This window comes from Neorhizobium huautlense (genome assembly GCF_002968575.1).
Classification (GTDB): domain Bacteria; phylum Pseudomonadota; class Alphaproteobacteria; order Rhizobiales; family Rhizobiaceae; genus Neorhizobium; species Neorhizobium huautlense.
This window is the reverse complement of the sequence record NZ_PVBM01000028.1, coordinates 1-55,946: the sequence shown is the minus strand read 5'-3', so window position 1 is coordinate 55,946 and position 55,946 is coordinate 1. Positions and strand designations below refer to the sequence as shown.

Genomic DNA, 55,946 nt, shown 5'->3' with positions numbered 1-55,946 from the left:
CGGCGTGCACGGCATCGGCGGCATCATTGGTGCAATCCTGACGGGTGTGTTCGTCAATCCCGCTCTGGGTGGCGCAGGCATTGTCGATTATTCGACGGCAGACTTCGCAGCCGGTTATGCAGGCACGGCGACCCAGGTCTGGGCCCAGCTCAAGGGTGTCATCGTGACGCTGCTGTGGTCGGGCATCGGTTCGGCGATCCTCTACAAGATCGTCGATCTTGTCGTCGGTCTGCGGGTCAGCGTCGAAGCCGAACGCGAAGGCCTCGATCTCTCGACCCACGGCGAAGCCGCCTATCACTCCTGATATGTATTTGGCGGCGGCAACAGCCGCCGCTCCGATCCCGTCGCAGCGGCCGTTCGGAAGCTGCACTTCGCCCGGACTTCGGTCCGGGCTTTTTTATTCGTGTTTTCAGCGCCCGCGCTCTAGATCGTGGTTAAAGGCGCATTAACTATCGTCAGGCTACTCTGCACTGGAATTGTGCGAATCGGCCGGCAGCATGCCGACTCGCGAAGAGTTGCGTTCAGAAGGCGGCGGACAGACAGGATGGGCAGAAGCAGTTCAGCGGCTATGGCAAACCGGTCTCCCCGCCTGGCCTTCACCGCCTTCGTGTGGAGGCAGGCGCTCGCGCTCGTCGGCTTCGGCATTTTCCTCGCCTTGGCGCTTGCCGTTGCGGCGCTTGCCACTTGGAATGTCGCAGACCCCAGCTTCTCCTACGCCACCGACAACGCGCCCACCAATATCCTGGGCTTTGCGGGCGCTGCCTTTGCCGATCTGATGATGCAGTTCCTGGGCCTGGCAAGCATCGTTGCGTTGCTGCCTGTGCTCGCCCTCGCATTGGCGCTCATTTCCGGCCGTAAATATGACCGCGTCCCGGCGAGGCTGGCTGCTTGGGGCGGCGGCGCTTTGCTTGCCTCCGCCACGCTCGGCTGCTTTCCCGCACCGCCCACCTGGCCGATCCCGAACGGCATCGGCGGCGTGATCGGAGACATGATCCTCCGCTTTCCCGCGCTTTTCGTGGGAGCCTATCCGACGGGCATGGTGGCGATCGTGCTCGGCTGCATCTTCACGCTTCCCTGTATCTGGCTCATGCTCTTTGCTTCCGGTCTCGTCGGCGAGGCTTTCGAGGAGGATGCGGAAGACGACGACAAGCCCGTTGCGGCGACGAAGGCACCTCCGAAGCGTGAGGAATTCGACGATGACGACGAGGAGGGCGCTTTTGCCGGCTTTTTGGCCTTCGGCGCGATTGCCCACTACTGGTATATTGCCCAAGCCCGGCTGCGCCGACTTGCGGGGATCAAGCCTCCGGTTCGTGTCGGCTTCGATCAGCCCTATGATTTCAACGAGGACGAGTTCGGCATGTTGAACGAGCCGGTCCGTGCCAAGGCTGCTCCTTCCGCGGCCGGCCGTCGCATGGAGCCGTCGCTCGATGATCCGGCGGAGCGGGCTGTGCCGCCGCGCCGTGTGGTCACGGCTCCGCCGATCTCGGCCCATGAAGACGATGATTACGACGACGACCCGCCGTTCGACATGGATGACATGCCGCCGCGCCCGGCCGGCATTCTGGCCGACGATGATGCACCGTTTGTCTCCTCCCGTGCGTCGCAGGCCAGCCGTAGCCAACCTCGCGTCGTCCCTGCCGCCGCTCCGCCGAAGCCAAGCCCCCGCGTCGCCCGCGAAGCCCAGGCGTCGTTCATTTCACCTGATGGTTTCCAGCTTCCCTCCGTGCATCTTCTGAACGAGCCGAAGGCGATCGCGCGCGATGCATCGCTTTCTGCCGACGCGCTGGAGCAGAACGCCCGGCTGCTCGAAGGCGTGTTGGAAGATTTCGGCGTTAAGGGCGAGATCATCCATGTCCGGCCGGGGCCGGTCGTGACGCTTTACGAACTTGAGCCGGCACCGGGCATCAAGTCGTCCCGCGTCATCGGCCTGGCCGACGACATCGCCCGTTCGATGAGCGCGATTGCCGCGCGTGTTGCCGTGGTGCCCGGCCGCAACGCGATCGGTATCGAGTTGCCGAACCGGACTCGCGAAACGGTGTATCTGCGCGAAATGATCGGCAGCAAGGATTTCGAAGGAAGCAAGGCTAAACTCGCCATGGCTCTCGGCAAGACCATCGGCGGCGAGCCGGTCGTCGCCGACCTTGCCAAGATGCCGCATCTGCTCGTCGCCGGTACTACCGGTTCCGGTAAATCGGTCGCAATCAATACCATGATCCTGTCGCTTCTCTATCGCTATACGCCGGAGAAATGCCGCCTGATCATGATTGACCCGAAGATGCTCGAACTGTCGGTCTATGATGGAATTCCGCATCTCCTCTCGCCGGTCGTGACCGATCCGAAGAAGGCGGTCGTAGCGCTCAAGTGGACCGTCCGCGAGATGGAAGAGCGCTACAAGAAGATGTCGAAGATCGGCGTGCGCAATATCGACGGCTTCAACAGCCGCGTCGAGCAGGCGATCGAAAAGGGCGAGGTGCTTACCCGTACCGTGCAGACTGGCTTCGACCGCCAGACGGGCGAGGCCGTCTATGAGACCGAAGAATTCGACCTTCAACCGATGCCTTATATCGTCGTCATCATCGACGAAATGGCCGACCTGATGATGGTTGCCGGCAAGGATATCGAAGGCGCGGTCCAGCGCCTGGCGCAGATGGCGCGTGCGGCTGGCATCCATGTTATCATGGCTACACAGCGCCCCTCCGTGGACGTTATTACCGGCACGATCAAGGCGAACTTCCCCACCCGTATCTCATTCCAGGTCACATCGAAGATCGACAGCCGCACGATCCTGGGCGAGCAGGGCGCCGAACAACTGCTCGGCATGGGCGATATGCTCTACATGGCGGGTGGCGGGCGCATTCAGCGTGTCCATGGTCCCTTCGTGTCGGACACGGAAGTCGAAGACATCGTCGCCTACCTGAAAACGCAAGGGGCGCCCCAATATCTCGATGCGATTACGGCTGATGACGACGAAGATGACGCCGGCGCAGGTGGTGGTCCGGCAGGCGCCGGCAACCTAAGCGATTCCGACGATCCATACGATCAGGCAGTGGCGATCGTCTTGCGTGACGGCAAGGCGTCCACATCCTATATCCAGCGGCGTCTCGGCATTGGCTATAACCGTGCGGCATCGCTCATCGAGCGAATGGAGCAGGAGGGGCTGATCGGACCGGCCAATCATGCCGGCAAGCGCGAGATCCTGGTGCCGACCGAGGGCGATATCCTCGAACGGTAAGGCTTTTGTGATCGCTTGCAACTGCCATCAAGACGCCGCGTTTTAAACCGAGAACCAGGGGAAGGAGATCAGAATGAAGAACGATAAATCCATCCTTTCACACGTCCGTCCCGATTCGATTGGCCGCAGGCAATTTTCGCTCGGGCTGGCGAGCCTGGCGGCTGCGATGTCCTTGCCGAACATGAGCTTCGCGCAGAGCTCGGCTGCGGCTCAGAAGATCGCCGATCACTTTTCCTCGGTCAAAACCATGATGGGCGAATTCGTGCAGTTCGGTCCGCGCGGGGAGCAGACCGGCGGCAAGTTCTTTATCGAACGGCCCGGTAAGCTGCGGTTCAATTTCGAGGATCCATCGCCGATCCGCGTGATTGCCGACGGCAAAAACGTCGTGGTTGGCAACATGAAGCTCAAGACCTGGGACGTCTATCCTCTGTCCAAGACGCCGCTCAGCCTGCTGCTGTCCGACCGCATCGATCTCGGCAACCAGATGGTCCGTGACGTCAAGCAGGAGTCCGACCTGACCACCATCGTGCTTGGCAACAAGACCGTCTTCGGCGATTCGACCATCACAATGATGTTTGATTCCAAGACCTATGATCTCAGGCAGTGGACCATTACCGATGCCCAGAACAAGGACACGTCGGTGATGATCTACAACGTCAAGAACGGGGTGAGCCTCGACGAAAAGGTCTTCACCATCCCCTATGACGAAGTCCGCAAGGGCTGATCGCGCCGGAGTTTGAAAAGTCTGAAGGGCCGGGCCTGCGCACGGCCTTTTTGCTTCTCAACGCAAGAAAAATTTCCTAAACCTCGCCGCAACATACGAGGTTTGGCCATGACTTTTTCCATCAGTACCTGGAATATCAACTCCGTACGGCTGCGCATGCCGATCGTTGAGCAGTTCCTCGTCCGCCACAAGCCGGATATCCTCTGCCTGCAGGAAATCAAGTGCCAGGAGTCGGAATTTCCGCTGCAGCCCTTCAAGGACTTAGGCTACCAGCACGTCATCATTCACGGCCAGAAGGGCTATCACGGCGTCGCAATCGTGTCGAAGATCCCGCTTCTGGAAGATCATCGGCAGAACTATTGCGGGGTGGGTGATGCCAGGCACATCTCCGCCATCTTCGAGCGCGGTTCGCGCCGCGTCCGCCTGCATAATTTCTACGTGCCGGCGGGTGGCGACGAGCCCGATCGTACGGTGAACCCGAAGTTCGGCCACAAGCTCGATTTCGTCGAGGAGATGAAGGCTCTTAAGGCTGATCCAATGCCCGGCATATCCTCCGTCCTCGTCGGCGATCTCAACATAGCGCCGCTTGAGCACGATGTCTGGTCGCACAGGCAGATGCTAAGGATCGTCAGCCATACACCGATCGAAACACAGGGGTTGAAGGAGGTCATGGCGCGCGGAGGCTGGCTGGACCTGATGCGCCAGCACGTGCCCGAGAGCGAAAAGCTCTATACGTGGTGGAGCTATCGTTCCAAGGATTGGCGAGTCGCGGACAAGGGGCGTCGGCTGGATCACATATGGTCGTCTCCGGATCTCGGGCCGTTCCTCGATCACATCGAGGTGCTGAAGGAAGCGCGCGGCTGGAACCAGCCGTCCGACCACGTTCCGGTGACGGCGACCTTCAAGTTCTGAATCCTGTCGATTCAGACAAACCTGTGGCTCATCGCCGCCGCCGCCTTGGCGAGGCTCGCAATATTGTCCCGGATGCGTCTTTCGATCACCCGGCCGACCTCGGGATATTCCTCAAGCAGGCGATGAAACAGCGAACGGCTGATTTTCATCGCCTCGGCGTCCTCGACTGCCACGGCGGTGAATTTCCGCTCCACCATGGTGATCAGCGCCAGTTCCGACAACAGCGTGCCGGGGCCGACCGTCGCCTCCACCTTTGGTTCGCCGTTACGGTCCGTCATCAGCAATTCGAAGCGGCCACGGGCGATGATAAAAGCCGATTCCGCCGGCGATCTTTCCCGAAACAGCTCCTGACCGACCGCCACCTGCCGCCGCTCAGCCCCAAAGGCCACGAGGCGAAGCTGGTCGTCATTCATATCCTTGAAGAGCGGGACCTGTGAGAGCAGGCGGATATCTTCGGTCAGGGACATTGTTCAAATCACGGTACGATTTTGTAGCCACCGTTTTCGGTGACCAGGATTTCAGCGCTGGAGGGGTCGCGCTCGATCTTCTGCCGCAGACGATAGACATGGGTTTCCAGCGTGTGGGTCGTGACGCCGGAATTGTAGCCCCAGACTTCTTCCAAGAGCACGTCGCGCGTCACCACCTTCTGGCCGGCGCGGTAGAGATAGCGGATGATGGCCGCTTCCTTTTCCGTGAGCCTGATCTTCTTGCCGTCGTCGGTGGTGAGCAGCTTCTGGCTCGGCTTGAAGATGTAGGGGCCGACCGTGAAGGTTGCGTCCTCGCTCTGCTCGTACTGACGCAGCTGCGCGCGGATACGGGCAAGCAGCACTGCGAAGCGGAAGGGCTTGGTGACGTAGTCGTTTGCCCCCGCCTCGAGCCCCAGGATCGTATCCGAATCCGTATCATGCCCGGTCAGCATGATGATCGGCGCCTTGAACCCGTTTTTGCGCAGAAGCTTTACCGCCTCACGGCCGTCCATGTCCGGCAGGCCGACATCCATGATCAGGAGGTCGATCTGGGCGGTCTTGGCCGTCTGCAGCGCCTTGGCGGCGTTGGCTTCCTGGAGAATCGAGAACTCGTCGTAGAACGACAATTGCTCGACCAGGGTCTCGCGCAGATCGTCGTCGTCATCCACCAGGAGTATGGTACGCGCTGCCATTCTCAAGCCTTTCATCTCTCCGCTCGCCCGTCCTGCTTTCCGGCAGCGGCAGGCGATCGGGATCTTCGATCTAATCCCTACAGCATCGACCCCAAAATCGAAATCGATTTTCGGCAAGTATGATGCTCAGGTCCAATATGTAAGAGCCTCCCTTGCGCGTCCATAGCGACGCGTGGTGCTCCAAGGTGCTATGAATTCAAACGAAATCATATTCAAAGCAAAACCTTGTGAGAGAAATGCACCGTTTTCGCGAAAGAGCGTGCTTGAACCCGAACAATATCACCGTCAGAACCGCGCCGCGGGATCGAAGGCGCGCCATCGTTTCCATGGGAGGCGTCACCGTTCAGGCCGCAATCGGGCGCTCCGGCACGACGGCATTCAAGCGGGAAGGTGACGGCGCAACGCCGATCACGTCGATGCGCGTCCTTTATGGGTTCGCGCGTGGCGAGAGGGTGCGCCTGCCGCCGACCGCCCTGCCCATGCGGCATATCCGCAGCGACATGCTGTGGTGCGATCAGCCGGACCATCCGGCCTATAACAGCCTCGTTAAAGCGCCCTTCCGCCCCAGCCATGAGGAGATGATGCGCGCGGACGGGCTGTACGACATCTGTCTGGTGCTCGACTGGAACATAACGTCGAGGCGCCGCTATCGCGGTTCTGCGATCTTCTTTCATTTGATCAAGCCCGGCTACCAGCCGACTGCCGGCTGCATCGCCGTGGGCCTTGCCGATATGAAGCGCCTTATCCGCTTTATGAGAAAGGGCACGGTCGTGCGAGTTCTCTGAACCTCCTGCTGGCAATGGCCGGAGGTCATCATTGCGGTGGTGCTTGACGACTTATTTGAGTGAGCGTGGCTTAACGAACCGCTTCAGGGTGCCGGATCCGGGCGAAATACTTTGCCAGGTCGGTAGAGCGAAATCGAGGACGGCGAGAGCACCGGTTGGATATCTATCGGCGATTGCCTTCATAGCCTCTGGCCGGCCGCTGCCCGCCAGCATCAGCGCGAGATCCTGCAGTCCCGGATTGTGTCCCACGATCAGCACGGTGCGAAACTCGGGCTCGATCCGTCTCACTTCCGCAAGAATTGCAGCCGCCGAGGCCTCATAAATTGCGGGACAATCGTGACAGATCAGCGGGCGGAGGATTTCGTTTCTGACCAAAGCCCAAGTTTCCCGTGTCCGCTGCGCATCGGAGACCAGCGCTAGACCGGGAATGAGCCCCTCCTGTACCATGAACCGGCCGATGAGCGGAGCAGCTTTCCGACCTCTCTTGGCCAGCGGTCTTTCGTGATCCGCGACCTCGTCCGGCCAGGCGGATTTGGCATGCCGCAGCAAAAGCAGTCTGCGCGCATCCCTGCCAAGTTCGCTTTCTGATGGGGCAGATTCCACCTCGGGCTCCGGATATTGTCGTTCCGCCAAGGATCATATCGGTGTTTCTTCGCCGGCCATAAAAGAAAATGCCGCCCTGGGCAGGGCGGCATTGATCCTGTTGACGTCGGATGGACGGACTACTTCCACTCGCGGATGTCGACGAAGTGGCCGGCGATCGCCGCTGCGGCGGCCATGGCAGGCGAGACGAGGTGGGTCCGACCCTTGTAGCCCTGGCGACCCTCGAAATTGCGGTTCGAGGTGGAGGCGCAACGCTCGCCCGGCTTCAGGCGGTCGTCGTTCATTGCAAGGCACATCGAGCAGCCCGGTTCGCGCCATTCGAAACCGGCATCCTTGAAGATCTTGTCGAGGCCTTCGGCTTCCGCCTGTTCCTTGACGATTCCGGAGCCCGGAACGACCATCGCCGATACGGTGGGAGCGACTTGGCGGCCTTCGACAACCTTGGCGGCGGCGCGCAGGTCTTCGATGCGGCCGTTGGTGCAGGAGCCGATGAAGACGCGATCGACGGCGATGTCAGTGATCTTGGTGCCCGGCTTCAGACCCATATAGTCCAGAGCGCGCCATTTGGAAGTGCGCTTGGTTTCATCCTGGATATCGTCCGGGTTCGGAACGGAACCCTCAACCGAGATCACGTCTTCCGGCGACGAGCCCCAGGAGACGATCGGCGGCAGGTTGGCGGCGTCGAGCACGACCACCTTGTCGAAATGCGCGCCTTCGTCGGTCTGCAGCGTCTTCCAGTAATCGAGCGCCATGTCCCAGGCCTTGCCCTTCGGGGCGCGCGGCTTGTTCTTGATATACTCGAAGGTCTTTTCATCCGGCGCGATCAGGCCGGCACGAGCGCCGCCTTCGATCGTCATGTTGCAGACGGTCATGCGGCCTTCCATGGAGAGCGAGCGGATGGCTTCGCCGGCAAATTCGATGACGTGGCCGGTGCCGCCGGCGGTGCCGATCTCGCCGATGATGGCGAGGATGATATCCTTGGCGGTGACGCCCGGAGGCAGCTGGCCGTCGACCCGTACCAGCATGTTCTTCGCCTTCTTCTGCACCAGCGTCTGAGTGGCCAGCACGTGCTCGACTTCGGACGTGCCGATGCCATGCGCCAGCGCACCGAAAGCGCCGTGCGTCGACGTGTGGCTGTCGCCGCAAACGATCGTCATGCCGGGAAGGGTGAAGCCCTGTTCAGGCCCGACGATGTGAACGATGCCCTGGCGGACGTCCTTCTCGGAATAATATTCGACGCCGAAATCCTTGGCATTCTGTGCAAGCGCTTCAACTTGAATGCGGCTTTCTTCGTTCTTGATGCCTTCGTGGCGGTCGGCGGTAGTCGGCACGTTGTGGTCGACAACAGCGAGCGTCTTTTCCGGGGCGCGAACCTTGCGGCCGGCGATCCTCAGGCCTTCGAAGGCCTGCGGGCTCGTCACTTCGTGTACGAGGTGACGGTCGATATAGAGAAGACAGGTGCCATTCTCGTCCTGCGAAACGACGTGGTCGTCCCAGATCTTGTCATAAAGGGTACGGGGTGCGCTCATGGCTGCCATCCATCGGGTATTTTGAAACAGGGAGATATAGTACGGCTTTGTCGCTGCCGGTGCGATGGATCGGTCAGCTAAGTCGGCTGTTCAGAGCGCCGGATACGCGTGCGAAGAACCGTGCCGGCAGACGCTTGTGGTCCTGCAGCACGATAAACTGGTTCGCGAGGCATCCGAATTTCGATCCCATGGCTGCTGCAATACCAGTTTTCGATGAAATCGGCAACGGAATTGCATCGTCGGAAACCTGTCGCATCACTGTCATAAAGTCTTCGCGGAAACGTGGTTGATCTGAGGCCAGAAACGGAGAGATCTCAAATGTCCGAACCCATGGAAGACCAGCTCAGCCGCATCAAGGACGAGATTGCCGACAGCTTCGACGAAGAGCTGGAAATGCAGATGGAAGAGGACCGGCTGGACGACCTGATCGCCGAGGGCATGTCGGAGCCTCCGGAGCCGACGATCGACCGGAGGAGCTATTTCCGCGAACTCTTTCGGCTGCAACATGAACTCGTCCGGCTGCAGGACTGGGTGCAGTACAAGAAGCTGAAGATGGTGGTGCTGTTCGAGGGCCGCGATTCGGCCGGCAAGGGGGGCGCGATCAAGCGCGTCACCCAGCGCCTCAATCCGCGTGTCTGCCGCGTCGTGGCGCTTCCGGCACCCACAGAGCGTGAACGGCATCAGTGGTATTTCCAGCGCTATGTGCCCCATCTGCCGACAGCCGGCGAAATGGTACTGTTCGACCGCTCCTGGTACAACCGCGCCGGCGTCGAGCGCGTCATGGGATTCTGCACGCCTGACGAACTGGAGGAATTTTTCCGCTCGGTGCCGGAATTCGAGCGGATGCTCGTTCGCTCCGGCATCATCCTCGTCAAATACTGGTTCTCGATCACCGACGAGGAGCAGGAATTCCGCTTCAAGATGCGTATCCACGATCCACTGAAACAATGGAAGCTCTCGCCAATGGATCTCGAAAGCCGGGTTCACTGGGAGGAATACACCAAGGCCAAGGAGGAAATGCTAGACCGCACTCACATCGCGGAGGCGCCGTGGTGGGTGGTGCAGGCGGTCGACAAGAAAAGAGCGCGGCTCAACATGATCGCGCATCTTCTTTCGCAGGTTCCCTACGACACGGTTCCGAAGGAGTCGATCGAGCTTCCCGGCCGCATCCGCAACGCGGATTACATCCGCCATCCGGTGCCGCCGGAAATGTATGTACCGGAGGTCTACTGATCCATGCCGACGGGCGGGGATGGCTTCCTTCACCGCTCCGTGCGCTTGCGCAGCCGGCTTTCGATGCCTCGCAGCGTCAGCGATAGGCCAATCGTCAGCAGCAGGTAGATATAGGTGACGATCGAATAGGTCTCGAAGAAGCGGAAGGAGCCCGCGGCATAGATCTTCGCCATCTGGGTGATATCGGCGACACCCAGCACCGAGACGAGCGAGGAGTCCTTCACCATCGAGACGAAATCGTTGGAAAGCGGCGGAAAGATCACCCGCATCGCCTGCGGAAAGACGATCAGCCGGAAGCGTTGGAAGCGGGTGAAGCCGAGCGTTTTTGCCGCCTCGATCTGTCCTTCGTTAACCGACTGGAAGCCGGCGCGAAAGATTTCTGCGATGAAGGCCGCATAGCCGATCATCAGCGCTATCACCGCCCGCCAGAGCAGCGAGACATCGCGCACGAGCAGTTCTTCGGCAAAGCCTCGCGCGATGAGCGGCGTCAGCAGCCAATTGTAGAGTGCTACGAAGGCAGGCGCGCCGACAAACGCGATATAGAACAACAGGACGAGGATGGGGATGCCGCGGATCAGCTCCACATAGAAGCGGGCTGCCTGCCGCAGGATAACGCTGTTCGAAAGCCCCGCGAGGGCGATCGCCAGACCGAGCATCGTTGCCAGCGCAAAGGCACAGAGCGTCACGCCGACCGTGATGCCAATGCCCTTGATGACGATACCGAATACCTGAGTGTATAGGTCATTGACGGCGATCACGACCGCAAGCGCGACGCAGAGGGCCCCGAAGACAACAAACCACCAGGGAAAATCCTCAGGTGCGGCAGTTTTCCGGCGCGGTGGCGCCATGCCGTTACTCGCCCATCTTATAGTCGAGGAACCATTTCTTGTTCAGCGCGTCGAGCGTGCCGTCGGCCTTGAGCGCTGCGATGGCCGCATTGACTGGCGCGACAAGGTCGGATCCCTTCCTGAAGATGAACCCGAAATCCTCGGTGCCAAGCGGCTCGCCGATGATCTTCAGCGTCCCGCCGGAAGCTTTCACATAACCTTCGCCGGCGGTGCTGTCCGTCAGCACCAGGTCGACGTCGCCCGTCTTCAGCGCCTGCACCGTCGCTCCGAAGGTCTCCATAAGCTTGATCCGCGGGTTTTGCTCGTTGCCGTCGAGTATCTCATACACCGCTGTGTAGAAGGGGCTCGTTCCCGGTTGCGCGCCGATCAGCCCCTTTTCCAGAGCGGCAAAGCTCTTGGCATCGGTAAAACGCGCTTCGTCGCCGCGCACCAGCATGAGTTGCTGCGAGCGCATGTAGGGATCGGAAAAGTCGACTTTCTCCTTGCGGTCATCCTTGATGGTGATGCCGGTCATGCCGATGTCGTATTGCCCGTCGTATACGGCTTGGATCATCGCGTCCCAGCTCGTGTTCTGGTACTCGATCTTGAAGTTCAGGCGCGTTGCGATCTCGTTCATCGCATCATATTCCCAGCCGATCGCCTGGCCGCTCTTCGGATCCACGAATTGCAGGGGCGGATAGGCATTTTCCGTCACCACGACCACCTTGCGTCCCTTGAGGTCCGGCAGGCCGGCTGAAACCGCTGCGGGTGCGAGGCTGAGGACGGCAAGACCGGCAATAAGCGTACGGCGTAAGAGCATCGTGGCACTCCTGATTGTGTGGCTCTGATTCCCTCTCATAAAAAGGCCGCCGTTAGCAAGCGGCTGGAGCGGTCACATCCTCCCTGACCCGTATGTCGCTCCAATGCAACGATATTTTAGAGAAGGTCTGCTGGTTCAGGAAAGAGCTGATTTCGTGCCGTGGATCAAGGATTGAACCGGCCGTGACATACCGCGTGATGTTCCCCGACCGTCTGGTGGGCCATGGACGGCGTATTCGTCATCATCGTAGGGCGGATGATGGCGGCCAGACAGGCGGCGACCGCCTGACAGGCCGACCGAGCAACAAGAAAGGCGGCCCGGAGGCCGCCTTTTCGAAATCAACGAGCAGAAAGCTTATTCTGCCGAAGCTTCGGCAGCCTTTGCGGCTTCGGCGGCTTCTGCAGCTGCCTTTGCTTCGGCGGCATCCGCTGCCGCCTTTTCGGCGGCAAGAGCCTGGGCTGCTGCAACCTTTTCGGCTTCGATACGTGCCTTCTCGTCGGCGACTGCCTGACGCTCGGCTTCGTTCAGCTTGCGGGCGCGGGTGCCGGTGTTCTCGACGATACGAGCCGACTTGCCGCGGCGGTCGCGGAGGTAGTAGAGCTTCGCACGACGGACCTTACCGCGACGAACGACTTCGACGCTCTCGACCATCGGGGAGTAAACCGGGAACACACGCTCGACGCCTTCGCCGTAGGAGATCTTGCGGACCGTGAAGCTTTCGTTCAGACCGCCACCGGAACGGGCGATGCAAACGCCTTCATAGGCCTGTACGCGGGTACGGTTGCCTTCCGTCACGCGAACGTTGACGCGGACCGTGTCGCCCGGAGAAAATTCCGGAAGCGTACGCTTGGCTGCAATCTTGGCGGCCTGTTCGGCCTCGAGCTGCTGAATGATGTTCATCGTCTCAAACCTTTGGTTCTTCTGAAACAGCCAGAGCGCTCGATAAATATTCCTTGGTCACGCCTCGGAATTTGCTATTAGGCAGAGCGGGTTCGCCATTCTTTGTTGCTGGTCGACGGGAGTTTTCCCATTTCCGGCTGCGCCAATACACGAAAGAGTCCCGTTTGTCATCCCGTTGATTGCGATTTTGTGACGGAAATGCCGCCTGCTTGCCGCCCGGCACCTCTGCCGTTATGTGGGGCTACGGGATGAGGAAACATCAATGACAATCACAATGATCATACTGCTCGCTGCGGCGGGTTTTCTGTCAGGCGCGGTGAATGCGATCGCCGGCGGCGGTACGTTCCTGACCTTCGGGGCCATGACGCTTGCCGGGGTGCCGCCGATTTCCGCCAATGCGACCTCCTCGATCGTTCAATTCCCAGGCTATATTACCTCGACCATCGCCTATTGGGACGAGATATCTCACCGCTGGCGCAGCGCCCTGATACTCGCCATCATATCCGTCGTCGGCGCATTTGCCGGCTCCTTCCTGCTCCTGTCGCTCGATAATCCATCTTTCCGTGAGATTGTGCCCTGGCTGCTCGCGGCCGCGACGGCCGTCTTTGCCGCCGGTCCGTGGCTGAAGCCGAAGGCATCGGCGGAACGGTCGGCCAACTCGCCAGCCTGCATCATCGGCCAGTTCCTGACGTCGATCTATGGCGGTTTCTTCGGCGCCGGCATGGGCATCATGATGCTGGCTGTCCTCGGCATCACGACCGGCGGCAGCTATCATCATCTCAACGCGCTGAAGAATATGCTGGCGGTATTGATCGCCGCCGTCGCCATCGTGGTCTTCGTCGGCGGCGGGGTCATAGCCTGGCCCGAAGCGCTCGTGATGATCCCCGCCGGCGCGCTGGGCGGTTATGCCGGGGTCTGGATGGCGCGGCGTATCTCACAAGCCGTCTTGCGCTGGTGCGTGGTAGCCGTCGGGGTCGGGCTGACGGTCTATTATTTCGCGACCGGCTGATCGAAAAGAAGATCGGGGCGGCGTTCAGCGGTCAGCTTCCGCGCTTCCTCCAGCCGCCATTTCTCGATCGCGGCGTGGTTTCCGGAGATCAGCACCGGGGGGATCTCGCGTCCTTCGAAGACCTGCGGCCGCGTATACTGCGGATGCTCCAGCAGCCCGTCCTCGAAACTCTCATGGGTGCCGGAAAGCGCATTTCCCATAACGCCGGGAAGGATACGGATCACCGCATCGAGCAGCGTCAGCGCCGCGGGTTCTCCGCCGGAAAGAATATAGTCGCCGATCGAAACCTCTTCGAGATTGCGCGCATCGATCACCCGCTGGTCGACGCCTTCGAACCGGCCGCAGACGATCACCACGCCGTCTCCGGAAGCGAGTTCTCGAACTCTTTGCTGCGTCAGCGGTTTTCCGCGCGGGCTCATCAGCAGGCGAGGGCGGTTGTCGCCTCCCGAAACATGGTCGATCGCTTTGGCGAGAATATCCGGTTTCAGGACCATTCCCGCACCGCCTCCGGCCGGGGTGTCGTCCACCGTCCGGTGCCGATCTTCCGCGAAATCCCGAATCTGGACGGTTTCGATCGACCACTGGCTGCGCTCCAGGGCCTTTCCGGCTAGGGAAAAGCCGAGATGTCCGGGAAACATCTCCGGGTAGAGCGTCAGGATTGTGGCACGGAAGGTCATTTCTTGCCCTTGCGGGGAAGCCCTGGCGCTGAGCCTTCGTCGGGATTTTCGATGAGGCCCGCCGCCTCCGGGTCGATAAGGATCTTGCCGCTTTCAAGATCGATCTCCAGCACCGCGGCTTCGGAGAACGGGATTAGGGCCGGGCGGAGGCCGGGCCCTTTCAGCTCCAGGAGATCGCCAGCGCCGAAGTCGTATACGCCGCTCACCGTACCATAGCTCTTGCCGTGCTGGTCGACCGCTTCGAGGCCTTCGAGATCGGCATAGTAGAACTCGTCTTCCTCCAGCTCCTCGTCGGGAAGATTGTCGCGCTCGATAAAGAGCTCGAGGCCGTTCAGGCTTTCGGCGGAGGTACGGTCGTTGACGCCGCGAAACCGCACGATTACGACGTTCTTTGCTTCGCGAACCTCAAGAATCTCGAAGGCCCGACCGTCGGTGCTATGCAGCTTGCCATAGTCGCCCAGTGCTGTCGGATCGGCCGTGTAGGAGCGCACGCGGACCTCTCCCCTCAGACCTTGGGCAGCGCCTATCGTCGCCATCAGAACGGGGTTTTCGAGCTTGGTCATTCGGGGTCGTTCCGGTTCCATTTGCGCTTCATTTAATCTCTGGGAAGCCAAAAGCAAACAGCAAAAGGGCAGCGCGTTGCCGCACTGCCCTTTCCACGTAAAAATGGCCTTGAAAAGCTTATGCTTCGGCAGAAGCAGCGGCTGCGTCGGCGGCCTTCTGGGCACGCTCGGCGGCGCGTTCCTGGGCCTTCTTGCCAGGCTTTGCCTTTTCCGGATTGCTGCGGGTGTCGCGCTTTGCAATGCCGGCTTCGGCGAGGAAGCGCAGGACGCGGTCGGTCGGCTGTGCGCCCTTTGCGATCCATTCCTGGATGCGTTCGGCGTTCAGTTCGACGCGCTTTGCGTCGTCCTTGGCGAGCATCGGGTTCCATGCGCCGAGCTTTTCGAGGAAACGGCCATCGCGGGGCGAGCGAGCATCAGCAAGGACGATGTGGTAGTACGGGCGCTTCTTGGAGCCGCCGCGGGCGAGACGAATCTTCAGGGACATTTTCTTACTCCTTAGTCTTTCCGTTGTCCGCCGGTGTCAGGCGGATTGTTTGGTGCCGCCATGTTCGGCGGCGATGGCTTCATGATGCCGGATGACTTCCTTGATGACGAAGTTCAGGAACTTCTCGGCGAAATCCGGGTCCAGATGGGCTTCCTTCGCCAGCCGGCGGAGGCGTTCGATCTGAAATTCCTCGCGCGCCGGGTCAGCCGGCGGCAGATCGTATTGGGCCTTTAGGAGGCCCACTTCCTTGGTGCAGCGGAAACGCTCCGCCAGCATGTGCACCAGCGCCGCGTCGATGTTGTCGATCGACTGGCGGTAGCTCGAAAGCCTGGCTTTGACTTCGGGGTCAACCACGAACTTCCTCCCTGTCACTTCTTTTTCGGCAAGCCGGGAAGACCCGGAAAACCGCCGCCGAGGCCGGGCAATCCGCCCATTCCGCCGCCTGGAAGACCCGGCATCGAGCCGGGCTTGATACCTGCGGCCTGCGCCTGCTTCTGCAGTGCTTCAAGTTGCTTCGGATCGAGCCTGGACAGATCAGGCATGCCGCCCATTCCACCCATTCCGCCGCCAAGCCCCATCTTGGAGGCAAGGCCGCCCATCATCTGCTTCATCATGCCGCCCTTGCCCTTGCCGCCCATCATTTTCATCATGTCGGCCATCTGGCGATGCATTTTCAGCAGCTTGTTGATCTCGGCCGCATCCGTGCCGGAGCCGGCGGCGATGCGCTTCTTGCGGCTGTGCTTCAGCATATCAGGGTTGGCGCGCTCGGCCTTGGTCATCGACTGTATGATGGCGATCTGGCGATCGAACATCTTGTCGTTCATGCCTGAGGCGGCGAGCTTATCCTTCATGCCGGCCATGCCCGGCATCATGCCCATGATGCCGCCCATGCCGCCGAGCGATTTCATCTGCATCAGCTGTTCGGCGAGGTCGTTCAGATCGAACTTGCCCGACTGCATCTTCTTTGCCATCGCCGCGGCTTTTTCCGCATCGATGTTTTCTGCAGCCTTCTCGACCAGCGAGACGATGTCGCCCATGCCGAGGATGCGGTCGGCGATGCGGCGAGGATGGAATTCCTCCATCTCCGTCATCTTTTCGCCGGTACCGATGAGCTTGATCGGCTTGCCGGTCACGGCACGCATCGAAAGCGCCGCCCCGCCGCGGCCGTCGCCGTCCATGCGGGTCAGAACGAGGCCTGTGATGCCGACGCGTTCGTCGAAATTGCGGGCGAGATTGACGGCGTCCTGACCGGTGAGGCTATCGGCGACGAGCAGGATCTCGTGCGGATTGGACTTCCGCTTGATCTCCGCCATCTCCTGCATCAGCGGCTCATCGATATGGGTGCGGCCGGCGGTGTCGAGGATGACGACGTCATGACCGCCGAGTTTGGCTGCCTGCACGGCGCGTGCTGCAATATCGGTCGGCGACTGGCCAGCAATGATCGGCAGCGTGTCGACGCCCGTCTGCGTACCGAGCTGACGAAGCTGTTCCTGGGCTGCCGGGCGGCGCGTGTCGAGCGACGCCATCAGCACTTTCTTCTTTTCGCGATCGGTCAGCCGCTTGGCGATCTTGCCGGTCGTGGTGGTCTTGCCCGAGCCCTGGAGACCGACCATCATGATGACGACGGGAGCTACCGCATGCAGGTCAATGCCCACACCTTCCGAACCGAGCATTTCAACAAGCTCGTCATGGACGATCTTGACGACCATCTGACCGGGCTTGATCGATTTCAGAACTTCGGCGCCGACGGCCTTTTCCCGCACCTTGTCGGTAAAGGAGCGGACGACTTCCAGCGCCACGTCCGCTTCGAGAAGCGCACGCCGAACCTCGCGCAAGGCGGCGGAGACGTCCGCTTCGCTCAATGCGCCACGGCCGGTCAGTCCACTCAAGATGGAGCCAAGACGGTCCTGGAGGCTTTCGAACATCGTTTCTTCCTTTTCCACGTTTCGGGGGTGCCCGGAACGTCGGGTTTCTCCGCGACAAAAACAAGGCGCCAAAGGAGGCGCAAAGCCAAAAAGCACCCGAGGGCGCAACGCGCTGTCGGATGTTGACCTCCGGGCTCGGTAAAATCGGCCCCGGTCGGCGGCTCCAAGTTCTCGACTTGTCAGCAGATCGCCGGTTTAAACAGGAAAAGGCGGCGAAAGTCAAGCTACACAGGCGCTGTAACATTTCCGCGACCTGTTACTCGCCGCTTGAAGCCGGCTATTGCCAATCCTATAGCTTTGGCATGAACCGTCGAAAATTTCTCAAATGGTCCGGTATCGGAGCGATCGCAGCGCTTGCGGGCGGCTTTGCGGCAAGGGGAGCCATGGCTGCGAACAAGTATTATTCAGGCCCGATCTCCGATCATTTTGACGGAACGCATTTCTTCAATCCGAACGGGGAGGACCCCGAAGGATTGCTCAATCTCCTTCGCTGGCAGCTCGGTGGCGGCAGGGTCGATTGGCCGGCTGCGTTTGCAAGCCCGCTTCCGCAAGCCATGCCGGAAACGAAGATATCGGGCGAAAGGCTGGTGGTCACCATGGTCGGCCATGCGTCGCTGCTCATCCAGGTCGCCGGGCTGAACATCCTGACCGATCCCGTCTGGAGCGATCGCGCCAGCCCCGTCTCCTTTGCCGGCCCGAAGCGGGTCAATCCGCCCGGCATCCGCATCGGCGGCCTGCCGCCGATCGATGTGGTGCTCGTCACGCATAATCATTACGACCATCTGGACCTGGAAACGCTTTGGGTGCTGCAGGGACGCGACAAGCCGCAGTTCATCACCCCGCTCGGCAATGATGCGATCATCCGGTCGCATGTGCCGGATGCGACGATCACTGTCATGGATTGGGATGGGCGTGAAAACATCACGCCTGACGTCACATTTCACTGCGAGCCCTGTCATCACTGGTCGGCGCGAGGCATGGGAGATCGGCGAATGGCGCTCTGGGCCGCCTTCGTGATCGAAACGCCGGCAGGCAAGATTTATCACATCGGCGACACCGGCTTTCACCAGGGCATCAATTATCGGGCCGCCAAGGAAAAACATGGCGGATTCCGACTGGCCAACCTGCCTTTCGGGGCCTACGAGCCGCGCTGGTTCATGAAAGCGCAGCACCAAAATCCGGAAGAGGCGGTGGAGGGCATGCTTTTTTGTGGTGCAGCCTCGGTTGCCGGCCATCATTGGGGCACGTTCCAGCTCACCAATGAGGGCATAGAGGAGCCGGTCGCCGCGCTTTACGCCGCGCTTGATGCGCAACGCATTTCCCGCGAGCGTTTTCGGCCTCTCCGGCCGGGCGAGGTGTTCGAAGTTCCTGCGGTTTCCGCCTGAGGCCGCGAGGAACGGTTTGACGGCATCTTCGAAAACGCCGATAGGGTCTGCTCATGAACATTCAGACGTCGATTGAACAGCAGACCCGCATCCAGCGCCTCAAGGCGCTCACCGATGCCACCCATCATGGGCTCGACCAGCGCATCATGGCCGCGGAGCCGTTCGCCAGCCGCGAGCGCTACGGATTGTTTCTGGAGGTACAGCATTGTTTTCATGCGGATGTATCGCCGCTTTATCACTCTCCGGAGCTTGGCTCGTTGCTGCCTGATCTTGCCAGCCGTTGCCGGCTCGATGCCCTGCGGCGGGACATAACCGATCTCGCCGGCAGCGCCCCGCCGGTTCTGACCCCTCGGACCGGACCGCTCGGCGTACCGGCGGCGCTTGGCTGGCTCTATGTGGCGGAAGGTTCGAACCTCGGAGCCGCTTTCCTTCTGAAGGAAGCCGAAAAGCTCGGCCTGTCGGAAAAATTCGGCGCGCGCCATCTCGCTGGGCATCCCGACGGACGCGGCCTGCACTGGCGAACCTTTGTCGCCGCCTTTAACGGCCTCACCCTCTCCGAGGCCGATGAGGCTGACGCGGCTGAAGGTGCCAGAGCGGCGTTTCGGCGCGTCCATGCGCTGGTGGAAGAGACTTTCGCCTGACGCCTGCTTCAGATCAGTGATCCCATCGAGCTCCGGGTTTTGCGGGATCGGTGGCCGCGATCCAGATGACATGCCGGGCGCCGCCGCGTTTGCCATTGGCACGGATATTGACGACCTCGGTCGAAAAGCCGCTCTGTTTCAGGCGTCGGGTAAAGCCCTCGTCCGGCCCGGATGACCATACCGCCAGAACACCGCCTGGCCGCAAAGCGTCGCGTGCCGCCCGCAGGCCGTAAGCGTCATAGAGGCGGTCGTTCGATGCCCTGGTCAAGCCATCGGGACCATTGTCGACATCCAGGAGGATGGCGTCGAACCTGCCCTGCGCGCCGCGAATGACGTCGCCCACGTCCCCCTGATGCACAAGCGTGCGCGGATCGTCGAGACAGCCTTGGAAAACGCCGGCCATCGCTCCACGTGCCCAGCCGATGACCGCAGGCACAAGTTCGGCAACAGTCACAGAGGCGTCGGGAGGCAATACCGACAACGCGGCCCGCAAGGTGAAACCCATGCCGAGTCCACCAATGAGGATGGCCGGACGTGGGCGGCCTGCGATTTTCTGATGGGCCAGAGTAGCGAGCGCTTCTTCGGATCCGCTCAGCCGGCTGTTCATCAACTCGTTGGAGCCCAGCATGATCGAGAATTCCTGGCCACGCTGCTTGAGCCGCAGTTCGCCGCCATTGCCCGGTATCTCTGCGCGATCCAGCTGAATCCAAGGTAACATCGATCAAAGCCCTGTTTGTGACGGCTCCCCTATCATGGGGGGCGAGGCTGCGCCATCGCCGAGAACCAAGGGAGCATTCGGCATGGGATGAAATATGCAGCAGCACCGACATTCACCATCCGAAGGTGCAGGAGCCGGGCGCCACGTCATCAATGCGCGCCGGAGCCGTGGGCGTTGATGATGGCGTCCGCCTCCCTGCCATAAAGCTCCTCGAAGTGATCGAAGGTCTTGGAATAGTAGCCGATGCCCTGGGTGGCCGAACGCAGCGACCGTGTCAGTTCTTCCAGCGCCCCGCCCGGCATGAGGGCGCGAAAAACATCCCAGCCTTTGGCGTTTTCGTCGCGGTCGAAACCGAGAACCTGCCCCTTCAGGGATGAAACGAGGGTTACTATGCCTCCCGAAAAGATCGAGGGGATGTGGATCTCGACGCGCGACACCGGCTGCATCAGCACGGCCGACGCCTGGGACAGGGCCTGGCGGGTGCCCATTTTTGCGGCCGCCCGGAATGCGAAGTCGGAACTGTCCACGGAGTGATATTGTCCGTCGGTCAAGGTCACGCCGACGTCTATGACCTGAAAGCCCAAAGGTCCCTTTTCCATCGCCTCGCGCGCACCCGCTTCCACCGCCGGTATATAGTTTCGCGGTACTGTGCCGCCTTTGACGGTTTCGGCGAAGGTGAATCCCTCTCCCCGTTCGTTCGGCTTTACATCTAGATGGACATCGGCGAACTGACCGGCTCCGCCGGTCTGTTTGCGGTGGCGATAATGCACGGTCGAAGGCTTGGATATTGTTTCGCGGTAGATCGGGTTCGGGACCTGGTCGGTCACTTCCACGCGAAACACTTCCGAGAGAGTGTTGCGCAGCTCGCGCAGATGCACAGGCCCTTGCACGCAGACCAGCATTGCGCCGGTACCCTCTTCCTGCATGACCTTGAGCCCGCGATCCGTCTCGGCAAGCTTCGCCAGCGTTGCCGAAAGCTTCGTTTCATCGCGCTCGTTGACGGGAACCAGGATACGCTCCAGCATCGGTGTCGGTGGCGTCGCCCAGTCGGGTGGTGCGGCGGCTTGTCCTGATGTCAGCAGCGCCGGAATGGGAATATGGTCGGATTTGACTGCCGCGAAGATGGAGCCTGCCTTGCTGGCGGCGCCGACCACCTTGCCGTTGCCGTTTTCCTGAATGGGTCCCAGACCGGCACCGTTTAAGGGCGAGCCTTGCTTCAGACCATCGACCAGCGACCGGACGACAACTGTCTTCCCGACATTGGCACGATGAAATGCATGAAAGCTAACGGCAGAGAGGCTTTCCTTCTCCAGTCCCGCTGCTGCGGCCAGCCGGGCCTGGAGGGCGGCGACCGGGGGTGCTTCGTGCCGCAGCGCCTTCATCAATCGCATGACGCCGTTCGCATGAGAGGCTGCACCGAACATGACCGGGATCACCCGGTTTTCCTTCAGGATACGGGAAGCGATGCTGAACAGGGTATCGCTGGCAGGCTCGCGATCCTCGACCAATTCTTCGAGCAACCAATCGTCGAATTCCGAAAACTGTTCCAGCATCTCGGCTCGCGCTTCGTGTTCCCGTTCAAGGATGTTTTGCGGCAGCTCGACCAGCGAGGACGGTTGGCCCTCGCGATAGCGCCAGGCCCGTTCCGAGATCAGGTCGCAGCTGCCGATGACCTTCTCACCTTCGCGTATAGGCACTTGCCGTAGAACGAGTGGATGGTTCGAATAAGCCTGGAGCGCCGCAATCACGTCACGCAGACGCCCGCGGGGTTCGTCCATTCGGTTGACGAAGAGGATACAAGGCGTGGCCGAAGCCTCGATGGCGCGAAGATAAGGTGCGGCCAGTACCGCATCGTCGGGAGAGGGCGAAACGCAAAGAATGCAGGCGTCGCTCACGAGCAGGGAATCCTGCGCAATCGCGAGCGCCTCGTTGGCACCGGGCGTATCGATCGCGCACCATGGTTCGTTGATGAATTCAAATTCTGCAAGGCTTAGATGGTAAGGCGAGCTGTACTTTCGGGGGGAGCCTTCCAGTGAGGCGAGTTTGGCGACGAGCGTGGATTTGCCCGTCTGCGATGGTCCCAATACCGTAAAGCAGCGCATCGGCGATCCTCCATTGCCAAAGCATGCACCAGAACACCAAGAATGCCTTCAACCGGGATAGCGTTCTAGATGGTTGCATTCATTCTTAAATATGAAGGGCAGTGGCGAGGTCCATAGTCGATCGGTCGATGGTTGGCGCTTTTGGTTCCCACTGGTATTTCTAACGCGTTTCCGCCATATACAGCCCGAACAGAGATGGAACTGATCCAATGAGTGCAATGGTCGAATTCGCGAGGATGAACGGGCTTGGCAACAAGATCCTGGTTGTCGACATGCGCGACCGCACCGACAAGGTTACGCCCGAGGCTGCGATCGCGCTCAATGCCGATCCGGCGACCCAGTTCGACCAGATCATGGCGATCCACGATCCGAAGGCCCAGGGCACCGACGCCTGGATCGACATTCTCAATTCCGACGGCTCTAAGGCGCAGGCCTGCGGCAATGGCACCCGTTGCGTTGTGCAGGCACTGGCCGCCGAGACCGGTCGCAAGGCCTTCACCTTCCAGACGGTCGCCGGCATTCTGAACGCAGTCGAACACGAGGACGGGACGGTTTCCGTCGACATGGGTCGCCCCGTTTTTGAGTGGAACAGGATCCCGCTCGCCGAAGAGTTCTTCGATACGAGCCGCATCGAGCTGCAGATCGGGCCGATCGACGCGCCGGTGCTGCATTCGCCTTCGGCCATGTCGATGGGCAATCCACACGCTATCTTCTGGGTGGATCGCGATCCGATGGAATTCGACCTGGAGCGTTTCGGGCCGCTTCTGGAAAACCATCCGATGTTTCCCGAAAAGGCCAATATTACGCTAGCCCAGGTCACGTCGAATTCCTCGCTGCGGACCCGCACGTGGGAACGCGGCGCAGGGCTGACGCTCGCCTGTGGCTCGGCCGCCTGCGCATCTGCTGTTTCCGCCGCTCGCACGGGCCGCACTGGCCGAACGGTGACGATCGACGTTGCTTCCAGCCCAATCCGCCAGCCGCTCATCATCGAATGGCGCGAGGACGATCATGTCGTCATGACCGGCCCGGCCGAATGGGAATGGTCGGGCAAGGTGGACCCGGCGACGGGCTTCTTCACGCGGGACGAAGAACCAGGAGCCCTGGCAAAATGAGCGGCGTCGAGGTCATCACCTTCGGTTGTCGGCTCAACACCTATGAATCGGAAGTGATGCGGGCCGAGGCCGAAAAGGCCGGGCTCAACAATGCGATCCTTGTCAACACCTGCGCCGTCACCGGCGAAGCTGTCCGCCAGGCCCGCCAGGCGATCCGCCGTGCGCGGCGGGAGAATCCGCATGCCCGAATTATCGTTACGGGCTGTGCCGCGCAGACGGAAAAGCAGGCCTTCGCCGACATGACGGAAGTGGACGCGGTGCTCGGCAACGAAGAGAAGCTGAAGAGCGCTTCCTATCGCAGCCTGCCGGACTTCGGCGTCTCGGCAGAAGAGAAGCTGCGCGTCAACGACATCATGAGCATCCATGCGACCGCACCGCAGATGGTAAAGCACATCGACGGGCATGTGCGCGCCTTCATTCAGGTACAGAACGGCTGCGACCACCGCTGCACCTTCTGCATCATCCCCTATGGCCGCGGCAATTCCCGCTCGGTGCCGATGGGCGCCGTCGTCGAACAGGCCCGCAAACTCACTGAAAGCGGCTACTGCGAGATCGTGCTCACCGGCGTCGATGCCACAAGTTATGGCACCGACCTGCCAGGCCAGCCGTCGCTCGGATATCTTGCGAAAACGCTGTTGCGCCAGGTGCCGGAGATCCTTCGTCTTCGGCTGTCCTCCATCGACAGCATCGAGGCGGACAAGCATCTCTGGGATCTGATCGCCGACGAACCGCGCTTCATGCCGCACCTGCATCTGTCGCTGCAGCACGGCGATGATCTGATCCTCAAGCGGATGAAGCGCCGCCATTCGCGCGCCGAGGCTCTGGCCTTCGTCGAGCAGGCGCGGCGCTTGAGACCTGAGATCGCGTTTGGTGCAGACATGATCGCGGGCTTCCCGACTGAGACGGAAGAAATGTTCGAGAACGCCGCGAGGCTGGCCGAGGAGGCGGGCATCTCCTTCCTGCATGTCTTCCCCTACAGTCCACGGCCCGGAACGCCGGCGGCCCGGATGCCGCAACTCGACCGCGGGCTGATCAAGGATCGTGCGGCGCGTCTGCGTGGACGCGGGGAGGCGCTGCACCGCGCTCATCTCGACCGTATGATCGGGACGGAGCAAGTCATCATCGTCGAGAACAACGGCAAGGCGCATACGGAAAACTTTTCTCTGGTGGCAGCGCCCGGCCTTTTTCCCCGCGACCTCAAGCGCGTTATCATTACCGGGCACAACGGCAAGCACCTCGAAATGCAGGTCGCGCCGGCCCCTGCCTCATCTCGGGCGGCATAACGGAAGACGGATCTCTATGGCATTAAGCTTCATCAAACGCGTCTTCACCTTCGGCAAACCAGGCGAAGAGCAGGCACCTGAAGCGGAACGTGCGGAGGATCTGCGTTCGGTCGAGGCAGAACTCGAGCCAAAGTCGCGGCATGAAGACCTGCCGGTTTCGCCCGTCGATCCGGTCGCGCCAACGGAGATCGAAACCGCGGGCGGTCCGTCTGCGGACCGGGCGAGCGAGAATATCACCGAGCCCGAAGCCGATGATGAAACAGCTGCCATTCTTCCGGGCGTCGAAGCGGCACCTGATATCGGCATGGTACCGTTGTCTTTGCTGCAGGCGGAAGCCGAAGCTGAGGAAGAAGAGGGTGTCGCATCCGCGGAAACACCTTCCTCTGTCCTGCCGGACATCTCCCCTCCTGTGGGGGATATTGCATCGGAAGAGGTTCCCGCCGAACCCATCCTCCCCAAAGGCTTCTCCACTGCTCGCCACGAACTCCGGCCCGCTCCAGTCGCCCCCGCGCCAAAACTTACCTGGTTCCAGCGACTGCGCGCTGGCCTTGCCCGTACTTCCTCGCAGCTCACAGGCCAGATCACGGCGCTCTTCACGAAGCGCAAGCTTGATGAAGATACGTTGGAGGAGCTGGAGGATCTGCTGATCCAGGCAGACCTCGGCGTGGAGACGGCGATGCGTATTACCGGCGCGCTTTCGTCCGAACGCTACGGCAAGGATGTCACTGGCGAAGATGTGTCCCGTATCATGGCGGCCGAGATCACCAAGGTGTTGTCGCCGGTTGCCAAGCCGTTGCAGCTCGACCTCAACCATAAGCCGCATGTCGTCCTCGTTGTCGGCGTCAACGGAACCGGCAAGACCACGACGATCGGCAAGCTAGCGGCAAAACTCTCCGGCTCGGGGCTCAAGGTCATGCTCGCCGCCGGCGATACCTTTCGTGCAGCGGCCATCGAGCAGCTGAAAATCTGGGCAGACCGGACGGGGTCGGAATTCATCGGCACGAAACTCGGCGCGGACGCCGCCGGCCTTGCCTATGACGCCTACGAGCAGGCACGTGCGAAGAAAAGCGACGTGCTGATCATCGATACGGCCGGCCGGCTGCAGAACCGCACGGAGTTGATGGCGGAGCTCGAAAAGATCGTCCGCGTGCTCGGCAAGCTCGACCCCGATGCGCCGCATACGGTACTTCAGACCCTCGACGCCACGACCGGGCAGAATGCCCTGCAGCAGGTCGAGATCTTCCGCAACGTCGCTGGCGTCAGCGGCCTGATCATGACGAAACTGGACGGTACGGCGCGCGGCGGCATTCTTGTGGCCATCGCCGCCAAGCACAAGCTGCCGGTTTATTTCATCGGTGTGGGTGAAGGCGTGGACGATCTGGAGCCTTTTGAGGCGGGAGATTTTGCGCAGGCCATTGCCGGTTTGACGCATTGATGACACAGAAAGACGATTTGGCTTCTCAAACGAAAGCCGCGAAGTTGGGATCCATGCAGAGTATCGAAAGCGACATCACGCCGACCAAGGAAGAAAAGCAGCATCCGATGCTGAAGCTGGCGCTCGAAATCGGTCCGCTACTCGTCTTCTTTTTCGGTAACCTTCGTGGCGAATGGCTGGTGTCGAAATTTCCGGCTCTTTCGGCGATCGGCGGCCCGTTGCTCGTCGCGACGGCTCTGTTCATGATAGCGACCGTCGTGTCGTTGGTAATTTCGAAGATCGTCTTCCATCACCTGCCGGTCATGCCTTTCGTTTCCGGCATTGTGGTGCTGGTCTTCGGTTCGCTGTCGATCTGGCTGCAGGACGAGACCTTCATCAAGATGAAGCCGACGATCGTCAATTCGCTCTTCGGCGTGACGCTGCTCATCGGTCTTATGTTCGGCAAGTCATTGCTCGGTTATGTATTCAACGCAGCCTTCCAGCTCGATGAAACGGGTTGGAAGAAGCTCACGTTTCGATGGGGCCTGTTCTTTCTGGTGCTTGCGGTCATGAACGAGGTGGTCTGGCGCAATTTTTCCGATGCCGTCTGGATTAATTTCAAGGTCTGGGGCACGATGCCCATCACCATCGCCTTCACGCTCGCCCAGATGCCGCTCATCATGCGACACACCATTACCGAACCTGTCGCGGAAACCGAAGAGTGACGGCAGCCGATCTTTCCGATTCCGGTTCGTCCTCCAGGCGCTGGCTGTATGCTGCGCTTGCAGTCTTCCTGCTGCAGGTCGCCGTGCTCTATGCCATGGGCCGGATCCCGATCTGCGAATGCGGTTATGTGAAGTTGTGGGAAGGGGGCGTTAATTCCAGCGGCAACTCGCAGCATCTTTCGGACTGGTATACTCCGTCCCACATCATCCACGGATTCCTTTTTTACGGTCTCGGCTGGGTTCTCTTCCGGCGCGCGCCGCTTACCGCGCGGCTGTCGCTTGCCGTGCTGATCGAGGCCGCATGGGAAGTGCTGGAAAACACGCCGATGGTGATCGACCGCTATCGGACGGCGACCATGGCGCTCGGTTATACCGGCGACAGCATCCTGAATTCTGCAATGGACACCGTCTTCATGGCGCTCGGCTTTTTCGCCGCTGAGCGCCTGCCGGTCTGGCTGACGGTCGTGATCGCCATCTTCTTCGAGCTTGCGACCGGATATATCATCCGCGACAACCTGACGCTCAACGTGCTGATGCTCGTCTGGCCGATCGACGCGGTGCGGGAGTGGCAGGCGGCGATGCCCTGATCAGCTGCCGGCGGCGGCCTTCTCGATCGCCGGCATGAGATCCTGGGACATGCTTCGCTCGTCGAAGGGGCCGACCTTCTTGTAGAGGATAGTGCCGTCCGGCCCGACCAGATAGCTTTCTGGAATGCCGTAGACGCCCCAGTCGATCGCCGCCTTGCCGTTCGGGTCGACACCGATCGCCTTATAGGGATTGCCGAGCTCACCGAGGAAACGCAGGGCATTGTCGTTGCGGTCCTTGTAGTTGATGCCGACCACGGTCAGCCGTCCGTCCTTCGCCAGTTCCTTGAGAATGGGATGCTCCTGTCGGCAGGGTACGCACCAGGAGGCGAAGACGTTCACCAACGTCAGTTTGCCGGCAATCGCCGCATCGGTGAGGGCTGCGGTGTTCGATCCTTCGAGCGGCGGCAGCGCAAGCGACGGAGCCTTCTTTCCGATGAGCGCCGAAGGGATGGCGGAGATGTCCCGACCGTTGACGTCCTGATCATAGAGCATCTTGCCGGCGACGGCCGCAAATCCCAGGAAAACTACAAGCGGAAGAAGAGCGAGTGCGTAACGTGCCAGACCCTTGCGCTGTGCCGGCCGGTTTTCGGTCTCGGTGCTCATGGTTTGTCACTCTGGTCCGCATCATCCCTGGGCTGTGAAGAGCGACGACGGATGCCGGAGGCTTCCAGTTCCGCCAGCTCGCCCCGCCGGGCGCGGCCGTCAAGCCAAACCCAGGCGATCAGACAGAGGGCCACCAGGGCCGTCAGGGCATAGGACAGGGCGATGTAGAATGTATGCGTCATCACCCTGTCATGCCTCCCGTCCGGCCGCGCGGGCGGCAAGCCGTCGTTGGGCGGCGACGCGGCGCCGCCAGATCTCGTTACGCATTGCCGCGATATGCAGTGTGAAGAACAGCAGTGTGAAGGCGATGGCCATCACAAGCAGCGGCCAAAGGAATTCCCCGTCGATGGTGGGTCCGTCCAGGCGGATGACGCTCGCCGGCTGGTGCAGCGTATTCCACCAGTCGACCGAGAATTTGATGATCGGAATATTGACGAAACCGACAAGGATGAGGACGGCGGAAACGCGCGCCGCCTTGGACGGATCGTCCATCGCGCGGTTGAGCGCAATAAGGCCGAGATACATCAAAAAAAGCACGAAGACGGAGGTCAGCCGCGCGTCCCAGACCCACCAGGTGCCCCACATCGGCCTGCCCCAGAGCGAGCCTGTCGCAAGCGCAATCAGCGTGAAGGCAGCGCCTAGCGGCGCGGCGGCCCGGTGGCTGACATCGGCAAGCGGATGTCGCCAAACCAGAGTCCCGATCGCCGAGAGCGCCATCACCGAGTAACACATCATCGATAGCCAGGCGGCTGGGACATGCACATACATGATGCGCACCGTCTGCCCCTGCTGATAGTCGCCTTCGGTTGCGAAGCTCAGATACAGGCCGATAGCAAACAGAACGGCGGTGACGGTTCCCATCCAGGGCAGGACGCGCGCGGCCAGCGCCAGGAAGCGCGTCGGGTTGGCAAGATCGCTCAGTTTGGTGATCGCGAGGCTTTGGGTCATGAGCGCTTTCTAATCTAAGTCGCGGGCGGCATATTGATTCTAGTCAATCGTTGGCGTTTCTCAAAGCCAGCGCCGCACCCAGCGGTCCTAGTACCGCAAAAAACATCGTGATCGCCACCAATATAAGAAAAGGCGGCATAAAGGGGGCGGGATCCTCGACGGCGGCGTAGGAGGCGCTGACACCGAAGATCAGTACTGGGATCGCCAGAGGAAGGACAAGGATCGAAACCAGCAATCCCCCACGGGGAAGAGCGACGGCAACTGCGGCGCCGACCGCACCGATGAAAGTCAGCGCCGGCGTGCCGATAAGGAGCGTCAGCATGGTTGCGCCGATCGCCGTCTCGTTCATGTTCATGAAGAGCCCAAGCAACGGCGAGGCGATCACCAGCGGCAGGCCGTTGCCCAGCCAATGCGCCAGACATTTGATGAGGACCGTCAGGACGAGCGGATGTTCCTGCATCAGGAGAAGGTCAAGCGAGCCGTCCTCGCGGTCGGTCTGGAAAAGACGGTCCAGGCCGAGAAGGGCCGAGAGCAGTGCGCCGATCCAGACGATCGCCGGGCCGATGCGCGAGAGAAGGTTCAGGTCCGGCCCGACGCCAAAGGGGATGACGGCGACAACAGTCATGAAGAACAAGACGCCGATCATTGCTCCGCCGCCGGCGCGGACTGAAAGCTTGAGATCGCGAAAGAGGAGGGCGGTCACCATCTCTCTCCCATGATGCCGGAAAACCCCGTCATCCGTAATTCCTTCCCATTATCCAGCCCGAGCGGCTGGTGAGTGGCGGCGAGCAGAATGCCACCTTTGGCGAGATGCGCCTTGATCAATGTCGTGAATACTCCCTCCGCATTTACGTCCAGCGCTGCCGTCGGTTCATCGAGAATCCAGACGGGGCGATAGGCGACGAGGAGCTTTGCGAAGGCCATGCGCCGTTGCTGGCCGGCCGACAGATAACCGAACGGCAGGTGGACGATGCTCCCGAGACCCACCAGTTCGGCGGCTTCGTGTACCGGCAGGCTATGACCGCCTTTGACGTCGCCGAAGAAATCTTTCCAGAATGCGAGGTTCTCGGTGACGGAGAGTTCCGCCTTCATGGCGTTGCGGTGGCCGAGGTAGTGACAGGCTTCCGCGGCGCGCATTCCCGATTCGGCTGATTCGGAATGCCACTCCACCCGTCCGCTCTCCGGACGAAGCAATCCGGCCACGACGCGCAGCAGGGTCGATTTTCCCGAACCATTGCGGCCGGTGAGCACGAGGCTTTCGCCCGTTTCCAGAGCAAAAGAGACGTCTTTGAAAATCAGGTCTTCACCGCGTCGTGCGGCCAAACCGTCGGCCGTCAGCCGCATACTCGATGCCTTTGTTAAGATTTTAACCACCCGACTGAAAAATTTTGCGCGATTGCCACTTTAGCAGTCTGGAACCCTTCTTAGAAATTATCTATAAGCACTGCAACCACGCCAGCGGCCGGCGTGATTTCCATCTTGCGCCGAACCTGAAGACCTAAAAGATCTTCTCGTGCGGACAGCGGAAATGGTCGCACCCGCATCCTGATGTGCATGAAGTGCATAGGCGTCCGCACGCGCGTGTTGGCTCTATATCAGCGGGGTTACTATCCGTGGCTAAATCTCTCGACAGTTTCAATTGTCGTTCTGTCCTCACCGTAGGCGGCAAGGACTATGTCTATTACAGCCTTCCCAAAGCCGAACAGAACGGCTTGGCCGGCGTCTCGAAACTCCCCTTCTCCATGAAAGTGCTGCTGGAGAACCTGCTCCGCTTTGAAGACGGTCAGTCGGTGACGAAGGAGCAGATTCTTGCGGTTGCCGAATGGCTGAACAACAAGGGTCTGGCTGAGGCGGAAATCGCCTACCGCCCGGCCCGCGTGCTGATGCAGGACTTCACCGGCGTTCCGGCCGTCGTCGACCTCGCGGCCATGCGCGACGGCATCAAGGCGCTCGGCGGCGATGCGGAAAAAATCAACCCGCTCGTTCCGGTCGATCTCGTCATCGACCATTCGGTCATCGTCGACGAATTCGGCACGCCGCAGGCGTTTGCGAGGAACGTCGAGCTGGAATACGAGCGCAACGGCGAGCGTTACCGCTTCCTGAAGTGGGGTCAGCAGGCGTTCAAGAATTTCCGCGTCGTTCCTCCGGGTACCGGCATCTGTCACCAGGTTAATCTCGAATATCTCGGCCAGACGGTCTGGACCAAGGACGAGGACGGCGAAACGATCGCCTATCCGGACACCTGCGTCGGCACCGACTCCCATACCACGATGATCAACGGCCTTGGCGTCTTGGGCTGGGGCGTTGGCGGGATTGAAGCCGAAGCGTCCATGCTCGGCCAGCCGGTCTCCATGCTGCTGCCTGAAGTGATCGGCTTCAAGCTCACCGGCAAGCTCAAGGAAGGCGTCACCGCGACCGACCTCGTGCTGACCGTCGTGCAGATGCTGCGCAAGAAGGGCGTGGTTTCCAAGTTCGTCGAATTCTTCGGTCCGGGCATGGACAACATGCCGCTCGCAGACCGCGCAACGATCGGCAACATGGGCCCGGAATACGGCGCGACCTGCGGCTTTTTCCCGGTCGACGGCGAAACCATCAACTACCTCACCATGTCCGGCCGCACGCATGAGCGTATTGCGCTGGTTGAGGCCTATTCCAAGGCTCAGGGCATGTGGCGCGAAGGCGACGGTTCCGACCTGGTCTTCACCGACACGCTGGAACTCGATCTCGGCGACGTCGTGCCGTCGATGGCCGGCCCGAAGCGTCCGGAAGGCCGCATCCCGCTTGAAAACATCGCGTCCGGCTTCGCCACTTCGCTCGAAGGCGAGTACAAGAAGCCGGGCCAACTCAGCAACCGTTACGCTGTCGAGGGTACGGATTTCGATCTCGGCCACGGCGACGTGGCGATTGCCGCGATCACGTCCTGCACCAATACGTCCAACCCGTCGGTACTGATCGCTGCCGGCCTTCTCGCCCGCAATGCGGTCGCCAAGGGCCTCAAGTCCAAGCCATGGGTCAAGACCTCGCTCGCACCGGGATCCCAGGTCGTCGGCGAATATCTTGCCAAGTCCGGCCTGCAGGCCGATCTCGACAAGCTCGGCTTCAATCTCGTCGGCTTCGGCTGCACCACCTGCATCGGCAACTCCGGGCCCCTGCCGGCGCCGATCTCCAAGACGATCAACGACAAGGGTCTCATCGTTTCGGGCGTGCTCTCGGGCAACCGTAACTTCGAAGGCCGCATTTCCCCTGACGTCCAGGCCAACTACCTCGCTTCGCCGCCGCTCGTCGTTGCCTACGCGCTCGCCGGCACGGTGCAGAAGGACCTGACCAGGGAGCCGATCGGCGAAGACCAGAACGGCAACCCGGTCTATCTCAAGGACATCTGGCCGACCTCGCACGAAGTGCAGGAATTCATCCAGAAATACGTCACCCGCGAACTCTACGAAACCAAATATGCCGACGTCTTCAAGGGCGATGCGAACTGGCAGGCGGTCAAGGTTCCTCCGGGCGATACCTATGCATGGGACGACAAGTCGACCTACGTGCAGAACCCGCCCTACTTCGTAGGCATGGGCAAGAAAGGTGCAGGTCTCAAGGATATCAAGGGCGCCCGCGTCCTCGGCCTCTTCGGCGACAAGATCACCACCGACCATATTTCTCCGGCCGGTTCGATCAAGGCGGCATCGCCCGCCGGTGCCTATCTCACGGAAAACGGCGTCGCCGTTGCGGACTTCAACCAGTACGGCACGCGCCGCGGCAACCATGAAGTCATGATGCGCGGCACGTTCGCCAATATCCGCATCCGCAACCACATGCTCGGTCCGAACGGCAAGGAAGGTGGCTACACCATCCACTATCCGTCGAAGGAAGAGATGTCGATCTACGATGCGGCCATGAAGTACAAGGAAGAGGGCGTTCCGCTCGTCATCTTCGCCGGTGTCGAATATGGCAACGGTTCGTCGCGCGACTGGGCCGCAAAGGGTACCAATCTGCTTGGCGTCAAGGCCGTCATCGCCCAGTCCTTCGAGCGTATCCATCGCTCGAACCTGGTCGGCATGGGCGTCGTCCCGTTCGTCTTCGAAGAAGGCACGACCTGGGCTTCGCTCGGTCTCAAGGGCGACGAGACCGTCACCATCGAAGGCCTGGAAGGCGACATCAAGCCGCGCGAGTGGAAGACCGCCAAGATCACCTATGGCGACGGCACGGTGAAGGAGATCAACATCCTTTGCCGCATCGATACGCTCGATGAAGTCATCTACATGAACAACGGCGGCATTCTGCAGACCGTTCTGCGGGATCTTGCCGCTTAAAGGCGATTGATCTGCACCCGCCGGAGGTTTTCCGGCGGGTGCATTCCGCTCCTGAATTTTCCCGCGTTACCTTCCGAAGGTCCGGCTACCTTGGCCATCGTCATCTTCATCGGAATGGCCGTCACCGTTTTCCTGACATCCCTGCTTTCGGGAATTTTCGGGATGGCGGGCGGGCTGATCTTGCTCTGGGTCCTGCTTTTTCTCTATCCGGTCGGGACCGCGATCGCCATTCATGGCGTCATCCAGATGGTATCGAACGGGTCCCGCGCCTGGTTCTCGCGCGCCTATATCGAATACAAAATCCTTGGCATCCTCGGCTTGGGGCTGATCATCTCAAGCATTTTCCTGCTGATCGTCGACTACCAGCCGAACATCATCGTCGTGCTGATCGCAATCGGGCTGATGCCGATCCTTGTGTGGCTGCCGGTCTCGAAGCTCCAGCTCGATGCCTCGAAACCGTCCCATGCGCTTGTCTGCGGCCTGATCGCGGGAGCCTTGACGGTCGGCGTCGGTGTTTCCGGACCGACAATCGACATCTTCTTCATCCGCACCATGATGGACCGGCGCAAGGTGATCGCAACCAAGGCGGCGATCCAGGTCGCCTCGCATGCCACCAAGGTCGTCTTCTACTGGAATGCGGCTTCGGTTCTGCCGCCGACCGATTGGATAGCTATTCTGATCGCGGCGCCGATCGCAATTTTCGGGGCGCGCGCCGGCAATGGCATCCTGCAGCGGATAACGGATGCGGACTTCAGGGCCTGGACGCGCTGGATCGTGACGGGCGTGGGCGCGGTCTATTTCGCCCAGGGCCTTTTGAAGCTGATCTGACCGCGGCTGACGGCCGAAGAAGATCGGATTGGATGGCGAAACAATGGCGATCAAATATCCGGTCTTCACCCCTTCGTGACTTTCTCTTGACGGGAGGGGGTGGTTACCTTCCGCCGTCCCGCGCGTTAGGCTCTTGATCGCCGCGAGCAATAGTGGATAACAGATGCCCTGATAAGGAGGTCCACCGCCGATGCCGTTCCGCTCCATTTCTCTGGTCCTTCTTGCGAGCCTGGTCTCCGCCGGCGCTGCGTTTGGGGGCGAGGTGAGGGCTCCCAAGGGCGTCGTCGAGCTATTTACCTCGCAAGGTTGCTCCTCCTGTCCGCCGGCGGATGGGACGCTGCGCGATCTGGTCGTGCAGGGGGATGTGGTCGCGCTTTCCTATCACGTGGACTATTGGAATTATCTCGGCTGGACCGACACCTTGAGTTCCAGGGAAAATACCGAGCGTCAATATGGCTATGCGAAGACGTTGGGGCGAAGCGGCGTCTACACGCCGCAAGCGATCATCAACGGCCGCGAGCATGTAAAAGGCACCGATCTTGCCCTTATCAACGATAAGGTGAAGGGCCTGAACGACAGCGGCAACGGGCTGAACGTACCGGTGACTGCCGCCATGCGGGGAGACGAGATTGAGATCGAGATCGGTGAAGGCAAGGGTCAGGCGGACGTCGTTGTCGCTTACTTCACCAAGCGTCAGCAGGTGGATGTCACCAAGGGTGAGAACAGCGGCAAGACCATGGAATACTGGCACAGCGTCTACGACGTGCAATCCGTCGGCACCTGGAACGGCCAGAGCATGAAGCTCAATCTCCCGGGTAAACTGATGGGTAAATCGAAGAAGGACGGCTGCGCGATCCTCTTGCAGACTTCGGGTGCCGGAGGGGAGCCCGCGGCCATTCTCGGAGCTACAATTCTCATGGCTGGCCGCAAGAAATACTGATCCGCCGCAGCCCGGCTTCGTCCGTTCAGGGAGAATCGGTCGGCGGCCCGATCCAGGAACATTGGGGGGCTGGGGGTAAGGGTCAATGCACCGGATCGGGCCATATGGCGCTAGGAACGCGCCAACCGATAGGCGCCAATCTCGCTTTGAAATCTGGCGCTGTTTTGTCCGAAATAGGGCGAGAATAAAAAACGCCAAGTCCTCTCCACAGCTCGGCGATCCCCGGGGTTGCATTTTTCGGGCTCTCGGGCAGACTGTCACATCTCCGACATTTGTGATTTGGGAGCCTTGATGACCGATCAGCCGGAATTGCCGGGGCGCGAAAGAACGCAGGAAGCCACCGTCGTCAATCTCCACGAATACCGGCAGAACCGCGATCCCGTTCCTGTTACCTTTCACAGACGCGAGCTCGACGCGATTCTGAGGATCTATGGGCGCATGGTAGGCGAAGGAGAATGGAAAGACTACGCGATCGATCATCTCAGGGATCGGGCGGTCTTTTCCATCTTCAAGCGGTCGGGCGAGATGCCGCTTTACCGGATCGAAAAGAATCCCAAGCTAGCCGGGAAGCAGGGCGCCTATTGCGTGCTCAACACCCACGGAATGATCCTGAAGCGTGGCCATGAACTGCCGCAGGTGCTCAAGGTCTTCGACAAGATTTTGAAACTGATTGACTGAGCCTTATCCGGCAAACAGAGTGCCGGGATAGACACTTGGGTCTGGATCGGTTTCCTTGCCCTCACCGAGAGAGATCTGCATCAGAACCGTATCCAGCCATTTCCCATGCTTGAAGCCGGTGCCCTTGAGCGTGCCGGTCATTTCGAAGCCGAGACTGGCATGCACCGCTACGGAAGCCGGGCTCGCCCCGCCGATGACGGCGATCATCTGCCGGAAGCCGAGCGCCTCGCAGCGGATAAGGAGCTCCTTCAGAAGGGCCTTGCCCACTCCTCTGCCGCGCGCTTCCGGAGCGAGATAAATGGAATCCTCCACCAGCCACCTGTAGGCCGGACGGGTCCGGAAGGCCGAGGCATAAGCATAACCGAGCAAGGCCCCGTTCTCGCCTTCTGCGGTGATGTAAGGATAGCCCTTCGCTTTGATCGCTTCGAAGCGGCTCGTCATCTCGACTTGGTCCGGCGGGACGATTTCGTAGCTGGCCGTACCGTTGAGGACGCTGTCGCGGTAAATTTCAGTAATGACTGGGAGATCGGAGGGAGAAGCGTCGCGAATGCGGAAAGTCATGGAGGGAAATCACTGGCAGGTGAAAGAATGTCGTATCGCCCAGCCTATGCGGCGGCTTCCAGCGGGGCAACAAAAAAGGCGGCTGAGGAGCCGCCTTTTTCTATTCATGCCCTGCAGGCTTATTCGTCGCGGTTGCCCATGAACTGCAGCAGGAACGTGAAGAGGTTGATGAAGTCGAGGTAAAGCGTCAGTGCGCCCATGATCGCCTTGCGACCCATAACGGCAACGTCGTCGCCATCATAGTACATTTCCTTGATCTTCTGCGTATCGTAGGCGGTGAGGCCCGCGAAGATCAGCACGCCGATCACGGAGATCGCGAAGCCCATCGCAGAAGACTGCAGGAAGATGTTGACGATCGAGGCGATGATCAGTCCGAACAGACCCATGATCAGGAACGTGCCGAAGCCCGACAGATCCTTCTTGGTCGTGTAACCGTAGAGCGACAACGCGCCGAAGGAGGCGGCGGTCACGAAGAAGGTCTGCACGATGCTCTGGCCGGTGAAGACCAGGAAGATCGAGGACAGAGACAGGCCCATCAGCGCGGCATAAACCCAGAAGGTCGTCTGCGCGGCCGCGACGCTCATCGAATTGATGCGGAAGCTCAGGAAGAAGACCATCGCCAGCGGAGCCAGCATGACAACCCATTTCAGCGGGCTGGTATAAAGGAGCTGGCCGAAAGCCGTAAGCTGGCCGTCGGCAACCGCCATCTGCCATGTCAGGAAGGCCGCTACACCGGTGATCGCAAGCCCGAGCGCCATCAGGTTGTAAACCTTGAGCATATAGGCGCGAAGGCCTTCATCGATCATCGCGCCCGACTGGGCGCCAGCGCGCGCCATTCGGTTCTGGTAGTTGTTAAAGTCAGCCATTGTTTCCTCTTTAAGCTCCGGAATTATTCACGGTGTCGGGCCCCCTTATCTTCAGACCCAGGCGCCGCTGCGGAGCTCCAGCAAGCCTACCCGCAAATATGATGTGATATTGCTTTACATACAAGAGGTGTGGCGAGCGAAAACGCAAACCACTACGGCAATTTAGCAACCTGAAGACGTTATGACGGCAAGTTTATCGGCGAACATGGGCGTGCAATCATCCCAGGGTTGAATCACAGTTCGCGGAGCACAGGCGCAGCTTTCTGCCCAAGGATACGCCAGGTTCCTGCGAGGCCGATTCCGACTGTAAGAACGAGAGATATAGCGAGCGTAAGGACCGCGACATCCGGCAGGAACGTCGACGGCAGCCTCATGATGCGGCTGACGACAAACCAGGCGGAGATGCCGCCGGCAAGCAGCGCAAAGACGGCGGTTGCTGCGCCGAGCATCATGTATTCATAGCTGAAGGCGCGCATCAGCATGCTGCGGGTCCCGCCCAGGGTCTTGAGGATGACGGCGTCGTGGGTCCGCGCCCGGTTGCCTGCCGCAAGGGCGCCGGCCAGGACAAGAACGGAAGCGATGAGGGCGACAGCGGCCGCGGCCCGGATGGCCGTGGCCAGCTGGGCGACCAGCTGGTTGACAATGTCGATCGCATCCTTGACGCGAACGCTGGTGATCGTCGGATAGGCATTTGTAACGGAGCGAAGGATCGCGGCTTCCTGTCCGGCTGTCGCAGAAGGGTCAGTAAGGGTGGCAAGCCAGGCGTGCGGCGCGCCGCGGAACGTATTGGGCGAGAAGACCATCACGAAATTGATGGAAAGCGATTCCCACTCGACGTTTCGGAAATTGGCGATGCGGGCGGTAATGTTGCGGCCGAGCACGTTGACGGTGACGGTGTCGCCGAGTTTCAGTCCCAGTTCGCCCGCCTCTTCGGCGGAAAACGAGACCAGCGGCTCTCCGCTATAGTCGGATGGCCACCACTGGCCGGCGGTCAATGTCGAGTTGGCAGGCAGCTTTTCCTCGTAGGTGATGCCGCGGTCGCCGCGCAGCACCCAGCGACCGGCGGGGGGCACGTTCATCTGCGTGACATCCTGGCCGTTGAAGGCCAGAATCCTGCCGCGAAGCATGGGCACTTGCGTGACGGAACCCTCTGGCGAATGCTGCTTGAGAATGTCCAGGAAGCCTTCGCGCTCGGAGCTCTGGATGTCGACGAAGAAGAAATTCGGAGCCTGCCTGGCGATCTGGCCCGTGAGCTGCCGGCGCATATTGCCGTCGATCAGGGCAAGCGTCACAAGGAGAGCGAGGCCAAGGCCCAGCGAGAGTACAACGGAAGGCGTGAGCGCGCCGGGCCTATGGATATTGCCGATCGCAAGCCTCAACGCCGGCGAATTCACACGCGGGCTCCGGCGGGCAAGGCCGGCAATCAGGACTGCGACGAGGCGAAGCAGAACGAAGGCTGCGGCGACGGCGGCGAGAAACACGGTGGCGACGAACCTGTCTTCGGCGGTGACGATCGACAAAGCCGCGAGAGCGGCAAGCGCAGCCGCCGCTGCTATCAGATAGGGCCAGGAGGGTAGCCGGACGTTGTCGAAACTCTGCTCACGAAAAAGTGCCGTTGCCGGTACTTCGCGAGCATGGCCGAGCGGCAGGATCGCAAAGGCAAAGGTGATCAACAGCCCGAAGAGGGCGGCATAGAGAAGAGCGGAGGGGTAGAATGTCACCTCCTTCGGAACCGGAAGAACGCCTTCGAGAAACTGCAGGGCAACGAAAGGTGCTACCGCGCCGATCGCCAGCCCGATCGTGATTCCGACAACCGCCAGCAACAGGATCTGGATGAGATAGATCAACGTCACGACCGAAGCGGGCGCGCCGAGGCATTTAAACGTAGCGATCGTCGTCCGCTTTGCGTCGAGGAAAGCCCGCACGGCGTTGGCGACACCGACGCCGCCGACGATGAGTGCGGTGAGGCCAACCAGTGTCAGGAACTGCGAGAAGCGCTCCACATTTTCCGTCAGCGACGGTGCTGCGCGGTCGCTCGAACGGATCGACCAGCCGGCGCTCGGGAATTCGCGATTGGCACGGCCGGTCAGTGTCGCGCGAATTGACGGGTCGTCGAGTTTGATTTTGTAGGCATGCTCGACAAGGCTGCCGGTGGTGATGAGGCCGGACGCCAGGAGCGCCTCCCTTCCGATCAGCAGGCGGGGTGCAAACCCTAAACCGTCGGACAATGCATCGGGCTCGGCGGCGATCGTCCCGCGCAGCGTCAGCTTCACATTGCCGAGCAAGATCTGGTCGCCTTGGCGGAGTCCGAGGCGTTCCAGCAGCAAGGGGGCGGCCAATGCACCAAAACCATCGCTGTCTTTGGCGAGCAGATCGGGAAGCGGCGCCGAAGGTTCAGAGCGGAAGGTTCCGTAAAGCGGATAGAGGTCGTCAACCGCCTTGACCTCTGCAAGCGCCTGTTCCGAACCGTCCGGCTTGCGGGCCATCGAGCGCAGGCTGGTTGAAAGGCTTACCTCGCCCAAGCTGTCGAGGAAGGCACGCTCCGCTTGCGTCGCTTCCCGATTGTTGAGTTCGAAGCGAACGTCGCCCGCGAGGATTTCCTGCCCTTGGCTGGCAATGGCGCCCGTGATGGCGCGCGAAACCGAGTTTACCGCAGCAATCGCCCCGGTACCGAGCGCGATACAGGCGAGGAAAATATAAAACCCTGCCAGGCCGCCGCGCATTTCGCGCAGTGCCAGGCGGAAAGAAATGGAAAGGCGGGGGAAGACGCGGTTCATGCAAGAACCGCCTGAACCGGATGATGGATCGCACTGTCGCCGACGATTTCACCGGAGCGGACCCGGATCTGTCTGGAGCAGCGGGCAGCGAGCGCATTGTCGTGGGTGACGAGCAGCATGGTCATGCTACGCTCCGCCTGCTTGGCAAACAAAAGGTCGGCAATCTGCCGACCGGTTTCCGCGTCGAGATTGCCGGTCGGCTCGTCGGCGATCAGCACGGAAGGCGACGGCGCGAGCGCGCGCGCTATTGCCACGCGTTGTTGCTCGCCGCCGGAAAGCTGACCGGGATAATGGCTAAGGCGTTCGCCGAGACCGACGGCGGCAAGTTCCCGTTTGGCGATGTCGAACGGGTTCTTCACGTTCGCAAGCTCCAGCGGTACGGCGACGTTTTCCAGCGCAGTCATGTTGGCGATCAGGTGGAAGGACTGAAATACGATGCCGATCTTTCGCCCGCGAAATTCGGCGAGCGCGTCTTCGGAAAGCGCATGAAGAGGTGCGCCGTCGATGACGATCTCTCCGCTGTCCAGACGCTCCAGACCGGCGAGCACCATCAAAAGGGTGGATTTTCCCGAACCGGAGGGCCCAACGATGCCGACCGCCTCATTGGCCCGGATCTCCAGGTCGATGTTCTTCAACACATGCACCGAGGCCGCCGCGCTGCCGAGGGTGAGATCAGCCTTCTTCAGCGTGATGATGGTTTTAGTCAAAGCAAAGCTTCCTATATTGGCCTTGAAACGGGCATTCCGTCGCATGACAGTGGCGTCCAATCTAGGAGACGAACCGTGAGTTTTAAAGCAAGCGCCCTTCACTTCATCGTCATGTCGGCGCTTTTGCTTATCGGATTGCCGGCGGTCGCTGAGGACCGGTCGATTCAGCTCATCGGCTTCGGTGACAGCCTGATGGCGGGCTACCAGCTTGCGCCTTCGGAATCCTATACCGCCCAGCTCGAGGCGGCGCTCAGGGCAAAAGGCCACAATGTGGCGATAACCAATGCAGGCGTCTCAGGCGATACGACCTCCGGTGGCCTTTCGCGCATCGACTGGTCGGTGCCGGACGGGACAGACGGCGTCATCCTGGAGCTCGGCGCCAACGATGCGCTTCGCGGCATCTCCCCGGAACAGTCGGAGCGAAACCTCGATCTCATGCTCGCCCGCCTGAAAGAACGGGGGATTGCGGTTTTTCTGATCGGCATCCTTGCCCCTCCGAATATGGGCGGCGACTACGCCCAACGCTTCAATCCGATCTACCAGCGGCTTGCCGACAAATATGGCGTGCCGCTCTATCCATTTTTCCTCGACGGGGTGACGACAGTGGAGGGAATGCAGCTCGAAGATGGCATGCATCCCAACGCCAAGGGGGTTGCAGTAATGGTCGAGAAGACGATCCAGCCTGTCGAAAGCTTCCTGGGGGAGATTAAGGATAACGGCAAATAACATCTTGCACGGAACCCCGTTGCATGATTCGCTGTTAACATCTGCAAAGATTCGAGGAGGTCCCTATGCCGAGACTATTCACCGCCCTCGAAATTCCACGCAATGTAGCAATGAGCCTATCACTGCTGCGCGGCGGGCTTCCCGGAGCCCGATGGATCGATGTGGAGAATTATCACATCACCCTGCGCTTCATCGGAGATGTCGATGGCCGCACGGCCGACGAGATCGTCGACCGGCTGGACCGTATCGACCGACCGGAATTCCAGATGACCTTGACCGGAATCGGTTCGTTCGGGTCCAAGAAGCCTCATTCGGTGTGGGCCGGGGTTGCTCCATCGCCGGACATCTACGCACTTCAGGCGGAAATCGAACGGATCTGCCAGCGCATCGGCCTGCCGCCGGATCCGCGCAAGTTTACTCCGCACGTTACTCTGGCGCGGCTCAAGAACTGCCGGCTGGACGACATGGTGCAATATCTTTCCGGCCGCGGCAATTTCTACACCGCGCCATTTACCGTCTCACGCTTCGTGCTGCTGTCATCGAAGGAATCCGTCGGCGGTGGGCCGTATCTGACGGAAGAGGTCTTCCCGTTGCAGGATATCAGCTACGGCAACGCCCATGCCGCAGATCTGGAACCGGTGAAGGGCCTCCTTTAAGGAGCGCTTTCGCATGAACTACGAAAAGTTGGATACGGCCGCTGCCGAACGCGAGCTCGCCTTACTGGACGGATGGGAGCTGAAGGCGGAAGGCGACGCCATCTTCAGGAGCTTCAAATTCAAGAACTTCATAGAGGCCTTCGGCTTCATGACGGAATGCGCCATGCGCGCCGAGAAGCTCAATCATCATCCGGAGTGGGCGAACGTTTATTCCCGGGTGGATGTGCTGCTGACGACGCACGACGCCGAAGGCCTGACGGACCTTGATTTCAAGCTGGCCAGAGCCATGGACAAGGCATTCTCCTGCCGCAATTGAACTGCATTTTCCGGGCGCCCATATTGGGTACACGCGGCAAATGCCGAGCGAAGGGAGAAACCATGGACAATGTGAAGATTGGTGAGATCCTCCTGCCGGGTGACGAGGAAACGCAAGAACGCCAGGAGCGGCAGGTGCGTGCGAAGTTCTGGCCGACGCTGAAGCGCGCCGTCAGGCAGGTTCCCTTCAGTCGCGACCTGGTTGCCGCCTATTACTGCGCCGTCGACCGTCGTACGCCGGCACGGGTGCGCGGCGTATTACTTGCAGCTCTTGCCTATTTTGTCCTGCCAGTCGATTTCGTGCCCGACGTCTTCGCGCTTGTCGGCTTTACGGACGATGTCGCCGTATTGGCCGTCGCTTTCCGGATGATCCAGGGACATATCGCCGATCGCCACTACGACGCCGCCGACGAGGCTCTCGCGGACAATCCGGAGACAGCCGGTGCGGGCGCGAAATAACGGCTCTTCCCTCAAACCAGCGAGGCCGGCTCTTCGAGCGCCTTGCGGAGCCGTTCGAAAGCAAGCCTGATGCGCGATTTCACGGTACCAAGAGGGATGCCTGTCGAAGAGGCTATCTCCGAATGGGTCTGGCCGAGGAAAAAAGCCGCGCGCACGAGCTGCATCTGTTCATCGGGAATATTCTCGAGCGCGGCCCGCACCCTTGCATCACTTTCTGCCCGTTCGAGCAGGATATCCGCACTCGGCACTTCGGGGGGGCAAAACCAGTATTCGCTGATCTCTATCTGCCGATGTTTAGCCCGGCGGTCCCTGTCGATGCGGCGGTTGCGTGCGATCCGATAAAGCCAGGTTGAAAGGGAGGACTGGCTGGGGTCATAAAGATGCGCTCGATGCCAAAGAACAGCCATGACCTCCTGCACCAGTTCCTCAGCCTCGTCCGGCTTCATCGAGCGTTTGACGAGCCATGACTTCAGACGAGGAGCGAAATGGTCGAACAGCGTTGCAAAAGCCGTCTGATCGCGGTTGTCGGCCACCGCCTTGGCCAAATTGGCGAAGTGGTCTTTCTCATCCAGGTCCATCTAATTTACGCAAACTTTCCCATAGGAGGCCCCGTCATATTCGCCCATTCTAATGTCATATAGGGACCGAGGAAAAGGACAAACTCTTGCCCCAATCCTTGTGTCACTGATTGACAAACCACATGAAAAATTCCCCGCCAGATGAAACTTGGAGATAGTTGCGAGGAGGATGTCCACGCAGGGGCGTGGCGGTGGATGGGACATTTACAGTATTTCAACGGTGCGATTGACGCTTTGGTAACCAGGATTAAGTCAAAATGAACCGAATCAGGATCATGCCTGGCAAAGGCTTGCCCGCTCGGGCCGTTGCAAGAAGACAAAACCGGCAGGAGACCATGTCTGTAAAAACAATCGCAACCGCACTGGCACTCACGCTGGCGAGCGCCGGCGTCGTTTTCGCTCAAACCCCAACGCGCATCCAGCAATTCAAGGCGTGGGGTGCTTATTCCTATAAGTCGGGCAATAGTACCGTCTGCTATGTACTGTCGGTTCCGACCGCCAAGGAGCCGGCAAGCGTCGACCACGGCGATATCTTCTTCATCGTGACGCAGCGCCCGGGCCAGAACATCTCCTACGAGCCGCAGGTGATGGTGGGCTATCCGTTGCAGTCGAATTCCAAGGTCACCGTCACGATCGACAACAAGAACTTCGTGATGTTCACCAAGGACAAGGCCGCCTGGGTGGAGAATGCTGCCGAAGAGCCGGCGCTGGTCGCAGCCATGAAGACCGGTCAGAACATGAGCGTCCGCGCGGTCTCTGGCCGCGGTACCAAGACCTCCTACGCCTATTCGCTCTCGGGCATTTCCGCTGCGCTGAAGCAGATCGAAGCCTGCAAGTAAGCTCTGTTGCACTGATGGTTGAAGAAGGGCCGGCCTCTCGCCGGCCTTTCGCGTTTCAGCAAGAATGGACGCGGCGGCAATTTAATGATAAAGGCCCTGACAACGAAGGTCAGGCGCCAAAGCGCCCCTATGACCGAGATTGGTTTCACATACAGACATGCGCTCGCCGCTCCGCTTCAGAACCGGGGGCAAGGCCATGTGTTCGATGGGATAAGAGAATGTCGGTATCCGAGGCCATTATGGCCCCCCTCAAGACGCCGCTCGTGGCGCGTCCGGACCTGATGTCCGGTAAGCCCTCCCTGATCGGGCTGACGCGCGAGATGATGGCGGATGCGCTGAAGGAAAAGGGCGTGCCGGAAAAGCAGGTGCGCATGCGCGTCAGCCAGCTCTGGCATTGGCTCTATATCCGCGGCGTTTCCGATTTCGACGCCATGACCAATGTGGCGAAGGACATGCGGGAGATGCTGAAGACGCATTTCACCATCTCCCGCCCCGAGATCGTCGAGGAGCAGATCTCAAGCGACGGCACCCGCAAATGGCTGCTGCGGTTTCCCCCGCGCGGCGCCGGTCGTCCGGTGGAGGTCGAGACGGTCTATATACCGGAGGAAGGCCGCGGGACGCTCTGCATTTCGAGCCAGGTCGGCTGTTCGCTTACCTGTTCATTCTGCCATACCGGCACACAGCGGCTGGTGCGCAACCTGACGGCAGAAGAGATATTGGCCCAGCTGCTGCTGGCGCGGGACCGTCTCGGGGATTTCCCGGGTACGGACACGCCGCCCGGCGCCTTCGTGCCGACCGGCGAGCGCAAGATCACCAATATCGTCATGATGGGTATGGGCGAGCCGCTTTATAATTTCGAGAGCGTCAAGACCGCATTGCTGATTGCGACCGACGGGGACGGCCTGTCACTGTCGAAACGGCGCGTCACGCTATCGACCTCCGGCGTCGTTCCGGAAATCTACCGGACGGGCGAAGAGATCGGCGTCATGCTGGCGATCTCGCTGCATGCGGTGCGTGACGAACTGCGCGACATGCTGGTGCCGATCAACAAGAAGTATCCGCTAAAGGAACTCCTGGAAGCCTGCCGTAAATATCCGAGCCTGTCGAACGCCCGCCGCATCACCTTCGAATATGTGATGTTGAAGGACGTCAACGACAGCCTTGAGGACGCCAAGCTGCTGGTGCAGCTCCTGAAGGGCATTCCTGCCAAGATTAACCTGATCCCGTTCAATCCCTGGCCCGGGACGAACTACCAATGTTCCGATTGGGCCCAGATCGAGAAATTTGCCGATTTTATCAACCAGGCGGGTTACGCCTCGCCGATCCGCACGCCGCGCGGCCGAGATATCCTCGCCGCCTGCGGCCAGTTGAAGTCGGAATCGGAGCGGATGCGCAAGACCGAGCGGCTGGCCTTCGAGGCGATGATGATCGCCGGCCACGGCGAGGACGACTGAAAAAAGGCCGGTTCGACCGGCCTTTTCTCTATCTGGCTTGGGTAAAAAAGATTTTTGCCGCGAAGATCGAAAAGACCCCGGCGAAGGTATAGTCGATGCCGCGCAGCACCTTGGGGTTGGCCTGCAGCCAGCCCGAAAGCCAGTCGGCGGCCAAGACCACGATCAGGTTCACCGGCATACCGATGACGATGAAATAGAAGCCAAAGAAGATCAGCTTGCCGGTGACGTGCGGATCACCCGCGGTGACGAACTGCGGCAGGAAGGTCATGAAGAAGATGATGACCTTGGGATTGAGGATATTGACCCAGAACCCGGTGGAGATATTGGCAAGCGGGCTGCTCACCGTCTGCTCCACCTTGTCCACCTTAAAATTGGAGCCGAAGCGGATCGCCTGGATCGCCAACCAGAGCAGGTAGGCAGCCCCGCCTGTCTTGAGAATGAAGAACGCGGTGGGCGAGGCGGTAATCAGCGCCGAGATGCCGAAGGCGACCAGCAGGGTGTGGCAGACGACGCCGAGGCTGGTACCGAACACGACGAAGAGCGCCGGCCGCCGTCCCTGCGCCAGCGCGCGGCTGATAGACAGCGTCATGTCCGGGCCGGGCGTCAAGGCGAGCAGGAGACCCGCAGCGGTGAAGGCGAGAAGAGTTGCGATGCTCGGTAGAAAATCCATGATGCGCTCGATAGCCGGACAGAGGGAGTTCCCATTTATCCGGCTTTCGAGGCGATGCCAAATCAATCAAGGTCTGGAGATGAAATCTTTCGCGGCGTCGGCGAAATCCGGATGCCAGCGCGAGAGCGGAGGACGGTTTTCGATGATGTCACCGACCGCCCAGGCCATGCGTCGCTCATCGGTGGCCCGGTCGACGTCATTGTCCGGGCAGAGGATGTAGAAATCGCCGCGCTCCAGGCTCGTCAGCATGAACTCCACCGTTTGTTCCGGCGTCCAGGCGCCGTCGGGTTTTTCGGTGCGGTCGCCTTTCGTCAGGCCGGTAAACACGAAGCCGGGGATCAGCAGATGCGCCGAGAGCTTGCAGTTGGGCGTGTTGCGCAATTCGTGCTGGAGCGCTTCGGTGAAGGCTTTGACGCCGGCCTTGGCGACATTGTAGGCAGGGTTGCCCGGCGGCGTGGTAATACCCTGCTTCGAGCCGGTGTTGATAATGAGCGACGATTCGCCATGGGCGATCATGGCCGGACCGAATGTCCGCGTGCCGTGGATCACCCCGAGCAGGTTGACGGCGAAAATGCTGTCCCAGTTTGCCTGTGGCCCGAATATCGTGCTTCCGGGGCTGATTCCGGCATTGTTCATCAGCACATGCACGCGGCCGAAGCGTTGCAGGACTGCCCGTTCCAGAGCCTCGATCTCCGCCGGTTTCGAGACGTCGGTGCCGATTGCTGCGACATCGGTTTCGCCATCCTCGGCGAGGGCGGCCACCTCGCGGCAGGCCTCCGCCAGTTTGTCTCCTTCCAGATCTGCAAGCACGACGGAGAGACCCATGCGGGCAAACTCTTTGGCGGCAGCCAGACCGATGCCGGATGCGGCTCCGGTGACGACAGCGACATTATCCTTTTTCAGAGCGGGATGAGTGATGGTCATTGCAGATCTCCTCTATGGCGCTGCTGTTCAAAGGTCCGGCCGGATATGGAGCCCGCAGCAAAGCGCGTCAACATGACACCATCGTTATGATTGCCCGGTTTTTCTTGCGTGCCCCAAGAAACTCGCTAAAAGTGCCGCAATTCCCGACCCGGCGGTTTTCCGAAAACCGCCGCCACCCGCAGACGGACCTGAAATCGACATGGCACTTCCGAAAGACGTTAAGAAAGTCGTTCTCGCCTATTCCGGCGGTCTCGACACCTCGATCATCCTGAAATGGCTGCAGACCGAACTCGGCGCCGAAGTGGTGACGTTCACCGCCGACCTCGGCCAGGGCGAGGAACTGGAGCCGGCCCGCAAGAAGGCCGAGATGCTGGGCATCAAGGAGATCTATATCGAGGACGTCCGGGAAGAATTCGTTCGCGACTTCGTCTTCCCGATGTTCCGTGCCAACGCCGTCTATGAGGGCGTCTACCTGCTCGGCACTTCGATCGCCCGTCCGCTGATCTCCAAGCATCTGATCGAGATCGCCAAGAAGACCGGCGCCGATGCGATCGCCCATGGCGCCACCGGCAAGGGTAACGACCAGGTCCGTTTCGAACTCTCGGCCTATGCGCTGAACCCGGATATCAAGGTGATCGCGCCTTGGCGCGACTGGGCCTTCAAGAGCCGCACGGACCTTCTCGAATTCGCCGAGAAGAACCAGATTCCCGTCGCCAAGGACAAGAAGGGCGAAGCGCCGTTCTCCGTCGACGCGAACCTTCTGCACTCGTCTTCTGAAGGCAAGGTTCTGGAGGATCCGGCCCAGGAAGCGCCCGAATACGTGCATATGCGTACGATTTCCCCGGAAGCGGCGCCGGACAAGGCGACCGTCATCAAGGTCGGCTTCAAGCGCGGCGACGCGGTCTCGATCAACGGTGTCGAGATGTCTCCCGCAACGCTCTTGGCGACCCTCAACAGCTACGGCCGGGACAACGGCATCGGCCGTCTCGACCTCGTCGAGAACCGCTTTGTCGGCATGAAGTCGCGAGGCGTCTACGAAACACCCGGCGGTACGATCCTGCTTGCGGCTCACCGCGCGATGGAATCGATCACGCTAGACCGCGGCGCGGCACACCTCAAGGACGAGCTGATGCCGCGTTACGCAGAGCTTATCTACTACGGCTTCTGGTTCTCGCCGGAGCGGGAGATGCTGCAGGCCCTGATCGACAAGAGCCAGGAGCATGTCGAAGGCGAAGTGACACTGAAGCTCTACAAGGGCAATGTCATGGTCATCGGCCGCGAGAGCGAGAAATCGCTCTATTCCGACCAGTTGGTGACCTTCGAGGACGACCAGGGCGCCTACGACCAGAAGGATGCGGCGGGCTTCATCAAGCTCAATGCGCTACGCCTCAGAACACTCGCGAAACGCAACCTGCGCAAGTAGGAGCCGTACAAGCAGTTCATCGAAACCAGCCCGCCTCCCAGAGGCGGGCTTTATTCGTTTCGGCTGGCGACAAGGAAGCCCAGATAACCGAGCACCGCGATGATGTGCATGGCCGGGATGACGCTGCCAAACGCTGCCAAGGGCGCACCGATCCATGCGATGAGAACGCCTCCGACAAACCCGGCCCCCATCTGGATGAAACCCATCAGCGCGGATGCAGAACCGGCGATATGCGGGAACGGGGCAAGGCCCGCGGTCGTAATGTACGGGCTGATGAAGGCGGTGCCGAAAGTGCAGATCGCCACCGGCCCCATGACCGAAAGAAAAGAAGGTGGCAGGAAATAAACGGACAGCGCCATAATGACGCCGCCGCTGCCGCTGAAGACGAGCCCGAAAACCGGTGCCTTGCGGCCGGGAAGCCATTTCGACGTCAAGCGCAGACACAACGATCCGATCAGATAGAACCCTGACTGCATCAGCATGCTCATCCCGTATTGGGTAGGGGTGAGCCCCACGTCATCAATCAGGATGAAAGGCAGGGCAGTCGCCTGCGCATAGAGCGCGCCTATACAACCTGCCAGGACGATCGCAGCAAAAAGAAATCTTACCTGCACGGCGATTTCGCAATAGGCGCCAAGCAGCCGGAGCGGTCGAAGCCTGCTGCGGTCAGGGACCGTCGTCTCTTTCAGATAGACGGTTGAAAGAAAGACGAGGATTGCACCGAAGCCGACCATCAGCAGGAAAACGGATTTCCAGCCGAAGGCAGCGAGCGTGAGGCCGCCGATGGTCGGCCCGGCGGCGGGACCTATAGCCAGAATGATGCCCATCGTGTTCATGATGCGCGCTGCTTCCGCGCCAGTGAACTGGTCGCGAACGATGGCGCGCGAGACCGTGATGCCAACCGAGGCTCCAATGCCCTGGATCAGGCGGCCCGCGAGAATCCATTCGACCGTCGGAGCAAAGACGGCAAGCAATGAACCGCCGAGATAGATGGCCAGGAAGCTGAGCGCGGCGGATTTGCGGCCGAACGCATCCGATACCGGGCCGGCGACAAGCTGCGCCAGCGCAAAGCCTGCGAAATAGAGCGACAGCGACATCTTGATGGCGGCTTCGGTGGTGTCGAACGCCCGCACCAGCTCCGGCATGGCAGGTGTATAGATCGCCATGGAGATCGGCCCGATTGCCGTCAGCAGGGCGCCGATCACAGTCGTGCGGCGCTCGCTCATAAGCGCTGGCATGGGGGGCATGTTACCGGCTTTCATCGGACGAAAACTGCGGCGCCTGGGAAAGATTGATTGCCTGAAGCCTGACATTGAAGACGGCCAGGGTGTCCCGCAAGATGCGATTCTCCTCACTGTTCAGGCCGTCGGTTGCCTGCGCCAGAATGATATTGAGCTCCTTGCGGATCGCGCAAATCATCTCATCGGAGGCAGGTGTCAGGTTTATCCGTTTCGCCCGGCGATCAGAGGAGCACTGCTGCCTTTCGATGAGGCCGCGCTCCTGCAGTTTATCGAGATAGGAGCAGACCGTCATCGGCTCGATACCCATGCGGCTTGCGATGTCGAGCTGCCGGCTGCCATCGGCGGCAGCGATGCTCATGAGAGCCCGTGCCTCGCCGGGTGTGAGACCAAGACCCGCCTCGGCGATGCGACGCTCGAAGGCTGCTCGGAGAAGGCGGGCGCTGTCGACGATCAGAAAACCCAAGGGATCCATCTCAGGGCCAGCCTCCGCAATTGCATCGGAGAATTTCATAAGGCCCCCTTACTATCTTTTGGAAGGAAGGCAAATGAAAAACCCGTGTCCGCTCGCATTGACAGCGACAAAGGGCGCAGCAACACTGGGTACTGCCTTTTCACTGGAGCCTGCCATGTCCTCTTCGCTGCTTGCCGGCGCGTTTCTTGCGGCTCTGGCCTACACACTCATTCCAGGTCCCGCGTTCCTGGCGCTTCTCGGCATCGGCGCCGGGCAGGGACGTCAGGCGGGCGCCTTTTTCATGGGAGGGCATCTGGCGGGAGATATCCTTTGGTCCGCCCTGGCGCTGGTGGCTATCATTGGAGCAAAGACTGTTGGCACGACCGTCTTCGACATCCTTGGCGTTGTTTGCGGCCTCTATCTCGGCTGGATTGGCTGGAGTGCATTGCGGGCAAAGCCGAAAGAAGATGGCGGCGCTTTAATGGCTGTCGAGCGCCCCTTGAGGCGTGGCCTGATCTTCGGGCTGACCAATCCCAAGGGGTATCCAGTGGCTCTGGCGACCTTCACGGCACTGCTTGCCGGCTCGTCCGACGCGCTGGATTTCGCGGGGCTGCCGATCCTGCTGGCCGTCTCCCTTGTCGGGTTCCTGACCGCAGACCTCGTGCTGATTGCTATTATCGGTGCAGGTTTCGTGCGGCGCTTCTACCGCAGGCATGAAAGGGCGATCGTGCGGCTTTCCGGGCTGCTGTTCATCGGATTTGCACTGCAGGCACTTTGGCACTCGGCGCCAAATCTTTTCGGCGTTCGCCGGGCGTAAGGCTGTCGGCCTTCAGATTTCGAGGAAGGCCATGACGGAGCGCAGGACGTCGGCGCGGTGCGCATCCCCAAGCGATATCGCGATCTCGAGCTGGTTTCGGTAAAAATCGTGGAAGTCGAATCCTGTCTCGTCGGTAACTTGCGACAGATCGACAACTTGCCCCTGGGCATCGACGGCATGCGTCGGAAGCTCCTCGGAAAGCGTGATATAGGTATCTTGGTCGATCTTGCCGGCCTGGTAGTTCTCCAGGGCCAAGGCACGCAAATCGCGTGGGGTGATAGCCGAGAAATTGATCGGCAAGTCACCCGCTTCGGGCACCTGAAAGATGATCTGGCCGTGCCGGCTTTCCTGCTGTGAAGGCTTCTCGATCTTGGCGTTTCGAGAATTCTCCCTTTGAAGGAAATGGGTAGACCAGCGCAAGGAACTGATTTCCATGGCTATATCCCGAGTCACCGGATACTGGAAAAGAGGGTACCTGTGGGTGCTGCACCGCGTCAAATAGTTAATATACGTTAATTATGGGGTGTGATTTTTTGTCGAAAGTCAAAAACGCCGCAGCGGATACCCAATACGGCAACCTTCTCCTATATGAATGGCGACCCATCTTTCGAAGGATATGCGCATGTCTTCAAATCCTCCCGTGAACCCTGCTTTGGTGGAATGGAACGGCCATCATGGCCTGCCTCGTTTCGATCTGGTGAAAGATGAGGATTTCGCCCCGGCCTTCGATGCCGCGCTTTCGGCCCATGAGGGCGAGATCGAGGCCATCGCGAACAATCCCGAAGCCCCGAGCTTTGCCAATACCGTGGTTGCGCTGGAAACAGCAGGCGACGAACTCTCGCGGGTTTCGGCGCTTTTCTGGGGTAAGGCCGGCGCACATACCAACGAGACCATTCAGGGGCTCGAACGGGAAATGGCACCGAAACTTTCCCGCCACTATTCGAAGATCGGCATGAATGCCGCCCTCTTTTCCCGCATCGACACGCTTTGGGAAAAGCGCGCGGATCTGGGCTTGACCCTTGAGCAGGAGCGCGTGCTCGAGCGCCATTGGAAAGGGTTTGTCCGGGCTGGCGCCAAGCTGCCGAAGCCGCAGCAAGAGCGGTTGGCGGACATCAACGAGAAACTCGCCGGTCTTGGCGCGAAGTTCGGCCAGAACGTGCTGGCCGACGAAAAGAACTGGTCGCTGAAGCTCTCGGACGAAGCGGAACTCGAAGGGCTGCCCGAGATGTTGCGAGATGCAATGGCGGCAGCGGCCCGCGAGCGGGGGGAGGCTGACGGTTATGCCGTGACCCTGTCGCGTTCGATCATCGAGCCGTTCCTGACGTTTTCGACGCGCCGCGATCTGCGGGAACAGGCATTCAAGGCGTGGGTTGCGCGCGGGGCCAACGAAGGTGAAACGAACAATCTCGGCGTCGTTCGCGAGACATTGGCGTTGAGGGCCGAAAAAGCCAGTCTGCTCGGGTACGACAGTTTCGCGGCTCTCAAGCTCGACAACACGATGGCGAAGACGCCGGATGCCGTCAACACGCTGCTTCGCCAGGTCTGGGAAAAAGCACGAGCCAAAGCGCTGGAGGAAGAAGCGAGCCTCGGCCGCCTGATTGCCGAAGAAGGCAAGAACCATGAGGTGATGCCCTGGGACTGGCGTCATTACGCGGAAAAGCTTCGGCAGCGGATGTTCGATTTTTCCGAGACCGAGCTGAAGCCCTATCTCCAGCTCGAAAAGATCATCGAGGCATGTTTCGACGTCGCGGAACGGCTCTTCGGCATCAAGGCCGTCGAAGTAAAGGGTATCGAGGCCTACCACCCGGACGTTCGGGTCTTCGAGATCCGCGACAAGGATGGCGCGCTGAAGGCGCTTTTCCTGGGTGACTATTTCGCCCGCGCGTCGAAAAGGTCCGGTGCGTGGATGAATTCGTTCCAGTCGCAGCACAAGCTGACGCTGAAAAACGGTAAGCAGGGCGAGTTGCCGATCATCTATAACGTCTGCAACTTCGCCAAACCTGCGGAAGGCAAGCCGGCCTTGCTGTCGCTGGACGACGCGAGAACGCTCTTCCACGAATTCGGCCATGCGTTGCACGGCATGCTGTCGGATGTAACCTATCCCTCCGTTTCCGGCACCGGCGTTGCGCGGGATTTTGTCGAACTGCCGTCGCAGCTTTACGAACACTGGCTGACCGTGCCCGAAATACTCGAAAGATATGCCGTTCATTACGAAACCGGCAAATCGATGCCGAAGGCCCTGCTCGACAAGGTGCTGGCAGCCCGCACCTTCAACGCCGGCTTTGCCACCGTCGAGTTCACGTCCTCGGCCCTGGTCGACATGGCCTTCCATACGCGTGGTGCCGTGGAAGACCCGATGGCGGTGCAGAAGCAGGTGCTGGACGAAATTGGCATGCCGGCTTCGATCGTCATGCGCCACGCCACGCCGCATTTCCAGCACGTCTTTGCAGGCGATGGCTATTCGGCCGGCTACTATTCCTACATGTGGTCGGAAGTGCTCGATGCGGACGCCTTCTCGGCTTTCGAGGAAACGGGCAACGTCTTCGACCCGGTGATGGCGCGCAAGCTGAAGAACAATATCTATTCGGTGGGCGGCTCGATCGACCCGGAGGATACCTACAAGGCGTTTCGCGGCAAGCTTCCCGACCCGCAGGCCATGCTGAAGAAAAAGGGTCTTGCGATGGTCGAGGAATTGGCCGGCAGCGACGCCTGAGCGTCTTTGCATAGCTGCCATCGACGCGGCCCCCTTTCGCAAATGCGAAAAAGCATGTAATAGCGCGCCAACGAAATTTGGCGCGCCTTGTCATTTTGCCGCGCCGCAGCCTCAGAGATACACCATATGGCAATTCGCAACATCGCGATTATCGCGCACGTTGACCATGGGAAAACGACCCTTGTCGACGAACTTCTGAAACAGTCCGGCTCGTTCCGCGACAACCAGCGCGTTGCAGAACGCGTTATGGACTCGAACGATCTGGAAAAGGAACGCGGCATCACCATCCTTGCCAAGGCGACCTCGGTCGAGTGGAAGGGCGTGCGCATCAACATCGTCGACACTCCCGGCCACGCCGATTTCGGCGGTGAGGTGGAACGTATCCTCTCGATGGTGGACGGCGCGATCGTTCTCGTCGACTCGTCCGAAGGACCGATGCCGCAGACCAAATTTGTGGTCGGCAAGGCGCTGAAGGTCGGACTTCGCCCGATCGTCGCGATCAACAAGATCGACCGTCCGGACGGCCGCCACGAGGAAGTCATCAATGAAGTCTTCGACCTGTTTGCCAATCTCGATGCTACGGACGAGCAGCTCGACTTCCCGATCCTTTACGGTTCCGGCCGCGACGGCTGGATGAACGTCAATCCGGAAGGCCCGAAGGACGAGGGCCTCGCGCCGTTGCTCGACCTTGTGCTCAAGCACGTTCCGGAGCCGACCGTCGAAGAAGGTCCGTTCCGTCTGATCGGTACGATCCTTGAAGCCAATCCGTTCCTTGGCCGCATCATCACCGGCCGCATCGCCTCGGGCTCGATCAAGCCGAACCAGGCTGTGAAGGTGCTTGGCCAGGATGGCAAGCTGATCGAAACTGGCCGTATTTCGAAGATCCTCGCATTCCGCGGCATCGAACGCCAGCCGATCGAGGAAGCGCATGCGGGCGACATCGTGGCGATCGCCGGTCTCTCCAAGGGCACCGTTGCCGATACCTTCTGCGATCCGTCCGTCACGGAAGCCATGAAGGCGCAGCCGATCGATCCGCCGACCGTCACCATGTCCTTCATCGTCAACGACAGCCCGCTTGCCGGCACCGAAGGCGACAAGGTTACGTCGCGCGTCATCCGCGACCGTCTCTTCAAGGAAGCGGAAGGCAATGTTGCGCTGAAGATCGAAGAAGCGGAAGGCAAGGATTCCTTCTACGTTTCCGGGCGCGGCGAATTGCAGCTTGCCGTCCTCATCGAGACCATGCGTCGTGAAGGTTTCGAGCTTGCCGTTTCGCGTCCGCGCGTCGTCATGCACAAGGATGAAAACGGCACCCTCATGGAGCCGATCGAAGAAGTCGTGATCGACGTCGACGAGGAGCATTCGGGCGTCGTCGTGCAGAAGATGTCGGAGCGCAAGGCCGAAATGGTCGAACTGCGCCCGTCCGGCGGCAATCGTATCCGCCTGCGGTTCTATGCACCGACGCGCGGCCTGATCGGCTACCAGTCGGAGCTTCTGACCGACACGCGCGGAACGGCGATCATGAACCGCCTGTTCCACGATTATCAACCCTTCAAGGGCCAGATCGGCGGCCGCGTCAACGGCGTGCTGCTCGCCAACGCTGCCGGCGAAGCCGTGGCCTACGCGATGTTCAACCTGGAAGACCGCGGTCCGATGATCATCGAGCCGGGCGAAAAGGTCTACCAGGGCATGATTATCGGCATTCACAGCCGCGACAACGACCTTGAGGTCAACGTGCTCAAGGGCAAGCAGCTCACCAACATCCGGGCTGCCGGCAAGGATGAAGCTGTGAAGCTTACGCCGCCGATCCGCATGACGCTCGACCGTGCGCTTTCCTGGATCCAGGACGACGAACTGATGGAAGTGACGCCGAAGAACATCCGGCTTCGCAAGATGTTTCTCGATCCGAACGACCGCAAGCGCTACGAAAAGTCGAAGCTCGCGGGCTGATCTCCTAACCTCACTTTGCAGACTTCAAACCCCGGTAGAGATCAGGCTGTGTGGAAACGATTGGCAAATCAGTTAAGATGGCCACCTCGGGATCGGGGTGGCCATTTTCATGGGATATATTTTCGGTTTGGATCGGGAGCAGGCATCGCTTTTGCCAGCTCGGATTGAG

At 60.4% G+C, this 55,946-nt stretch carries 57 protein-coding genes (1 of these 57 running past the window's edge); 28 read left to right on the top strand and 29 right to left on the bottom strand.

Translation table 11 applies throughout. The features are described from left to right. The 4 genes from C5L12_RS23530 to C5L12_RS23515 form a co-directional block, all read left to right on the top strand. Positions 1-304: the 3' portion of an ammonium transporter gene (locus tag C5L12_RS23530; RefSeq protein ID WP_105374477.1), read on the top strand. 1,118 nt of this gene lie to the left of the window's left edge; the window shows 304 of its 1,422 coding nt (coding positions 1,119-1,422); its start codon lies off the left edge, out of view; its stop codon occupies positions 302-304. 240 nt (positions 305-544) lie between these two features. Beyond that, a complete protein-coding gene (locus C5L12_RS23525; RefSeq protein ID WP_105374476.1) occupies positions 545-3,232 on the top strand; it encodes an FtsK/SpoIIIE family DNA translocase in 2,688 nt (895 codons plus the stop codon). Positions 3,233-3,305: 73 nt separating this feature from the next. Continuing rightward, a complete protein-coding gene (locus C5L12_RS23520; protein WP_105374475.1) occupies positions 3,306-3,956 on the top strand; it encodes an outer membrane lipoprotein carrier protein LolA in 651 nt (216 codons plus the stop codon). Positions 3,957-4,064: 108 nt separating this feature from the next. After that, positions 4,065-4,868, top strand: a complete 804-nt coding sequence (locus tag C5L12_RS23515) for an exodeoxyribonuclease III (protein WP_105374474.1) — start codon at positions 4,065-4,067, stop codon at positions 4,866-4,868. Positions 4,869-4,879: 11 nt separating this feature from the next. Here C5L12_RS23515 and C5L12_RS23510 read toward each other — a convergent pair whose 3' ends face one another. Together C5L12_RS23510 and C5L12_RS23505 are read right to left on the bottom strand one after the other, a co-directional pair. Further along, positions 4,880-5,335, bottom strand: coding sequence for a cyclic nucleotide-binding domain-containing protein (locus C5L12_RS23510; RefSeq protein WP_105374473.1), 456 nt, complete (start codon positions 5,333-5,335; stop codon positions 4,880-4,882). 8 nt (positions 5,336-5,343) lie between these two features. Continuing rightward, positions 5,344-6,027: a response regulator transcription factor gene (locus C5L12_RS23505; protein ID WP_105374472.1), complete on the bottom strand. Its 684-nt coding sequence runs from the start codon at positions 6,025-6,027 to the stop codon at positions 5,344-5,346. Positions 6,028-6,263: 236 nt separating this feature from the next. Between C5L12_RS23505 and C5L12_RS23500 the strand changes: the two genes are divergently transcribed. Next, positions 6,264-6,812, top strand: a complete 549-nt coding sequence (locus C5L12_RS23500; protein ID WP_105374471.1) for a L,D-transpeptidase family protein — start codon at positions 6,264-6,266, stop codon at positions 6,810-6,812. Positions 6,813-6,863: 51 nt separating this feature from the next. On the opposite strand, the gene C5L12_RS23495 is transcribed toward C5L12_RS23500, so the two are convergent. Together C5L12_RS23495 and leuC are read right to left on the bottom strand one after the other, a co-directional pair. Then, the gene (locus tag C5L12_RS23495) at positions 6,864-7,415 is read right to left on the bottom strand and encodes a SixA phosphatase family protein (protein ID WP_105374498.1); all 552 of its coding nucleotides are present in this window, start codon (positions 7,413-7,415) and stop codon (positions 6,864-6,866) included. A gap of 119 nt (positions 7,416-7,534) precedes the next feature. Then, complete coding sequence (gene leuC, locus C5L12_RS23490) at positions 7,535-8,944, bottom strand: 3-isopropylmalate dehydratase large subunit (RefSeq protein ID WP_105374497.1); 1,410 nt, start codon at positions 8,942-8,944, stop codon at positions 7,535-7,537. Between the two features lie 318 nt (positions 8,945-9,262). Here leuC and ppk2 point away from each other — a divergent pair, with 318 nt between their 5' ends. After that, entirely contained in the window at positions 9,263-10,177 is a 915-nt protein-coding gene (gene ppk2 / locus C5L12_RS23480; RefSeq protein WP_105374470.1) for a polyphosphate kinase 2, read from the top strand. A 29-nt stretch (positions 10,178-10,206) separates the two neighbouring features. On the opposite strand, the gene C5L12_RS23475 is transcribed toward ppk2, so the two are convergent. The 3 genes from C5L12_RS23475 to rplS form a co-directional block, all read right to left on the bottom strand. Then, a complete protein-coding gene (locus tag C5L12_RS23475) occupies positions 10,207-11,025 on the bottom strand; it encodes an amino acid ABC transporter permease (RefSeq protein WP_105374469.1) in 819 nt (272 codons plus the stop codon). Between the two features lie 4 nt (positions 11,026-11,029). Next, entirely contained in the window at positions 11,030-11,824 is a 795-nt protein-coding gene (locus C5L12_RS23470) for a transporter substrate-binding domain-containing protein (RefSeq protein ID WP_105374468.1), read from the bottom strand. 354 nt (positions 11,825-12,178) lie between these two features. After that, on the bottom strand, positions 12,179-12,724 hold the full coding sequence (gene rplS / locus C5L12_RS23465) for a 50S ribosomal protein L19 (protein WP_105374467.1): 546 nt from the start codon (positions 12,722-12,724) through the stop codon (positions 12,179-12,181). A 262-nt stretch (positions 12,725-12,986) separates the two neighbouring features. On the opposite strand from rplS, the gene C5L12_RS23460 reads away from it, so the two are divergent. Beyond that, positions 12,987-13,733 carry a sulfite exporter TauE/SafE family protein gene (locus C5L12_RS23460; RefSeq protein WP_105374466.1) on the top strand — a complete coding sequence of 249 codons (747 nt, stop codon included), beginning with the start codon at positions 12,987-12,989 and terminating at the stop codon, positions 13,731-13,733. Here the strand turns inward: C5L12_RS23460 and trmD are convergent. The 5 genes from trmD to ffh form a co-directional block, all read right to left on the bottom strand. Beyond that, positions 13,715-14,410, bottom strand: coding sequence for a tRNA (guanosine(37)-N1)-methyltransferase TrmD (gene trmD / locus C5L12_RS23455; protein WP_105374465.1), 696 nt, complete (start codon positions 14,408-14,410; stop codon positions 13,715-13,717). The two genes, C5L12_RS23460 and trmD, sit on opposite strands and share 19 nt — an antisense overlap. Then, entirely contained in the window at positions 14,407-14,973 is a 567-nt protein-coding gene (gene rimM, locus C5L12_RS23450) for a ribosome maturation factor RimM (RefSeq protein ID WP_105374464.1), read from the bottom strand. The genes trmD and rimM overlap by 4 nt, the downstream gene beginning before the upstream one ends. A 118-nt stretch (positions 14,974-15,091) precedes the next feature. Then, a complete protein-coding gene (gene rpsP / locus C5L12_RS23445; protein ID WP_105374463.1) occupies positions 15,092-15,457 on the bottom strand; it encodes a 30S ribosomal protein S16 in 366 nt (121 codons plus the stop codon). A gap of 36 nt (positions 15,458-15,493) precedes the next feature. Continuing rightward, entirely contained in the window at positions 15,494-15,811 is a 318-nt protein-coding gene (locus C5L12_RS23440) for a chorismate mutase (RefSeq protein WP_105374462.1), read from the bottom strand. Between the two features lie 14 nt (positions 15,812-15,825). Further along, positions 15,826-17,382, bottom strand: a complete 1,557-nt coding sequence (gene ffh / locus C5L12_RS23435; RefSeq protein ID WP_105374495.1) for a signal recognition particle protein — start codon at positions 17,380-17,382, stop codon at positions 15,826-15,828. Between the two features lie 302 nt (positions 17,383-17,684). Here ffh and C5L12_RS23430 point away from each other — a divergent pair, with 302 nt between their 5' ends. Both C5L12_RS23430 and C5L12_RS23425 read left to right on the top strand, forming a co-directional pair. Continuing rightward, positions 17,685-18,767: an MBL fold metallo-hydrolase gene (locus C5L12_RS23430; protein ID WP_105374494.1), complete on the top strand. Its 1,083-nt coding sequence runs from the start codon at positions 17,685-17,687 to the stop codon at positions 18,765-18,767. Positions 18,768-18,820: 53 nt separating this feature from the next. Further along, entirely contained in the window at positions 18,821-19,408 is a 588-nt protein-coding gene (locus C5L12_RS23425; RefSeq protein WP_105374461.1) for a biliverdin-producing heme oxygenase, read from the top strand. A 13-nt stretch (positions 19,409-19,421) separates the two neighbouring features. Here C5L12_RS23425 and C5L12_RS23420 read toward each other — a convergent pair whose 3' ends face one another. Together C5L12_RS23420 and C5L12_RS23415 are read right to left on the bottom strand one after the other, a co-directional pair. Beyond that, positions 19,422-20,126: a spermidine synthase gene (locus C5L12_RS23420; RefSeq protein WP_105374460.1), complete on the bottom strand. Its 705-nt coding sequence runs from the start codon at positions 20,124-20,126 to the stop codon at positions 19,422-19,424. A gap of 149 nt (positions 20,127-20,275) precedes the next feature. Continuing rightward, on the bottom strand, positions 20,276-22,228 hold the full coding sequence (locus C5L12_RS23415) for an elongation factor G (RefSeq protein ID WP_105374459.1): 1,953 nt from the start codon (positions 22,226-22,228) through the stop codon (positions 20,276-20,278). A gap of 209 nt (positions 22,229-22,437) precedes the next feature. Between C5L12_RS23415 and dapF the strand changes: the two genes are divergently transcribed. From dapF to C5L12_RS23390, 5 genes are read left to right on the top strand one after another with little or no spacing between them, the layout of a single operon-like run. Continuing rightward, on the top strand, positions 22,438-23,340 hold the full coding sequence (gene dapF / locus C5L12_RS23410; RefSeq protein WP_105374458.1) for a diaminopimelate epimerase: 903 nt from the start codon (positions 22,438-22,440) through the stop codon (positions 23,338-23,340). Further along, entirely contained in the window at positions 23,337-24,623 is a 1,287-nt protein-coding gene (gene mtaB / locus C5L12_RS23405) for a tRNA (N(6)-L-threonylcarbamoyladenosine(37)-C(2))-methylthiotransferase MtaB (protein WP_105374457.1), read from the top strand. The genes dapF and mtaB overlap by 4 nt, the downstream gene beginning before the upstream one ends. Before the next feature lie 16 nt (positions 24,624-24,639). Beyond that, entirely contained in the window at positions 24,640-26,058 is a 1,419-nt protein-coding gene (gene ftsY, locus C5L12_RS23400) for a signal recognition particle-docking protein FtsY (RefSeq protein ID WP_105374456.1), read from the top strand. Positions 26,059-26,111: 53 nt separating this feature from the next. After that, positions 26,112-26,762, top strand: a complete 651-nt coding sequence (locus C5L12_RS23395; RefSeq protein ID WP_105374493.1) for a septation protein A — start codon at positions 26,112-26,114, stop codon at positions 26,760-26,762. Beyond that, positions 26,759-27,349, top strand: coding sequence for a DUF2585 domain-containing protein (locus C5L12_RS23390; protein ID WP_105374455.1), 591 nt, complete (start codon positions 26,759-26,761; stop codon positions 27,347-27,349). The genes C5L12_RS23395 and C5L12_RS23390 overlap by 4 nt, the downstream gene beginning before the upstream one ends. On the opposite strand, the gene C5L12_RS23385 is transcribed toward C5L12_RS23390, so the two are convergent. The 5 genes from C5L12_RS23385 to ccmA are packed head-to-tail and all read right to left on the bottom strand — an operon-like array spanning position 27,350 to position 30,244. Continuing rightward, positions 27,350-27,952, bottom strand: a complete 603-nt coding sequence (locus C5L12_RS23385) for a DsbE family thiol:disulfide interchange protein (RefSeq protein ID WP_105374454.1) — start codon at positions 27,950-27,952, stop codon at positions 27,350-27,352. Continuing rightward, the gene (ccmD, locus tag C5L12_RS23380) at positions 27,949-28,134 is read right to left on the bottom strand and encodes a heme exporter protein CcmD (RefSeq protein WP_105374453.1); all 186 of its coding nucleotides are present in this window, start codon (positions 28,132-28,134) and stop codon (positions 27,949-27,951) included. Before ccmD ends, C5L12_RS23385 begins: the two co-directional genes overlap by 4 nt. A 7-nt stretch (positions 28,135-28,141) precedes the next feature. Beyond that, positions 28,142-28,900, bottom strand: a complete 759-nt coding sequence (locus C5L12_RS23375) for a heme ABC transporter permease (protein WP_105374452.1) — start codon at positions 28,898-28,900, stop codon at positions 28,142-28,144. 43 nt (positions 28,901-28,943) lie between these two features. Beyond that, positions 28,944-29,603 (bottom strand): heme exporter protein CcmB, encoded by a 660-nt coding sequence (gene ccmB, locus C5L12_RS23370; protein WP_105374492.1) that lies wholly within the window; start codon positions 29,601-29,603, stop codon positions 28,944-28,946. Next, complete coding sequence (ccmA, locus tag C5L12_RS23365; protein ID WP_105374451.1) at positions 29,600-30,244, bottom strand: heme ABC exporter ATP-binding protein CcmA; 645 nt, start codon at positions 30,242-30,244, stop codon at positions 29,600-29,602. Before ccmA ends, ccmB begins: the two co-directional genes overlap by 4 nt. 269 nt (positions 30,245-30,513) lie before the next feature. On the opposite strand from ccmA, the gene acnA reads away from it, so the two are divergent. The 4 genes from acnA to C5L12_RS23345 all read left to right on the top strand — a co-directional run bounded on the left by acnA (position 30,514) and on the right by C5L12_RS23345 (position 35,653). Beyond that, positions 30,514-33,207: an aconitate hydratase AcnA gene (gene acnA, locus C5L12_RS23360; protein ID WP_105374450.1), complete on the top strand. Its 2,694-nt coding sequence runs from the start codon at positions 30,514-30,516 to the stop codon at positions 33,205-33,207. Between the two features lie 90 nt (positions 33,208-33,297). Then, a complete protein-coding gene (locus C5L12_RS23355; RefSeq protein WP_205839374.1) occupies positions 33,298-34,035 on the top strand; it encodes a TSUP family transporter in 738 nt (245 codons plus the stop codon). A gap of 190 nt (positions 34,036-34,225) precedes the next feature. After that, positions 34,226-34,975 (top strand): DUF1223 domain-containing protein, encoded by a 750-nt coding sequence (locus tag C5L12_RS23350; RefSeq protein ID WP_105374449.1) that lies wholly within the window; start codon positions 34,226-34,228, stop codon positions 34,973-34,975. Positions 34,976-35,266: 291 nt separating this feature from the next. Then, on the top strand, positions 35,267-35,653 hold the full coding sequence (locus tag C5L12_RS23345; protein WP_105374448.1) for a DUF2794 domain-containing protein: 387 nt from the start codon (positions 35,267-35,269) through the stop codon (positions 35,651-35,653). Positions 35,654-35,656: 3 nt separating this feature from the next. Here the strand turns inward: C5L12_RS23345 and C5L12_RS23340 are convergent, their stop codons facing one another. From C5L12_RS23340 to C5L12_RS23325, 4 genes are all read right to left on the bottom strand, one after another. Beyond that, entirely contained in the window at positions 35,657-36,214 is a 558-nt protein-coding gene (locus C5L12_RS23340) for a GNAT family N-acetyltransferase (RefSeq protein WP_105374447.1), read from the bottom strand. 119 nt (positions 36,215-36,333) lie between these two features. Further along, positions 36,334-37,080, bottom strand: a complete 747-nt coding sequence (locus C5L12_RS23335; RefSeq protein ID WP_105374446.1) for a Bax inhibitor-1/YccA family protein — start codon at positions 37,078-37,080, stop codon at positions 36,334-36,336. A 233-nt stretch (positions 37,081-37,313) separates the two neighbouring features. After that, a complete protein-coding gene (locus C5L12_RS23330) occupies positions 37,314-39,857 on the bottom strand; it encodes an ABC transporter permease (RefSeq protein ID WP_105374445.1) in 2,544 nt (847 codons plus the stop codon). Then, complete coding sequence (locus C5L12_RS23325; protein ID WP_105374490.1) at positions 39,854-40,564, bottom strand: ABC transporter ATP-binding protein; 711 nt, start codon at positions 40,562-40,564, stop codon at positions 39,854-39,856. Before C5L12_RS23325 ends, C5L12_RS23330 begins: the two co-directional genes overlap by 4 nt. Before the next feature lie 75 nt (positions 40,565-40,639). Here C5L12_RS23325 and C5L12_RS23320 point away from each other — a divergent pair, with 75 nt between their 5' ends. From C5L12_RS23320 to C5L12_RS23305, 4 genes are all read left to right on the top strand, one after another. Continuing rightward, positions 40,640-41,290, top strand: a complete 651-nt coding sequence (locus C5L12_RS23320) for an arylesterase (RefSeq protein WP_105374444.1) — start codon at positions 40,640-40,642, stop codon at positions 41,288-41,290. Positions 41,291-41,355: 65 nt separating this feature from the next. Then, the gene (gene thpR, locus C5L12_RS23315; protein ID WP_105374443.1) at positions 41,356-41,946 is read left to right on the top strand and encodes an RNA 2',3'-cyclic phosphodiesterase; all 591 of its coding nucleotides are present in this window, start codon (positions 41,356-41,358) and stop codon (positions 41,944-41,946) included. A gap of 13 nt (positions 41,947-41,959) precedes the next feature. After that, positions 41,960-42,262, top strand: coding sequence for a 4a-hydroxytetrahydrobiopterin dehydratase (locus C5L12_RS23310; protein ID WP_105374442.1), 303 nt, complete (start codon positions 41,960-41,962; stop codon positions 42,260-42,262). Positions 42,263-42,324: 62 nt separating this feature from the next. Further along, positions 42,325-42,720: a YkvA family protein gene (locus C5L12_RS23305; RefSeq protein ID WP_105374441.1), complete on the top strand. Its 396-nt coding sequence runs from the start codon at positions 42,325-42,327 to the stop codon at positions 42,718-42,720. Between the two features lie 11 nt (positions 42,721-42,731). Here C5L12_RS23305 and C5L12_RS23300 read toward each other — a convergent pair whose 3' ends face one another. Next, complete coding sequence (locus C5L12_RS23300; RefSeq protein WP_105374440.1) at positions 42,732-43,298, bottom strand: sigma-70 family RNA polymerase sigma factor; 567 nt, start codon at positions 43,296-43,298, stop codon at positions 42,732-42,734. A 335-nt stretch (positions 43,299-43,633) separates the two neighbouring features. Here C5L12_RS23300 and C5L12_RS23295 point away from each other — a divergent pair, with 335 nt between their 5' ends. Next, positions 43,634-44,137, top strand: coding sequence for an invasion associated locus B family protein (locus tag C5L12_RS23295; RefSeq protein WP_105374439.1), 504 nt, complete (start codon positions 43,634-43,636; stop codon positions 44,135-44,137). A 239-nt stretch (positions 44,138-44,376) separates the two neighbouring features. After that, the gene (rlmN, locus tag C5L12_RS23290) at positions 44,377-45,591 is read left to right on the top strand and encodes a dual-specificity RNA methyltransferase RlmN (protein ID WP_105374489.1); all 1,215 of its coding nucleotides are present in this window, start codon (positions 44,377-44,379) and stop codon (positions 45,589-45,591) included. A 28-nt stretch (positions 45,592-45,619) separates the two neighbouring features. Here rlmN and C5L12_RS23285 read toward each other — a convergent pair whose 3' ends face one another. Together C5L12_RS23285 and C5L12_RS23280 are read right to left on the bottom strand one after the other, a co-directional pair. Continuing rightward, entirely contained in the window at positions 45,620-46,261 is a 642-nt protein-coding gene (locus C5L12_RS23285) for a LysE family translocator (protein ID WP_105374488.1), read from the bottom strand. Between the two features lie 66 nt (positions 46,262-46,327). After that, positions 46,328-47,185, bottom strand: a complete 858-nt coding sequence (locus C5L12_RS23280) for an SDR family NAD(P)-dependent oxidoreductase (RefSeq protein ID WP_105374438.1) — start codon at positions 47,183-47,185, stop codon at positions 46,328-46,330. A 199-nt stretch (positions 47,186-47,384) separates the two neighbouring features. On the opposite strand from C5L12_RS23280, the gene C5L12_RS23275 reads away from it, so the two are divergent. Beyond that, on the top strand, positions 47,385-48,608 hold the full coding sequence (locus C5L12_RS23275) for an argininosuccinate synthase (protein ID WP_105374437.1): 1,224 nt from the start codon (positions 47,385-47,387) through the stop codon (positions 48,606-48,608). Between the two features lie 50 nt (positions 48,609-48,658). On the opposite strand, the gene C5L12_RS23270 is transcribed toward C5L12_RS23275, so the two are convergent. Together C5L12_RS23270 and C5L12_RS23265 are read right to left on the bottom strand one after the other, a co-directional pair. Next, positions 48,659-49,855, bottom strand: coding sequence for a multidrug effflux MFS transporter (locus C5L12_RS23270; protein ID WP_245423003.1), 1,197 nt, complete (start codon positions 49,853-49,855; stop codon positions 48,659-48,661). A 1-nt stretch (position 49,856) separates the two neighbouring features. Next, complete coding sequence (locus C5L12_RS23265) at positions 49,857-50,360, bottom strand: MarR family winged helix-turn-helix transcriptional regulator (RefSeq protein ID WP_425350822.1); 504 nt, start codon at positions 50,358-50,360, stop codon at positions 49,857-49,859. A gap of 115 nt (positions 50,361-50,475) precedes the next feature. Here C5L12_RS23265 and C5L12_RS23260 point away from each other — a divergent pair, with 115 nt between their 5' ends. Beyond that, complete coding sequence (locus C5L12_RS23260) at positions 50,476-51,117, top strand: LysE family translocator (RefSeq protein WP_105374436.1); 642 nt, start codon at positions 50,476-50,478, stop codon at positions 51,115-51,117. Between the two features lie 12 nt (positions 51,118-51,129). Here C5L12_RS23260 and C5L12_RS23255 read toward each other — a convergent pair whose 3' ends face one another. Further along, positions 51,130-51,552 (bottom strand): hypothetical protein, encoded by a 423-nt coding sequence (locus C5L12_RS23255; RefSeq protein WP_105374435.1) that lies wholly within the window; start codon positions 51,550-51,552, stop codon positions 51,130-51,132. A 187-nt stretch (positions 51,553-51,739) separates the two neighbouring features. On the opposite strand from C5L12_RS23255, the gene C5L12_RS23250 reads away from it, so the two are divergent. Both C5L12_RS23250 and typA read left to right on the top strand, forming a co-directional pair. Continuing rightward, a complete protein-coding gene (locus tag C5L12_RS23250; RefSeq protein WP_105374485.1) occupies positions 51,740-53,830 on the top strand; it encodes a M3 family metallopeptidase in 2,091 nt (696 codons plus the stop codon). Positions 53,831-53,956: 126 nt separating this feature from the next. Beyond that, a complete protein-coding gene (gene typA, locus C5L12_RS23245) occupies positions 53,957-55,777 on the top strand; it encodes a translational GTPase TypA (protein ID WP_105374434.1) in 1,821 nt (606 codons plus the stop codon). Positions 55,778-55,946: the final 169 nt, after the last annotated feature.

Bases quoted from the DNA above. Each gene is read 5' to 3' on its own strand.
- ppk2 (WP_105374470.1), top strand. From the start codon at position 9,263: ATGTCCGAACCCATGGAAGACCAGCTCAGCCGCATCAAGGACGAGATT.
- typA (WP_105374434.1), top strand. From the start codon at position 53,957: ATGGCAATTCGCAACATCGCGATTATCGCGCACGTTGACCATGGGAAA.
- C5L12_RS23500 (WP_105374471.1), top strand. From the start codon at position 6,264: ATGCACCGTTTTCGCGAAAGAGCGTGCTTGAACCCGAACAATATCACC.
- rplS (WP_105374467.1), bottom strand. From the start codon at position 12,724: ATGAACATCATTCAGCAGCTCGAGGCCGAACAGGCCGCCAAGATTGCA.
- C5L12_RS23250 (WP_105374485.1), top strand. From the start codon at position 51,740: ATGTCTTCAAATCCTCCCGTGAACCCTGCTTTGGTGGAATGGAACGGC.
- C5L12_RS23270 (WP_245423003.1), bottom strand. From the start codon at position 49,855: ATGCCCCCCATGCCAGCGCTTATGAGCGAGCGCCGCACGACTGTGATC.
- rlmN (WP_105374489.1), top strand. From the start codon at position 44,377: ATGGCCCCCCTCAAGACGCCGCTCGTGGCGCGTCCGGACCTGATGTCC.
- C5L12_RS23385 (WP_105374454.1), bottom strand. From the start codon at position 27,952: ATGAGCACCGAGACCGAAAACCGGCCGGCACAGCGCAAGGGTCTGGCA.
- ccmD (WP_105374453.1), bottom strand. From the start codon at position 28,134: ATGACGCATACATTCTACATCGCCCTGTCCTATGCCCTGACGGCCCTG.
- rimM (WP_105374464.1), bottom strand. From the start codon at position 14,973: ATGACCAAGCTCGAAAACCCCGTTCTGATGGCGACGATAGGCGCTGCC.
- C5L12_RS23415 (WP_105374459.1), bottom strand. From the start codon at position 22,228: ATGCGCTGCTTTACGGTATTGGGACCATCGCAGACGGGCAAATCCACG.
- C5L12_RS23255 (WP_105374435.1), bottom strand. From the start codon at position 51,552: ATGGAAATCAGTTCCTTGCGCTGGTCTACCCATTTCCTTCAAAGGGAG.
- C5L12_RS23460 (WP_105374466.1), top strand. From the start codon at position 12,987: ATGACAATCACAATGATCATACTGCTCGCTGCGGCGGGTTTTCTGTCA.
- C5L12_RS23345 (WP_105374448.1), top strand. From the start codon at position 35,267: ATGACCGATCAGCCGGAATTGCCGGGGCGCGAAAGAACGCAGGAAGCC.
- C5L12_RS23260 (WP_105374436.1), top strand. From the start codon at position 50,476: ATGTCCTCTTCGCTGCTTGCCGGCGCGTTTCTTGCGGCTCTGGCCTAC.
- C5L12_RS23375 (WP_105374452.1), bottom strand. From the start codon at position 28,900: ATGACCCAAAGCCTCGCGATCACCAAACTGAGCGATCTTGCCAACCCG.
- C5L12_RS23265 (WP_425350822.1), bottom strand. From the start codon at position 50,360: ATGAAATTCTCCGATGCAATTGCGGAGGCTGGCCCTGAGATGGATCCC.
- C5L12_RS23420 (WP_105374460.1), bottom strand. From the start codon at position 20,126: ATGTTACCTTGGATTCAGCTGGATCGCGCAGAGATACCGGGCAATGGC.
- dapF (WP_105374458.1), top strand. From the start codon at position 22,438: ATGAGTGCAATGGTCGAATTCGCGAGGATGAACGGGCTTGGCAACAAG.
- C5L12_RS23295 (WP_105374439.1), top strand. From the start codon at position 43,634: ATGTCTGTAAAAACAATCGCAACCGCACTGGCACTCACGCTGGCGAGC.
- thpR (WP_105374443.1), top strand. From the start codon at position 41,356: ATGCCGAGACTATTCACCGCCCTCGAAATTCCACGCAATGTAGCAATG.
- C5L12_RS23395 (WP_105374493.1), top strand. From the start codon at position 26,112: ATGCAGAGTATCGAAAGCGACATCACGCCGACCAAGGAAGAAAAGCAG.
- ccmA (WP_105374451.1), bottom strand. From the start codon at position 30,244: ATGCGGCTGACGGCCGACGGTTTGGCCGCACGACGCGGTGAAGACCTG.
- C5L12_RS23430 (WP_105374494.1), top strand. From the start codon at position 17,685: ATGAACCGTCGAAAATTTCTCAAATGGTCCGGTATCGGAGCGATCGCA.
- C5L12_RS23305 (WP_105374441.1), top strand. From the start codon at position 42,325: ATGGACAATGTGAAGATTGGTGAGATCCTCCTGCCGGGTGACGAGGAA.
- C5L12_RS23525 (WP_105374476.1), top strand. From the start codon at position 545: ATGGGCAGAAGCAGTTCAGCGGCTATGGCAAACCGGTCTCCCCGCCTG.
- C5L12_RS23520 (WP_105374475.1), top strand. From the start codon at position 3,306: ATGAAGAACGATAAATCCATCCTTTCACACGTCCGTCCCGATTCGATT.
- C5L12_RS23475 (WP_105374469.1), bottom strand. From the start codon at position 11,025: ATGGCGCCACCGCGCCGGAAAACTGCCGCACCTGAGGATTTTCCCTGG.
- C5L12_RS23350 (WP_105374449.1), top strand. From the start codon at position 34,226: ATGCCGTTCCGCTCCATTTCTCTGGTCCTTCTTGCGAGCCTGGTCTCC.
- rpsP (WP_105374463.1), bottom strand. From the start codon at position 15,457: ATGTCCCTGAAGATTCGTCTCGCCCGCGGCGGCTCCAAGAAGCGCCCG.
- C5L12_RS23510 (WP_105374473.1), bottom strand. From the start codon at position 5,335: ATGTCCCTGACCGAAGATATCCGCCTGCTCTCACAGGTCCCGCTCTTC.
- mtaB (WP_105374457.1), top strand. From the start codon at position 23,337: ATGAGCGGCGTCGAGGTCATCACCTTCGGTTGTCGGCTCAACACCTAT.
- C5L12_RS23335 (WP_105374446.1), bottom strand. From the start codon at position 37,080: ATGGCTGACTTTAACAACTACCAGAACCGAATGGCGCGCGCTGGCGCC.
- C5L12_RS23300 (WP_105374440.1), bottom strand. From the start codon at position 43,298: ATGGACCTGGATGAGAAAGACCACTTCGCCAATTTGGCCAAGGCGGTG.
- C5L12_RS23330 (WP_105374445.1), bottom strand. From the start codon at position 39,857: ATGAACCGCGTCTTCCCCCGCCTTTCCATTTCTTTCCGCCTGGCACTG.
- C5L12_RS23470 (WP_105374468.1), bottom strand. From the start codon at position 11,824: ATGCTCTTACGCCGTACGCTTATTGCCGGTCTTGCCGTCCTCAGCCTC.
- ftsY (WP_105374456.1), top strand. From the start codon at position 24,640: ATGGCATTAAGCTTCATCAAACGCGTCTTCACCTTCGGCAAACCAGGC.
- leuC (WP_105374497.1), bottom strand. From the start codon at position 8,944: ATGAGCGCACCCCGTACCCTTTATGACAAGATCTGGGACGACCACGTC.
- C5L12_RS23340 (WP_105374447.1), bottom strand. From the start codon at position 36,214: ATGACTTTCCGCATTCGCGACGCTTCTCCCTCCGATCTCCCAGTCATT.
- C5L12_RS23425 (WP_105374461.1), top strand. From the start codon at position 18,821: ATGAACATTCAGACGTCGATTGAACAGCAGACCCGCATCCAGCGCCTC.
- ffh (WP_105374495.1), bottom strand. From the start codon at position 17,382: ATGTTCGAAAGCCTCCAGGACCGTCTTGGCTCCATCTTGAGTGGACTG.
- C5L12_RS23310 (WP_105374442.1), top strand. From the start codon at position 41,960: ATGAACTACGAAAAGTTGGATACGGCCGCTGCCGAACGCGAGCTCGCC.
- C5L12_RS23285 (WP_105374488.1), bottom strand. From the start codon at position 46,261: ATGGATTTTCTACCGAGCATCGCAACTCTTCTCGCCTTCACCGCTGCG.
- C5L12_RS23275 (WP_105374437.1), top strand. From the start codon at position 47,385: ATGGCACTTCCGAAAGACGTTAAGAAAGTCGTTCTCGCCTATTCCGGC.
- trmD (WP_105374465.1), bottom strand. From the start codon at position 14,410: ATGACCTTCCGTGCCACAATCCTGACGCTCTACCCGGAGATGTTTCCC.
- C5L12_RS23505 (WP_105374472.1), bottom strand. From the start codon at position 6,027: ATGGCAGCGCGTACCATACTCCTGGTGGATGACGACGACGATCTGCGC.
- C5L12_RS23280 (WP_105374438.1), bottom strand. From the start codon at position 47,185: ATGACCATCACTCATCCCGCTCTGAAAAAGGATAATGTCGCTGTCGTC.
- C5L12_RS23515 (WP_105374474.1), top strand. From the start codon at position 4,065: ATGACTTTTTCCATCAGTACCTGGAATATCAACTCCGTACGGCTGCGC.